We start from the raw sequence: 57671 nt of genomic DNA, 5'->3' as shown, positions 1-57671 counted from the left end.
CACCGAGATTCGCATGGATGGCGCGATTGTGGCCCAACTGGATGGCGTCAGCGAATTCAGCCTGAACGATATCGTGCTGGTGCCTGATACCACCACCGATCCGCAATTCGTGGCGGGCAATTACACGGATGATGTGCATGGCACGGCGGGCGATGACAGCCTGACCGGCGGCAGCGATCCGACCGCTTGGCATCTCGAGGATGGCGCGGATCATCTGACAGGCTCGACGGGTTCGGATTATGCCGATCTGGGGGCTGGCAACGATCACGCGACGATGGGCGACGGCAATGATTCGGTGTTGGGCCATGCCGGTGATGACAGCATCGACGGTGGCGCCGGGGCCGATACGATCCGCGGCGGCGATGGCTTGGACACGCTGCACGGCGGCGATGGTGCAGACCGGATGGCGGGCGATTCCGGCAATGATCTGATGTCGGGCGGGGCCGGTGCCGACAGTCTGCTGGGCGGCGGTGGCGATGATACGCTGTCGGGCTATTCCGACACCCATGCGTCTGAGTCCAGCCTGACCGCCAACGATGGGGCTGACACGCTTTCGGGTGGCGATGGCAATGATACGCTGATCCTTGGCCACGGCGACACCGCCACGGGCGGCGCGGGCGCGGATCGGTTCGAGATTGAACATCAATGGGCGGATGGCACCGCAGCCGCGACGATCACCGACTACACTTTCCAGACCGATCAGCTGGAACTGCATTATGCGCCGCATTTTGACGCCAATGGCGTGGAAATCCCGCCCGTGGTCAACGTGACCTATTCGGCCGGGGTGTCGGTGATCAGCATGGATGGCGTGGTGGTGGCAAACGTGCAGGGCACGCGGGCTGTGGGGTTGGGCGAGGTCGTGCTGGTGCGCGAGGGCTGATCAGGGTTTCTGAAGCTGGTCTTCGATAATGCCGATCCAGCGCGCGCGTTCTGGATCAAGCTGACCTTTGGACTGCAGATCCTTCAGGATCGCCAAGGCCTTGCGCTGAAACTGTTTGGGATCGTCCTGATAAATCGCCACCCGCACCAGACTGGCCACAAAGCCAAGCTGATTTTCCACATTGGCGGGGTCGCGCGCCACCAGACTGCTGGCGATGGCGTAGCTTTGCTGCGCGAGATCCTGTGCCCGCACCGGATCGCCCTGCATCAACGCGACATCGCCCAGACTGTCGAGATCGGCGGCCCAATCCTGCTGACGGCTGGCATTGGCCGGGTTGCCCGCCGCAAGTGCGCGCGAGATCGCCTCGGCGGCGGTAAAGCGCCGCGTGGCCTCGGCAAAGTCCTGTGCCTTGAAGGCAAGCCTGCCCAAACGCGACTGGGTCAGCGCAACGCTGCGCTGCCAATCGGTGTTGCCGGGGTCGATCTTGGCCAGCTTCTCGCGCAATTCCAATGCTTTGGCATAAAACGCCTGCGCCTCGGCAGGGGCACCCAGCGCGGCATGGGCATCACCTGACTTGAGATAGCCCATGCCCAGATCGTTCTGCCAACGGGTCTGACCGGGGTCTTTTGCCACCAGTTTCTCCAGCATCGCGACTTCGGCCTTGAAGCGCAGCAGTGCCGCTTTCGGATCGTTCAGCGACAAGAACACATCGCCAATCTTGTCCAGGCTGGTAGCCAGATCGTCGCGCAGTCCGTCTTGATCGGGCAGCCGTGCGATCAGGGCCTGCCGCAGCGCCATGGCCTCATTATAGACCACCAGCGCGCCGCGCGGATCGCCTGCCAGCTTGCGCAGATCGCCGACCCGGTCCAGCGCCAACCCCAGATCGCGCTGCACATCATCGCGGTCGGGAAATTCCGCCAGCAACTGCCGCAACACGGCCAAAGCGGCTTCCTGTTGCGTCAAAGCCGCTGGCACATCACCGCGCAACTGCGCCACATCGCCGAGTTTCGATTGCGCCACAAACACGTCATGCCGCCATTTCAACGGTGCATCGCGGCGGACGGCCAGCTTTTGCGCAACCTCTAGCGCCGCACGAAACGCCACCTCTGCCCCCGGAAGATCGCCCTGCAACAACAGCATGTCGCCGATATTCACCCGGGCCACCGCCCAGTTGCGCAGATAATCCATATCCCGCGGGGCTTCGGTCACGCGCGCGGCTGCCACAGTTTCCCATGCACGATAGCTGCGCAATGCCAGGCCGGTGTTGCCGGTGTTGCGCAGCAGATCGCCCTGATCCCACAGCAGATTGCTGTAAGCCTCACGGTCGGCACGCGCCAGTGCGGGCCCCTCGAGTTCGGCGTAAAGTGCCAGCGCCTTGGTCAGATCGGCCATCGCCAGATCATAGCGCAAATCCGCCGTCGCCGCCGAGGCCGCGAGCGCATGGGTCTGCGCCTCGGACAGGGTGCGGGCGCGGTAGTTGTCGCGCAGGGCATCGCGGGCCTCGGCATCCAGTTTCGCGGCCTTATCGAGTGCTGCGCGCGCCAGATCAAACGCGCCCAGATCCAGCGCCTGTTCGGCCTCGGCGCGAAACTGCGCGATTTTCGGATCATCGGCGGACAAAAGCTGCACCTGCGCGCGAAACCGCAGGAAGGATTCGGCCGATTGCACCAAAGCCTGCGCCCGCGCGGATTTGTCCTTTCCGGCGAGATCTGCGGACATCAGCGCACCGTAGAGGGGCGCAAGCGGCATGTCTTTCTCGCGCGCCAAAGCCTCGACCTCGGCGCGCAGGGCGGGCGGCAGGCCCGCCATGGCGACCAGAAGGCGATCCCGCTCACCCAATTCACCCACTTGGGCGGCAAAGAACAGTTTGGGCAGACCGCTTTCGATATAGGGCAGTTGCTTGCCCCGGCTGCGGTCATAAACGTCCTGCTGCACCAGCGTCAGCGCGGTGCGCACCTCGACCCCCGGCGTTGCAAAGTGGCGCAGCAACGCCTCGGTGAAGGGGCTGTCTTGGCCATCGCCATCCGCGGCGACCTCACCGGGGGCTGCCGAGAACGCGAACAGCACGCCATCGGCGCGGCCCACCCGGCCCAAACCGGGCTTTGGCTGATCGACGGCATCGTTCAGCGCCACAGCCGAGCGGCCCTGCCCCGTGCCACCACCGCCCCAAGGGTCTTCGCGGCAGGCATCCAGCAGCACGATGCCCACGGGGGCGACTGCGGCCATCGCCGCCTGCACCTCGGCCAAGGGCAAGGCGCTGGCCGCCACCGCATCCGCCGAGCCTGCCTGCGCATCAACCGGCAGCAGGTAGTTCACCCCGGCAATCTCGACCCCGTGGCCTGCGTAGAACAGCAAGGCCACATCCGCGCCCGCGCCATCCTCGCGAAAATCATCCAGCGCGCGGCGCATCCGTTTCAGGTCTCGGTTGGTTTCCACCGTGACTTCAAAGCCAAGCTCTGCCAGCAAGCCTTCCACCGCCACCGCATCATTGACCGGATTATCCAGCTTGCGCAGGTGTTTGTAATCTTGCGCCGCCAGCACAAGCGCCACCCGCCGTTCGGCCATGGCCTGCACGGGCAGCAGAAGGCAAAGGATCAAAAGCAATCGGGGCAGCATGAAATCAATCCTGAGAATGACTCCATCCTGCCCCGAAAACCGAGATCGGTAAAGCGTTACGCGGCCTCGGCTGCTTCTTCGTCCGCTGATTGCCGCGCCCACATCGCGGCGTATTTGCCGTCGCGCGCCAAAAGTTCCTCATGCGTGCCGCGTTCCGTGACCACGCCCGCCTCTAGCACCAGAATGCAATCGGCATCGGCAATCGTCGAAAGCCGGTGCGCGATGGTGATCACGGAACGGCCCTGCCCCATCTCACGCAAGCTTTCCTGAATGCTCTGCTCGGTCTGGGTGTCCAGCGCCGAGGTCGCCTCGTCCAGCACCAGAATCGGCGGGTTTTTCAGCAAGGTGCGCGCAATGCCGACGCGCTGCTTTTCACCGCCCGACAGTTTCAACCCGCGCTCGCCCACCGTAGTCTGATAGCCATCCGGCAAGGACATGATGAAATCATGGATCTTGGCAGCCTTAGCCGCGGCGATGATCTCGGCTTCGGTGGCACCTGCACGACCGTATGCGATGTTGTAATGCACGGTATCGTTGAACAAGACCGTATCCTGCGGCACCACGCCGATCAGGCCATGCAGGCTGGTTTGCGTCACATCCCGCACGTCCTGCCCATCAATGCGGATGCTGCCGCCGGTGACATCATAAAACCGGAACAGCAGCCGCCCGATGGTGGATTTGCCAGACCCCGACGGCCCAACCAGTGCATAGCGCTGGCCCGGTTTCAGCGTGAAGCTGATGCCCTGCAAGATCGGGCGCGCCGGATCATAGGCAAAGCGCACATCGTCAAACGTCACCTCGCCGCCGCGCACCTGCAAGGCCTGCGCACCGGGTTTGTCGGTGACTTCCTCGGGCTGGCCCAGCAGATGGAACATCGCCGCCATATCGACCAAGGCTTGCCGTATCTCGCGGTATACCGTGCCGAGAAAACCCAAGGGCATCGTGATCTGCACCATATAAGCGTTGACCATCACGAAATCGCCGACGGTAAACTGGCCTGCCTGCACGCCGTAAGCGCTCATCACCATCACCAGAATAAGGCCGGTGGTGATGATGAAGCTTTGGCCCATGTTCAGCACCGACAGGCTTTGCCCGGTGCGCACCGCAAAGCCTTCGTAGGCGGCCATGGCGCGGTCATAACGCTCGGCCTCGCGGCTTTCGGCGTTGAAGTATTTCACGGTTTCAAAGTTCAACAGGCTGTCGATGGCCTTCTGGTTGGCATCGGTGTCCTGATCGTTCATCTGGCGACGAATTTGCACCCGCCATTCGGTGACTTTGAAGGTGTAGACAACGTAAATCACGATCGTCACCACCACGACCACCGCATAGGTCCAGCCGAAATAGAGCGCGAAGATGATGGAGACCAACGAGAGTTCCAAAATCAGCGGGCCGATGGAAAGCAGCATGAAGCGCAACAGGAAATCGACGCCCTTCACCCCGCGTTCGATCACCCGGCTGAGGCCGCCGGTCTTGCGGGTGATGTGATAGCGCATCGACAGGCGGTGAATATGGGTGAAAGTTTCCAGCGCCAGCTTGCGCAAGGCCCGCTGCCCCACCCGCACAAACACCCAATCGCGGAATTCGCCGAAGGCAACCGAGCCAAAGCGCGCCAGACCATAAGCCACTGTCAGACCAACCGCGCCCAAGCCCAGCATCCCGGCTGCATCGGGGGCGGTGCCGACCAAAGCGTCAACCGCACGTTTGTACAAGTAGGGCATGGTGATCGACACCAGCTTGGCCAGCAGCAGGAACAGCAGCGATGCCACCACCCGCCGCTTGACCCAGCCTTCGCCCTTTGGCCACAGATACGGGGCCACCCGCTTCATCGTCGCCCAACCGCCCGCATGGCCGTCGGTGTCATCTGCCGGAATGGTGGCTCCCGCAGCGGTCGCTACCTTGGTTGCTTTGCGCATTATTTGGTCCCTCAACGCAGGGGCCAAAAGGCCGCACCCGCTTTACCGCACCCCACATATCCACTACACCAAGATAGTTCAATGATTCATGAGCAGTTGAAACGTGGAGAAATCCGAAGCCCTTGCTGCCCTATCCGCGCTTGCAAATGAAGCAAGGCTGGATCTGATGCGCGTGCTGATGCCTTTGGGCGATCAGGGATTGGCGGCGGGTGAGATCAGCCGCGCTTTGGGGCTTTCGTCGTCGCGGCTGTCGTTTCATCTGGCGGCGCTGGAACAAGCGGGGCTGATCCGGTCACGCAAGCTGGCGCGCAACGTGTTCTATTCGGTGGATGCCGCCGGGATGGGGGCGACGATCCGCTTTCTGTTGAACGATTGCTGCATGGAACACCCCGAGGTGATGGCCTGCTGCCGTCACAACCCGAGTGTGACGGCACCGGTGATATCCCCAGCTAAGGCAGCACCGGAATTGTGAACACCTGCCCCGGATAGATCAGGTTCGGGTCTTTGATCTTGGCCTTGTTGGCCTCGAACACCTGCACATACATCACACCCTCGCCGAAATTCTGCTGCGCGATGCCCCAAAGGGTATAGCCGGGCTGCACTGTCACCGAGACAGGGGCCGGTGGCGCGGCGCTGGCGCTTTGTATTGGTGCAGGCGCAGCTTCGGCTGGGGCGGTGGTGCTTTGTGTTGGTGCTGGATCGGTGGCTGTGGCGGGTTGTGGCGCGGGCGCGTCCGCCGGTGCTGTGGCTTCTGCGCCGCTTACATTTGACGGCGCTGGCGCGGGTGATGCGGCTACATCTGCTTCAGCGGCGGATGCGGCGGTGTCCGGCGCGGGATTTTCCGCGGCAAGCGGTGCAGGCGCTGCCGTGGCGGGTGCGGTGGTATCTGAGGCAGAGGCTGTCGCATCGGGCGCGCCAGATGTCGAGGTCGTTGCCGCCGCAAGTGCCTCGAGCGTTTCGCGCTTAAACGGGGTTTCAAAGCGCGAGGTGACGGTGCCGTCCTCGGCCAATTGATCGACCCGCAACGTGTAAATGCCCGCCGCCACGTCTTTCAGCGTTGTCGCCCAAGCCCCATCCGGCCCCGCCGCAATATCTGCAATCGCAGCGCCGTCCAGATAGATCCGCAAAGCCGCCCCGGCACTGGCGCGCCCGCCTAGCATCACCGCGCCATCGGGGGCGTAGCTGATGGTATCGACGACGACATTTTCGGAGAGTTCTACAGGTTCTTCCGCACCGGGCTGCAACACTTTCACGCCTTCAGGCGCGATCAACACCGCTGCCGGGGCCTGCAATGCGGGCTCTGCCGCATCTGCCGCTGTCGCAACTTCCACCGCAGGATCACCCGCGATGGGGGCAAGCGCGATTTTTTCGGCACCCGTGACCGCAACGCCATCCGCCCCCACGGCCTGCAAGGTCAGCACTTGGGCTGCTGCACTGGCGGGCAGGTCAAACAGCGCGGCAAATTTGCCCTGCTTGTCGGCCACAGCCGTTGCCACTGCGACACCATCCACCAGCAAAGACACCGTCGCCCCCGGAGCCGCAGCCCCCGCCACCGTCGCCGCCCCATCCGGGGCCACCCGTGCCACATCAAAGCGCGGCAGGATCGCCGCGGCCTGCGCCGGAGCAGAGGAGGCTGTTGCCGCCGAATCGTCACTGGCCGTCGCAGGCGCAGCCTCGGCCACAGGGGCGGTTGCCGCTGCGTCTGATCCGGCGACACTGGTAGGGGCGTCTGCTGCGGTTGCTAGTTGCGCTGACGGCGTTGCAACGGGTCCCTGCGCCGACACTGCCGACTGATCCAACACGGGTGCTGCCGGTTCTGGCCCGCGTGCAAAGCCGAAATATCCAAGCACCGCCAGAACTGCCGCGCCCCCTGCCAGCACCACGCCGCGTGCAGACGCGCTCATGCCATTCCATCCAGCCATCGCTTCCCCCCGATCAAGACCTGTTCCCGGCCCTTCTTTCTTTCGTCATGGAACCGCTATATCAGGCGTTAAAGCAACAATTTTCGGATAGATATGCCCATGGCCCGTGCTCTGTTGTCGATCTGTGTCTTCTGTGGCGCGCGCGCGGGCCACAACCCCGCCCACACCAGCGCTGCGCAGGCGATGGGGGCGGCGATTGCGGCGCAGGGCTGGCGGCTGGTTTATGGCGCGGGCGATGTCGGGCTGATGGGTGAAGTTGCCCGCAGCGCGCAATCTGCCGGTGCGCCGACCTTTGGCGTCATCCCGACGCATCTGATGTCGGCCGAGCGCGGCAAGCGCGATCTGTCGCAACTGGTGATCACCGAGGATATGCACGAGCGCAAGAAGGTGATGTTCATGAACTCGGATGCCATCGTGGTGCTGCCGGGTGGCGCGGGCAGTCTGGACGAGTTTTTCGAGGTGCTGACCTGGGCGCAGATCGGCCTGCACCGGAAACCGATCTTCCTGTTGAACTCGGAAGGCTACTGGAACCCGCTGATCGCCCTGCTCGATCACATCATCGCCGAAGGCTTCGCTGATGCCTCGGTGAAAAGCTATTTCACCGCCGCGCCGGATGTGGCCACGCTGACCGAAGCCCTGCGCAGCGCTTTGTCCTGACGCCAGGACGCCGCTGAATAGACGCCCAACGCCAGCCAGATCAACCCGAAGGCCAGCATGTGCCAGCGCGAGAACGGCTCGAGGAACACCAGCACGGCTGTCAGAAACTGCAGTGTCGGGTTCAGGAATTGCACCAGCCCCAGCGTCGCCATCGACACCCGGCGCGCGGCATAGCTGAACAGCATCAGCGGCAAGCCAGTGATCAACCCGGTCCACGGCAGCCATAGGCTGATGCCCAGATCGCGGCCAAACCAGCCCGCAGATGGCCCGGCCAAACCCGCCTCGGCATAGGTCAGATAGGCCAGCGCGAACGGCGCCATCAGCGCCACCTCTGCCGTCACCGACACAATGGGCGAGGCCTGCACCCCGCGTTTCAGCGCCGAATAGCTGGCAAAAGTTGCGGCCAGTGACAGCGCAATCAACGGTGCCACGCCCAATCCATGGGTCAGCAAAGCCACACCCAGCGCAGCCAGCCCCACCGCCAAAGCCTGCGGCAGCGCCAACCGTTCCCCAAAGGCCGCAAAACCGATCAGCACCGCCACCAGTGGGAAGATGTAATAGCCCAGGCTCGCCTCAACCGCGTGACCGCTTTGCACCGCCCAGATGAAGATGAACCAATTCACCGAAATCAGCAGCGTCGCCGCCAGCACCCGCCCGCGCTGCGGCCCGCGCAACAGCGCCACCACCGCGCCCAAGCGGCGCTGTGCCACCAGCACGCCGCCAAAGATCAGCAGCGTCCACAGCGTGCGATGCGCCAGCATCTCGGGGGCTGCCACCTGCGACAGATGCTTGTAATAGGCAGGTCCACCACCCCAGATCAGGCAGGCCAGCACCACCGCCAAAACGCCCTTGCGCGCCTCGGTCATGCCAGATCAACCACGGTGATCTCGGGCGGCACCCCGAAGCGGATCGGCAGACCCGAACAGCCAAGCCCGCCAGACACCACCAGATCGCGCGTGCCTTCGCGGAAGTGGCCGTAGTCAAAGCGCTGACCAAAGCGCGATGGCACCACCGGCGCCCAAGACCCAAAGCGAATTTGCCCGCCATGCGTATGCCCCGACAGCGTCAACGCCACCCGGTCAGGTACGCTCACAAACTGATCAGGTTCGTGTGCCAGCAAGATCGCAGGATCATCATCGCTCATCTGTGCCACCACGCCCAGCACGTCAGACATGCCCACAATGTCGCGGCGGTTTTCGCGCTGAAAACACGATTGGCTGTCGGTGCCGCCCAACCAGAACGCGGTATCCCCTGCCCCCAGCTTCACCGCCCGATTGGCCAGCACCGGGATGCCTGCGGCCTCAAGCACGGTCTGGCTGTGGCACGGCCCGGCGCGGCGCGCGATGGCGGCGGGATCGTCCCACCAGTCATGATTGCCCATCACGGCATAGACGCCGAGCGGCGCGCGCAAGTCCGCCAGAATGGGGGCTGTCACTTCTATCGGCACATGGCGAGTCTGAAACCGATGCGAGGCGCGGTAATCGCCCATCAGTGCAATCAGATCGCCGCCTTGGGCGTTGGCCATCTCGACGATATGCGCGATGCGCTGTTCGTTCATGCCAAAGCCGGTGGCGTGCAGATCGGCAACCATCACGATCCGCAGGCGCTGCCCCCGCCGCCAACCCGCGGGCTGCACCGCCCAGTTTTGCACCCGCAACCGCGCGGCGGCCTCTGACACGCCATAAGCGCCCAAGAAAAAGCCTGCTAAGGTTCCCCCCAGCAGGCCTTTCAGAAATCCCCTGCGGGAGATCATTTACAGCTTGGCTGCAACCGCTTCCCAGTTGACCAGCTTTTCGAGGAAGTTGCTCAGATATGCCGGGCGCTTGTTGCGGAAGTCGATGTAGTAGGAATGCTCCCACACATCGCAGCCCAGCAGTGCAGTTTGGCCAAAGCACAGCGGGTTGACGCCGTTTTCGGTCTTGGTGACTTTCAGGCTGCCGTCCTTGTCTTTCACCAGCCAGGCCCAGCCCGAGCCGAACTGACCAGCACCAGCCGCCGCGAAATCTTCCTTGAACTTGGCGACCGAGCCGAACGCCTCAACCAGCGCCTTTTCCAGATTGCCTGGCATGGCTTTGCCGGCAGGCCCCATCACTTCCCAGAACAGGTTGTGGTTCCAGTGCTGGCTGGCGTTGTTGAAGATGCCGTTCTGTGCCACGGCGCCAGCCTGATAGGTGCCCTTCACGATGTCTTCCAGCGATTTGGACTCCCACTCGGTGCCCGCAATCAGCTTGTTGCCGTTGTCGACATAGGCCTTGTGGTGCAGATCGTGGTGGAATTCCAACGTCTCTTTCGACATGCCAAGGCTTGCCAAAGCGTCATGAGCATAGGGAAGATCGGGAAGCGTGAAAGCCATCGGATATACTCCTGTTCAGATGTGCATTGCCCTCTATAAGTGGCTTTGCGGCGGCAAGGTCAAGGGCCAGCGCGGGATTTCCCGACTTCTTTACTTATTCCCGCGCAATGGCTGCCGACGCTCACTTGCTGCGGGTGCAGCGCCCTTCGCTCGAGAACTCGTTGTCATAGCCGACAGGCACGACGGTCAGGGACAAACGGCCATCAGCGAACACGCGGGCACGATATTTCCATGAGGTCGTGTTGGAGGGCCCCTTCAGCGATTTCAACTGCCAGTCGAAGACCACACGCACATCGCTTTCCGATTGCAGCTTGCCCGCAATCGGCTTGCCGACGGTATCCATGATGATCGGATCGTTGACCAGAACCTCACCTGTCGCGCGATCATACGAGATCACATATTCCGGCTGGATCACCGAATCCGAGCGCCCCGCCTCGGGTTTGCAATCATAGACCACCGGCTTTGCATCGGCAGCACTGGCGGCTACGGCCAAAGCAATCGCAACCAAACAACCTTCAACAAACGACTTCATATCCGCATTCCCTATCTAACGGCCGAAACACCTGACGCTTAACGTGCCAAAGACATACTACTTGGTTTTAGATTTTTTGGTCTTGCCGGTTTTCTCATCGATCACTTCACATTTACCCGAAGCCGTGAAGTTGATCGCCTCGCCCGGCACGCCCGCAGCCATCGCGGTCATTTTCGCCGTCATGGTTTTGGGATCGATAATATTGCGATAATACATCGTGGCGATGTTGTTATACATGTCCTTGACAGGTATTTTCCAACTGAACACCAGCTTATCGCCTCTTGTTTCAAGCTTGGCATCCAGCGGCTTGCCAGCCTTGTATTTGATGTAACCATCAATCACAGCCGCCGCCGGATCGCCTGCTTCGTAGGCGAATATGTAACGATCAGTGATAAAAGACTTTTCATTCGTCTTATACGTGCAATCCAAAACTGCGGCATTCAAAGACGACGCAACACACATCCCGGCGGCAACCGCCAAACCAATTTTAAGCATCATTTCCCATTCTGACCATGTCTGATTAAAAGCTAGCGGAGCAAATCTCCGCCAGCAAGAATGATCACGTCAAAATAAAAAAGAATCTGATGCGTGCGCCTTAGTCCAGCGCGCTGCCCGGCATTGCCGAATGGCTCAGCAACCCCATCACATAGGCTGCAACCGAGCGGAAGCAGACCAGACTGAAACCGTCGCCATCGCGCCAGAACGCCGCCGCGACCTGAGCCGCGCGCGTGCGGCGCAATTCTTTCGGCCCCAACGTGGCGAAATCGACCGGTGAAAGCTTGGACAAGACCTGATCTGCCTTGGCGCCTTCAATGCGGAACACCGCGCGGGCATCCGAAAGCGTCACGGCCAGATGGTGCTGACCCTTCAGCACGGAGGCAATCTTTGCCAGCGCCGCGTCTGTCTCACCGTAGGGCAGGATCAGCAGATATTCGTCCGGGCTCATCCAACCTGCCGCACGCTCGCCCGCGGTCTCAATCTGGCGCATGGCTGGAACTGACGTTCCGACGGCGGCCATGATCGCGTCGGCAAGCCCCGGCACATCCGGCTTGGCGCGCAGGGAAATCATCCCCAGCGGGCCGATTTCGCGCACCTTTGCAAAGCCGTCAAAAGAAGCATGACCCAAAGCGCTGACAGCATTAGACATTATTCTTCTCCCCGTCTTTGTCATAGAACACCGGATCAACAACCTTGGCCTTCACGGTGCCGCCGGTGATCGTGGTAAACTCCACCACATCGCCAATGCGATCCAAGCCGCCCTTGATCAACCCCATCGCAATGCCCTTCTTCAGGGTCGGCGAATGATAGGTCGAGGTGACGCGGCCCTGCGTATTGCCCTGCCCGTTGGCATTCTTGCCCGCAGCCGGAATATAAGCGCCGTCCTGAATGACCGAGCCGTCAAGCGTTTCAAACCCTGCCAACTTCCAGCGGTCTGGCGAGGCGAGGAAGGTGCGTTCCTGCCCGCGTTTGCCCAGATAATCGGCCTTTTTCTTCGAGATCGCCCAGCCAAGGTTCAAATCCTGCGGGATGATCGTGCCATCACTTTCGTCGCCGATCATGATAAAGCCCTTTTCGGCCCGCATGATGTGCAGGGCTTCGGTGCCATAAGGCATCGCGCCGAACTCGGCCCCTGCGGCGTGCAACGCTTCCCAGAACGCCATGCCCATGCTGGCCGGAACCGCGACTTCGTAGGAAAGCTCACCCGAGAAGCTGATCCTGTACACCCGTGCAGGAAAGCCACCCAAGGTGCCATCGGCCCATTGCATGAACGGCAGGGTTTCTTTGGAAACATCCATCCCGCCCAGTTTTTCCAACACTTTGCGCGCGTTAGGGCCAACGACTGCCACTTGCGCCAGTTGTTCGGTGACGTTGGCGGTGTAGACCTGCCAATCCCACCACTCGCATTGCAGCCAATCTTCCATCCAGGCGTGGATGCGATCCGCACCGCCCGAAGTGGTGTGGCAAAGCCAGGTATCCTCATCAATCCGCGCCACAACGCCGTCGTCGGACAGGAAGCCCTGCTCGTTGCACATCAGACCGTAGCGGCATTTGCCGACCGGCAAAGTGGACATCACACCAGTGTAGAGCATGTCGAGGAACTTGCCCGCATCCGGCCCTTTGACGATGATCTTGCCAAGGGTCGAGGCATCCAGCAGGCCCAGATTGGTCCGCGTATTTATCACCTCACGATGCACCGCTTGCTCGTGGTTCTCACCCGGGCGCGGGAAGGTGTAGGGGCGGCGCCACAGGCCGACAGGTTCGAAATACGCGTGGTTCTTTTCGTGCCAGACATGCATCGGCGTATTGCGCAAAGGTTGGAAGATCTCACCACGAGATTCGCCGGCCAAGGCACCCAGCGTTACCGGCGCATAAGGCGGGCGGAAGGTGGTGGTGCCGACTTGGGGGATTTCTTCATGCAAAGCATCAGCAAGCACGGCCAGTCCGTTGATATTGCTCAGCTTACCCTGATCCGTCGCCATGCCCAAAGTGGTGTAGCGCTTGGTATGTTCGACCGAGGTATAACCCTCACGCGCAGCAAGCTGCACGTCCGAGACTTTCACATCGTTCTGATAATCCAGCCACATCTTGGCCTTGAGCGCCGGGCCAGCACCCTGTGGCATGATCCAGACCGCTTCCATCGCAGCCTCGGGTGTTGCATCGGCTACAGCCGCCTTCGCCTCGGCCTTGAAGCCCGCCGCCTCTGCTGCAGCAGCACCGCCTTTGGCCGCGCAAACCAGCGCATCAGCCGCCGTCATCTTGCCATTGGCATTGCCGACCGGCACCACCATCGCCAGACCATCCGCGCCCGTCGGCGGACGCGCCGCATCGGGGCGGAAATGCGCGTGGGTGGTATCCCAGATCAGCTTGCCGCCGCAATGGCTCCACAGGTGAACCACCGGCGACCAGCCGCCCGACATCGCTACAGCGTCACAGGAAATTTCTTCCAGAACAGCGCCTTGGCCCGCTTGCGCGCAGATCGACACACCCGTCACCCGCTTGCCGCCCTTGACCTTGGCGATGGCCTTACCGGCCTCAACCCGGATGCCCATGGCGCGCGCGCGGGCGGGCAGATCGCCCGTCACCGAGGCCCGCGCATCCAGGATGCACGGCACCGACAGCCCCGCCTGAACCAGCGCGATCGCGGTGCGGTAGGCATCGTCGTTGTTGGTGACAACTACGGTGCGATCACCGGGAGAAACCGCATAATTCACCACGAAATCGCGCACCGACCCCGCCAGCATTACGCCGGGAATATCATTGCCTGCGAACGACAAAGGCCGCTCAATCGCCCCGGTTGCGGTGACGATCTGCTTGGCGCGAATACGCCACAGCCGCTTTTTCGGACGCCCGTCACCAGGTGTGGTATCAGCGACCTTTTCTTCCGCCAGCACATAGCCGTGGTCGTAAACCCCCGACCCCATCGTGCGCAGCCGCATCGAGACATTGTCAAGCGCGCCAAGGATTTGCACAGCTGAGTTAATCCAGACCTCAGCCGGTTTGCCTTCGATCACGTCACCATCGACAGGCGCACGACCGCCCCAATGCGCGGATTGCTCCAGCAGCATGACGCGCGCACCCGAAGCCCCCGCGACCAAAGCCGCTTGCAGGCCCGCAATGCCGCCGCCGAGGATCAACACATCGCAGAAGCTGTAGGTGTATTCGTAGCGATCCGCGTCACGCGCCGTCGGGGCTTTGCCCAAACCAGCCGAGCGGCGAATGATCGGCTCGAACAGATGTTTCCACGCCGCACGCGGCCACATAAAGGTTTTATAGTAGAACCCACCCGGCAGGAACCGCGCCAGCGTGTTGTTGATCACGCCCACGTCGAATTCCAGACTGGGCCAGTGGTTCTGACTGGCGGATTCCAGCCCGTCGAACAACTCGGTCGTGGTGACACGCTGGTTGGGTTCAAACCGGCCATCGCGGCCCAGACCAACAATCGCGTTCGGCTCTTCCGGTCCTGCCGCCACAATCCCGCGCGGACGGTGATATTTGAAGCTGCGGCCCAGCAGCATCTGATCATTGGCGAGCAACGCCGCCGCAAGAGTATCCCCTGCCAGCCCGCGCAACTTCTTGCCGTTGAACGAAAATTCCTGCGGGGCCGAGCGGTCGATCAACCGCCCACCTTTTGAAAGCCGGGTGCTCATTTGTAGCCCTTCCAGTCCGGCCGTTTGGCCTTGATCTTGTCTTGCAGGTCGGCGGGCGGTGCCGACGATTGTGCGGGATAGGTGCCGAACACCTCCAGCGTGTTGGTGTCACGCGCGGCCAAAAACCATTTGCCGCAGCCATAGGCGTGGCGCCAACGTTCGAAATGCACGCCCTTGGGGTTCTTGCGGGCAAACATGTAGGCCTCAAATTCCTCATCCGAAGAACCGGGGCCAAAGCGCTTGAGATGCGCCTCATAGCCCGGCGTCAATTCGGTTTCCTCGGCTTTGACGCCGCAATAGGGGCATTCCAGAATCAGCATAGCGTCATCCCTGTTGGCAAATTCGAAGCAAGCGCCACAGGCCCTTGCGGATACGGAAAAAGGGCGGACACCGCACGGTGTCCGCCCAATATTGTCAGATCAATGCCAGCCGTCAGGCCGCCAATGTTACGGGTTGGCAGGTGCTGCCGGAGGCGTGGCAGGAGCCGGGTCTGCGGGCGCAGGCACAACCGGGTCAGCCGGAGCGGGAGCAACCGGATCGGCAGGGGCCGGGGTGACAGGGTCAGCTGGGGCTGGCGCAACTGGGTCAGCCGGCGCTGGTTGGACAGGGTCAGCCGGAGCTGGTGCCGGCGTTGCCGGGGTTTCGACGGTGACGTTGTTTGTGTCGCCGGTGTTTTTCGCGCCCATATTGCTGTCTCCGAAAACAAACCACAAAAGCAGTGCCACAGCGACGACAAGGCCGCCGACGATGAAGCCCAAGTTGCTTGCAGGTTTTGGTTCGGTGACGCGGATGTCGCGTTCAGGCGGCGTGCGATATTCTTCAGCCATGGGGAAGTCTCCTTGCAGAGTGTATCTGGCAAGGCAACGCGCGAAAATGCGTTATGGTTCCCCAAGGCGGCGTGGGCCTGCATCAGTGCGCCACCCCGGCGGCCACGGATTCGTCGATAAACTGGCCTTCCTTGAAGCGCCACATGTTGAACGCCTCGGCCAAAGCCCCCGGCTCGCCCTTGGCCATCAGCTCGGCCATCGCCCAGCCTGATCCCGGAATGGCCTTGAAGCCGCCGGTGCCCCAGCCGCAGTTGATAAAGCAATTGCCCAGCGGGGTTTTCGAGATGATGGGCGAACGGTCGCCGGTCATGTCCACAATACCGCCCCACTGCCGCAGCATTTTCAGACGCGAGATCATCGGGAAGGTTTCGATCAACGCACGCAGGGTTTCCTCGATATGGTGGAAAGAGCCGCGCTGGGTGAAGTTGTTGAATCCGTCGGTGCCGCCGCCGATCACCATCTCGCCCTTGTCGGATTGCGACATGTAGCCGTGCACGGTGTTGGCCATCACCACCACATCCATGCAGGGCTTGATCGGCTCGGACACCATGGCCTGCAAAGCCACAGCCTCAACCGGCAGACGGAAGCCCGCCATTTCAGCCACTTGCCCCGAATGGCCCGCCACCACAACGCCCAGCTTCTTGCAGCCGATAAAGCCCTTGGTGGTCTCCACCCCGGTGACAACGCCGTTTTCCTGCGTGACGCCCTTCACCTCGCACTGCTGGATAATGTCCATGCCCATGTCCGAGCACGCCCGCGCATAGCCCCAAGCCACCGCATCATGCCGCGCGGTGCCGCCACGCGCCTGATACAAAGCCCCCAAAATCGGATAGCGCGGCCCGTCGATGTTGATGATCGGCACCAGTTCTTTGACCCGCTGCGGCGAAATCCACTCGGTCGCCACCCCTTGTAGGTTGTTGGCATGCACCGTGCGCAGATAGCCGCGCACCTCGTGATGCGTCTGCCCCAGCATCAGCAGGCCGCGCGGACTGAACATCACGTTATAGTTCAGATCTTGCGACATCGTCTCATAAAGGCTGCGCGCCTTCTCATAGATCGCAGCCGAGGGGTCTTGCAGATAGTTCGACCGGATGATTGTGGTGTTGCGCCCGGTGTTGCCACCGCCGAGCCAGCCCTTTTCGATCACCGCGACATTGGTGATGCCGAAATTCTTGCCCAGATAATAGGCCGTCGCCAACCCGTGCCCGCCAGCCCCTACGATGATCACATCATAGGCCTTTTTCGGGGCCGGAGCCGCCCAGGCGCGCTCCCATCCAAGGTGATGATTCATCGCTTGTTTGGCGATGGCGAATACCGAATAGCGTTTCATGGGCTGGCCCCCTTATCTTCTGCCGCTTATCGCGTGATCCCTGTTTTTATCCCGCACCACCAGCGGCACAATCGGGAAAATTGCGACACGCGCGGCGGTTTTGAACCAAGCGTGAAGCCTGCGGCAGAATCCCCCCTTTTGTCATGCGGGCAAACCGCCTACATCGGGGCCAGATATCAAGGGGCGGATGATGCAGGATTGGATCTTTTGGGCTGCGGTGGTGGCGCTGACGGCTGGGGTGACGGCGATCCTGTTGCAAGCCTATCGCCGCGGAGATGCGGCCAGCGACGGCGATGCAGCGCTGAAGGTCTACCGCGATCAGTTGGCGGAAGTGGACCGCGACGCGGCCCGTGCCGTGATCTCGCCTGCCGAGGCCGAGCGGGTGAAGATCGAGGTCTCGCGCCGCCTGCTGGATGCCGACCGCGCCCGCCCTGCGCCCACCGCCAGTGGCAAGGCAGCCCTGCTGCCGATGGCCGTGGGACTGGGGCTGGCAGCCTGCGCGGCACTTTATCTTTACGACCGTCTCGGCGCGCCCGGCTATGGCGATCTGCCACTGTCGGACCGTATCGCGATGGCTGAACAAGCCTATACTGACCGCCCCAACCAAGAGGCTGCCGAGGCCGCGGCCCCTGCCCCCGCCGCCGCGCCGCAGCCCGATGCCGAATTCACCGCGCTGATGGAAAAGCTGCGCGCCGCCGTCGCGGCCCGCCCGGATGATCAGCAAGGCCTTGCCCTGCTTGCAAAAAACGAAGCCCAACTTGGCAACTATGTCGCCGCCCGCAAAGCGCAACAGCATCTGCTTGATCTGATCGGCGACAAGGCATCCGCCAATGATCACGCCGGGCTTGCCCAGACCATGATCTTCGCCGCTGGCGGGGTGGTGACGCCCGAGGCCGAACAGCACCTGATCCGCGCCCTGCAAATTGATCCGACCAATCCGCTTGCCCGCTATTTCTCGGGCCTGATGTTTGCCGAAATCGGCCGCCCCGACCGTGCCTTTGCCCTGTGGGAGCCGCTGCTCCGCGAAGGCCCCGCCGACGCCCCATGGATTGCGCCGATCCGGGGCATGTTGCAAGACACCGCCGATGCGGCTGGCATCAAGTACCAACTGCCCGACGCGAAAGGCCCCTCGGCCGAAGATGTCGCCAACGCGGGCCAGATGTCGGCGCAAGATCGGCAAGACATGATCAAGGGTATGGTGGCCCAGCTTGAAACCCGGCTGACCAGCGAAGGCGGCCCGGTGGAAGAATGGGTCAAGCTGATCTCGTCGCTGGCTGTGCTGGGCGAAAAAGATCACGCCAAGGCGATCTATGAAAAGGCTGTGCAGACGTTCAAAAGCGATGACGCAGCCCTTGGCAAGATCGAAGCCGCCGCCTCTGATGCCGGGGTCACGCCGTGATCCTGACCGAAATCAGCGAATTTCTCGCCGCCCTGCCACCGGGACGCGCCATCTGCGGGCTTGATCTGGGCGACAAGACCATCGGCATCGCGGTGTCTGACCTGCGCCGCTCTGTCGCCACGCCGATCCACACCGTCCGCCGGGTAAAATTCACCACCGACGCCGCCGAATTGCTGGCAGTGCTGACTGAGCGCAATGTGGCAGGCATCATCCTTGGCCTGCCCCTGAACATGGACGGCAGCCCCGGCCCGCGCGTGCAGTCAACGCAAGCTTTCGCGCGCAATCTGGTCAAGCTGACCGATCTGCCGATCACCTTCTGGGATGAACGCCTGTCGACCGTCGCCGCCGAACGCGCGCTGCTTGAGGGTGACACCTCTCGCAAGCGCCGCCGCGAGGTCATTGACCAGATCGCCGCAAGCTATATCCTGCAAGGCGTGCTGGATCGGCTGGGCTATATGAGCAAAACCAATGGATGAAGTCTGGAAACGCGCCGAGATTGAATCTCCTTGCGTCAAGCTTTGCGTCGTCCACTCCGAGGCCCGCATCTGTGTCGGCTGCTACCGCAGCATCGACGAAATCGCAGGCTGGTCGCGCCTGACACCAGACCAGCGCCGCGCCATCATGGCCGAACTCCCGGCCCGCGCCAGCACTCTCACCAAACGCCGCGGTGGCCGGATGGCCAGAATGACCAACCCCGAACGCTGACACCGCCGCTCTGGTCATCCTCTCTGCCTAAATATCCCCCGCGGAGCGTTCCCCGCCCAGCCCCGCGCACAAACGTTGACACGACTCGCCCCAAGGCGCAGCCTGCTTTCATATTTCAAAGCCGTTTTCAGCGAGACGAGGTTGCCATGCCAATTCCCACCCTGGGGCAAATCCCTGTGGATTTTGCCACCCTGCGCGCCGGATATCCCACCTACAACCGCCTGCCCAAGCATATCAGCGACTACATGGATGCGCTGAACCAAGGCAATACCGGCCCGCGCAACACGCCTTGTTGCTTTCAGGTCTCCGAAGCGCTGAACCTTGCAGGCCCCGAACACAATATCCCCGCCCGCAGCTATCGGCGCGCCTGTGCGCGGCTGGGGCAGAACTATTATCTGGGCGCAGTTGATGAGTTGGAGACTTATCTCACCAACCGTTACGGTCGCGGCGATACGGTGTATTCCGGCCCGGCGCATGGCGATATCCACGCCATCAAGGCCCGCCTTGCAGGCCGCGCCGGTATCATCACCTTCCGCGACAATGGCTATGGCCTGCATACCGAATTGTGGAACGGCGAACATATCATCCAGAACGGCGCGCCGGGCTCGAACGGGGCTGGCATGTCCGAGCGCGGCATCTTTGGCGTGCCGCGCATTGTGTTCTGGGCCTGCACTGGCGATGATGCGCGCGATCCGATGCCCGCCTGGGCGGTCGGCTGGTGGCAGATCGAGACCGTAACCGAGCCGTATTACTACTATATTTCGGATCAATACGTGGTGTTCTACACCACCCGCCGCCCCGAAAACATCCTGACGCAACCCGTGCGCGGCGCGCTGATGCAGGGCATCGTCACCCTGAATGACACCCGCCCCGGCCTGTCGATCCAGTGGGAACCTTCGGCAGATGGCGAAACCACCGAGACCTATGTGCTGGATGCCGAACCGGGCCATATGACCGGCAGCATCAACAACACCCTGCCCGCGCTGGCCACCAAGATGACCCTCGCCATGCCAGCCCCGCCGCCGCGACGCAGGCGATAAACGGGTCACGCGATCAGAATATCGTCCAGCAATGCCTCTCTGGTGGTGTTCAGAACGACCAGCCCATCGCCTTCGCCAAAGCTGAAAATCACATTCGCGCCGGACTGCACCGCATAACTCAAAGCTTGCGCTGCGGTCGTCACCCCGGCGAAGCCCGCGATCACCAAGGTATCGACGTTGTCCTGAAAATCCATCACCCGATCGGCGCCCGAGGTTTTCGCGAAGATGAATTGATCCGCGCCCTCCCCCCCGGTCAGAAAATCCCGCCCGGTGCCGCCATCCAGCCTGTCATTGCCAGCACCACCGATCAAGCTGTCCTGACCGTCAAGCCCGTAAAGCCGGTCATTGCCGGCCCCGCCGGTCAGCCGATTGGCCAAGGCATTGCCAGTGCCAATGAAACTGCCGGTGCCGATGAAACTGAGATTTTCGATCTGCGTTTGCACCTCAAGACCAGCCCGTGTCAGCGAATAGACCTGTGCCGTGCTCAGCACCGTATCCACCCCTGCGTCCACCAGTTCGCGCACCATATCTGCGGCTTGATCGACGACATAGGTGTCATTGCCCATGCCGCCATCCAGCAGGTCACGGCCTGTGCCGCCGTCCAGCCGATCATTCCCGTCCGCACCCGTCAGGCTATCCTGCCCGTCCAAACCGTAAAGGCGATCACTGCCCGCACCGCCGGTCAGCCGATTGGCCAATTCATTTCCCGTGCCGGTGAAATTGCCGGTGCCGATGAAGGTCAGATGCTCAACCTGAGTCTGCGCCTCCAGCCCCGGCCGGGTCAGCGAATAGACCCGCGCCATGCTCAGCACCGTATCGACACCCTCGCCCACCAATTCGCGCACGGAATCTGCTGTTTGATCAACGATATAGGTGTCATTGCCCAGCCCGCCATAAAGCTGATCGCGTCCGATACCGCCATCCAGCCGGTCATTGCCGCGCCCGCCAAACAGCGCATCAATGCCGCCGCCGCCGATCAAATTGTCAACACCGTCCTGACCGAACAGAAAATCATCGCCCGCGAATCCCGAGAGCTGATCATTGCCGGTGCCGCCATAAAGAAAATCATTCGAGGTGGCACGGCCGTTAATGGTATCATTGCCCGCATAGCCAAAGCCAAACCCGGCATATTCCGAGACATCGCCACTCGCTTCGCCTGCGGTGATCTCATAGCCTTCGTTGCGCAGGTTTACTCTGACCATGTTGACGCCCACGACCGTGCCCGCGGCCTGTGCAGCCGTGCCCTGCTGGCCCAGCGAATAGGCGTTCATCGCATGGGCCAGCGAATGCTGATGCCGCGCGGTCAGCGAGCCATCGGCGTTGATCACCATCAGGCTGGACGCGCCGGTTTGCAGACCCGGAAACCAACCAAGGCCGATGCCATGTGCCGCGAACCATTCATAACTTGCGGTGGCAAGATCGACCTCGTCCAACGCGGTTCCCGGATCATCGACTTTGCCATCGGCATTGGTTTCAGTGACCAGCAAGGCATCGCCAGCGACAGCGCCGAACAGGCTATCGAGCAACCGCGTCAGTTCGGCAGTTGTGTTCGGCACCTCGGTGCCCATCCAACCGGGATAGAGATGCGACGACCACACCAGATTGTCGCCCACTCCCGTGCGCAGATAGTCCAACGCGGAAACGCCGCCAATCTGCGTGCCTGCCAGCGTCAGGAAATCTCCGTTATAGCCCCAGCCCCCGACAAGGATATGGCCCGGCACCCGCGCCTCGATCAGTTCCGTCAACGCGATCACATGATCCGCGTAAAGCTGCACGAAATCGGACTTACCCAGATCGCCTTGCGTGCCATTGGCGCGCACCGAATGTTTGTAGCCCGCGGATTCGTTCATCAACTCCCAGCCATAAACCGCATCCTCGACGGTCTGGTGCTGATCCATCCAATCAAGCATCCGGGTCCACGCACCTGCCACATCACCGTAATTGGCCTGCAGGGCATCATAGGCCTCGGCATTGCTCAGGGCGGGCCAGCCTTCGCTGCCGCGCCCGATGTTTTGCGCATCGCCCCCGGCATAGACCATGGTCAACTGATAGCCCGCAGCAACTGCCGCCGCCAGAAACCGTTCCATCTGCGGATGCAGGCTGCCATCTGGATTGAACGAGTATTCGTTGAACTGAATGCGCAGGTTGTTCACCAGCGGCAAGGCGGTGCGGATGCTCGCCACGAATTGTTCGGGGTTGCCGTACATGTCTTGCGGGATCAGTTGCACCGGATCTTGCCAGACCCCACCCGAGCCATCGGCGGCCTTCATCACGATGTTGATCATCGCAATATCGCTTGTCGATGTCGCAGCCAAAGATCCCATAGCCAGCAGCCTTTGCACATAAGCCCAACCGCGCCGCCAAGGCCCCCCAGCCCAGGCAGACACGTGCTAACCGCAGCCACAGTGCTGGCGATCAACCTCAGGCAAGGCTTGGCGGAACTTCATGGTCAAACTTGGGCAACTTTGCGCAGACGGCGGGGCCATTTGCGCGCAGATACGCGTCCCAACCGCACGGCTTCAGGCTATGAATCTTAACAATCCGTAAAATTCTATTCGTAAGGATATGATTTTAATAGGTTAAATTTGGTCCCGAGTTGGGACGGCACCTGTTCTACCAGCCCGCAACCTTGCGCAGCATATTCAGAGCCACCAAGGTGATGAACAGCGCAAACGCCCGTTTCAACGGTTTGGGGTCCATCGCATGTGCCAGTTTCACCCCCCAAGGCGTCGTCAGCATGGTCGATCCGATCACCACCAGAAACGCGGGCAGATTGACGGCCCCCACAGTATAGGGCGGCGCGTTCTCAATCGGCACGAACAGGAAGCCCAGCACCGAAGGCGTCGCAATCAACACCCCCAGCCCCGCAGCCGTTGCCACCGCCCGATGGATCGGCACGCCATAAAGGCTCATCAACGGCACGCCGAACGTCCCGCCGCCGATCCCCATCATTGCCGAGCAAAACGCCAGCACCGACGCCATGATCGCCCGCAACGGCTGCCCCGGCAGCGCCGCGCCCAGCCGCCATGTCGGCCGCCCGAACGCCATGTAAAGCCCCGCCAACCCAGCCAGCACGCCAAACACCACCTGCAACACCACGGATTTCACCATGGATGCCACCAAGGTTCCCGCCAAGGCTCCCGCGATGATGAACGGTGCCCAGTCGCGCAACATCTGCCAATCCACCGCACCCTTCTTGTGATGCGACGCCACCGAGCGCGGCGAAGTCACCACGATCGTCGCAAGCGAGGTCGCGACACAAATCTGCATCAGTTGCGGCCCGTCATAGCCCAGATGAGTGAAGGCATAGAAAAATGCAGGCACCAGAACGATGCCGCCGCCCACTCCAAGCAGCCCCGCCACAACCCCGGCCACGCCACCAATCACGAACAAGAGCGCCACCATCGGCAACAATTCATTCATATCAGGCATGGCGGCTGTTCCCTCGGCTACGGCAGTTCAGCGCAGGCTTAGCCCGACTTGGCCCGGCATACCAGCCGTTCATGGCTTCCCCTCGGCCACAATCCCGGCTAAACCCGCCCCCTTGTCCGACATTTGAGGTTATTATGCCAAAATCCGTATCCCTGATGCGCTACTCTCTGATCCTTGGCCTTGTTGCCGCCGTCGGGCCGTTCGCGATTGACATGTATCTGCCCGCGATGCCCGATATTCAGGCGCATCTGGGCACCTCGATGCAGGCGGTGCAGTGGACGATCGTGGCCTATTTCCTCGCCTTTGGTCTGGCGCAAATGATTTACGGGCCGTGGGCCGATCAGGCAGGCCGCAAGCCGCCGATGTATGCGGGCCTTGCCCTGTTCATGATCGGCACGGTGATCTGCGCGCTGGCCCCAACGGTCGAGGTGCTGATCTTTGGCCGCTTTATTCAAGGCATTGGCGGTGCTGCCAACATGGTGGTGCTGCGCGCCATGATCCGCGACCTTGCCACCGGGGCAGATGCCACGCGCATGATGTCCACGATCATGATCGTCATCGCGATTTCGCCGCTGCTGGCACCGCTGTCTGGCTCGGCACTGCTGGCGTTTGGCACTTGGCGGCTGGTGTTCTGGGCGCTGTTGCTGGCGGCAAGCCTGAGCTTTTTCCTGATCTACTTCATGGTGGACGAGACGCTGTCCGCCGAAAACCGGCAACGCTTTGATGTAGCGACCATGCGCAAGGGTCTGGGCGTGCTGTTCACCGACCGCGGCTTTCTGGCGCTGACCTTTCTGGCCGGGTTCGCCTTTGCCAGCTTTTTCGTCTTCATCGCCTCGGCGTCTTTTGTCTACACCGGGCAATTCGGCCTAAGCCCGACGCAGTTCTCGTTTGCTTTCGCAATCAATGCCTTTGGCTTCTTCACCGCATCGCAATTCGCCGCCACGATCAGTCGCAAGGTGGGGGCGAAGAAGATGATCGTCGTTGCCACCACCGGCTTTGCGCTGGCGACCTTCGCCCTGTTCGGGTTGGCCCTGTTGGGATTTGCCAACCTTTACGTGACCATCGCGGGGTTGTTTCTGGCAAACATGTTCCTTGGCGTTGTGTTGCCCACAGCACAAGTGCTGGCGCTGGAGGAACAGGGCGAACATGCGGGCCTTGCGGCATCTTTGGGCGGCACCATGCAGATGGTCGCCGCAGGTGTGCTGGTGGCGGCGACGGGGCCGTTCATGAATGGCACAGTGGTGCCCATGCTGGGCGCGATTGCGCTGTGTGGTTTGATTTCACTGGCTCTGTCGCGGCTGGTGCCGCGTCAGGCAGCGCTGGCAGCCAAGTGAAGCTCGGCCAGGGCTGCATCCAGCACTTCAAGCCCCGCGCCGGGTTTGTTGGCGCGCTCTGACAGCACCCGGCGCCAACCGCGCGCGCCGGGACGCCCGGTAAACGTGCCCAGCATGTGCCGGGTGATCTGGTGCAGCCGGCCACCTTCGGCGATGTGGATCTGAATATAGGGCCGCATCGCCTCGACCGCGCCAAAGGCATCAAGGCCCGCGGCATCGCCCCACAGAGCATCCGCACCGACCAGCACGCTGGAGGGATCGTGATAGGCCGCACGACCCAGCATGACGCCGTCAAGACCCTGATCAAGCAGAGCTTTCGCCTGCTCCAGCGAGGTGATGCCACCATTGATGCAGATCGTCAGATGCGGAAATGCCGCCTTCATCCGCAGCACAAGGTCATAGTTGAGCGGCGGAATCTCGCGGTTTTCTTTTGGTGACAAGCCTTTCAGCCAGGCCTTGCGGGCGTGGATGATGAAATGCGAAACCCCGGCCGCCGACACCTTTTCCAGAAAATCAGGCAGCACCAGTTCGGGGTCTTGCTCATCCACGCCGATGCGGCATTTCACCGTCACCGGCACATCCGCCTCGGCCCGCATCGCTGCAACGCATTCAGCGACCAGCGCCGGACGCTCCATCAACACCGCGCCAAAGCAACCCGACTGCACCCGGTCCGAAGGGCAGCCGACGTTCAGGTTGATCTCGTCATATCCCCAGTCGCGCGCGATCCGCGTGGCTTCCGCCAGTTCGCGCGGGTCAGAGCCACCGAGTTGCAGCGCCACCGGATGCTCGACGGCGCTGTAATCCAGCAGGCGGTGTTTCGGCCCATGCAGGACGGCGGCGGATGTCACCATCTCGGTGTAAAGCATGGCGCGGCGGGTCATCAAGCGATGAAAAACACGGCAATGCCGGTCTGTCCATTCCATCATCGGCGCGACCGACAAGCGGTGCGCCGTTGATTTCTCTGCATTTTCCACGCCAGTCGCCACAATATCATCCCGCCAAGATAGCCGGTAAACTAGCGCGCGTGACGCGGGAAGCCAACCCCGTTCGACGGAGCGGGTGGATCGCCCCATTCTGCCCCATCGCGCAGCGCCTCAGATCCAGCCGAGCAGCCGCCACCACAGATAGTCCAGCGGCAGCAGCAAAAGCAGCGTAACAGCCGCCAGCCGCAGCAAAACCCGGGCCAAAGAGCCGACCTTCTCACCGGAAAGCCCCATTGCAACCACGAGTGGCGCCACCTGATATGGCAGCAGCACTGTGGAAAAGCCCACGACCTGCGTCATCAGCACGGCGGGCAGGTCAAAGCCGCTTGCCTGCGACAGGCCTTCCGCCATAGGGGTCAGTACCGATGGCACGCTGGGAACGGTCGTCAGAACCCCCGTCAGCATCGACATCAGCGACAATGCCGCGAAATTCCCCGCCGTGGCCCCCGGATGCAGTGGCAACACCGCCTGCAACCCCTGCCCGATCAGCGCGCCAAGCCCCGAGGCATTGACCAACGCCCCCACGGCCAGCGCGCCCACCACGAACAGCAGCAAGCCAAAGTCCACCGCCGCCTTGAACGCCTGCGGCGAGACCACGCCAAACCCAGGGCTGAGCAACACGACTGCCGCCGCCAGCCCGACCCAAGCCGCATTCACGCCGTGCAACGCATCTGTCATCCACAAAAGCAGCGTCAGCAGCAACACGGCAGCCACCCGCAACTGTGCTGATCTGTCAGCGGGCGCTGTCACCTTGGTATCCGCCACCTTCTGCGCGGCCACCTCTGCCGGAAACATCCGCAACACTAGCGCCGCCGTTACTGCCGATTTCGCCAATCCGAGAACCGGATAATGCAGCAGCAGATAGCCCATATAACCAAAATGCGTGCCATAAATCGTCTCTGCCGCGCCCGACAACACCATGTTGGGGATATTCGCCGGCAGAATGGCAAAGCTTGGCATGTTGCAGGCGATGGCTAGCGTCACCGCAATGCCGATCCGCCCGTTTGAGCCGGGCGCAAACCCGGCCCGATCCGCCAAGGCCATGCCGATCGGCACCAGCACAACCGCCCTGCCCACCGAGGACGGCATGACAAAGCCCAGCACCATCGCGACCAACGTCAAGCCAAAGATCATCCTTGCATAGCTGCCGTCCAGCACCGGAGCCAAAGCCTGCGCCAACACCCTGCCCAACCCCGAAGCGCTGATCGCAGCCCCGATCACAAAGCCCGAGACGATCAGCCAGACAGCGGTAGAGCCAAAGCCCGCGAATACCAAATCCGCCGGGGCCAGCCCCAACACCAGCACCACCGCAAACAGCACCAGACTGGCGAAATAGCTGGGCACCACCCCGCTGGCCCAGAATCCCAGCGTCACCAGCACAACCGCTAGAATCCGCGCCTGCGCCAGCGTCAAGACGGCAGGCGACCACACCGCCAGCACAAGGGCGCCCGCGATTACAGCCGCCATCATCGCCTGCTTGCCTGAGAATCCAATCCGCTGCATCCGCCTGCTCCATTCGCTTTCGGGCAGACACTAGCCGCAAGACCGCGATTGCGTTAGACCTGCATCATGTCAAAACATATCGCTGAAACGCCAAATCAAGCCCCCAGCGCCATCGGTTATCAGCAAGACCCGGCGCGCCCGATCCTTGCGCATGGCCGCACCATGCCGCCGCAAGACGGCATCGCCCCGCATCGCCACCCACGCGCGCAACTGCTATGGGCAACGGCAGGCGTTTTGCGCGTGACGGCTGGGGCGGAAACCTGGATCGTGCCAACCAGCCACGCGGTCTGGGTGCCCGCTGATGTGCCGCATGCGGTGCAGACCGAAACCGAGGTGCAGATCCGCAATCTCTATATCGACGCGTCCCGCCCGTTGCGGCCCGGCAATCGCACCTGTGCTGTTCTCAGCCTCAGCGACCTTATGCGTGCGCTGATCCTGCGTCTGCATACCGAGAGCACGGCCACGGCCTACTCGCCGCGCTTGCTACGCCTGTGCGATGTGATCGCGGATGAGATTGAGGCTCTGCACGAAGCACCCCTGCACCTGCCGGGCGGGCAAGATCGCCGTCTTGTGCGGCTGACGCGCCATCTGATGAACCACCCTGACGATGCGACCACCCTGCCCGACCTTGCCCGCAGTGCGGCCACCAGCCCGCGCACGCTGGAACGGCTGTTCAGGCAGGAAACCGGCCTCAGCTATCGGCAATGGCGCGCGCGGCAACGCCTTTTGCTGGCGATTGAGCGTCTGACGCGCGGGGAAAGCAGCGCGACCATCGCCTATGCCTTGGGCTACGGCAGCCCAAGCGCCTTTACGGCCGCTTTCCGTGCAGCCTTTGGCACCCCGCCGCAAAGCTTCCTGAAAACCACCTCACCCGCCTGATGCGTGCAAGTTGGCGCGGGGGCCGTTAAGCCCCACGCGCCAAGATCTGCACCAATCGACGTTATTCGTCCGGCAACTGCCGCACAGCCCCGGTCGCAGCCGAGGTCGCGAACAACCCATAAGCCCGCAACGCCTGTGACACTTTGCGCGGCCGCGGCTTGGCAGGTTTCCAGCCCTTGGCATCCTGCGCCGCGCGACGTTTTGCCAGATCAGCTTCTGACACCGCCAGATGAATGGTGCGCGCCGGGATGTTGATCTCGATCCGGTCGCCTTCTTCCACCAGCCCGATCAGCCCGCCAGACGCTGCCTCGGGCGAGACGTGGCCAATCGACAGGCCCGAAGTGCCGCCCGAGAACCGCCCATCGGTCAGCAGCGCGCAGGCTTTACCAAGGCCCTTGGATTTCAGATACGAGGTCGGATACAGCATCTCTTGCATCCCCGGCCCGCCCTTCGGCCCCTCATAGCGGATCACCAGCACATCGCCTTCCTTGATCCAGTTCGACAAGATCGCCTCGACAGCGGCATTCTGGCTTTCAAACACCCGCGCAGGGCCCGCGAACACCAGAATGGATTCATCTACCCCGGCAGTTTTGACGATGCAGCCATCGGGCGCGATGTTGCCCTTGAGCACCGCAAGCCCGCCTTCGGTGGAAAACGCGTGCTTGACCGAGCGGATGACGCCCTTCTCACGATCCAGATCCAGATTGCGGAAACGGTTGTTGGTGGAAAATGCCACAGTCGTGCGCACGCCACCTGGCGCGGCCATATAGAAATCGCGCACCGCCTGATGATTGGTGCGGCTGATGTCCCAATGATCCAGCGCCGCCCCCATCGTCGGCGCGTGAATGGTCGGGCAATCGCGGTTCAACAGGCCTGCATTGTCCAACTGGCCCAGAATTGCCATGATGCCACCCGCGCGGTGGACATCCTCCATATGCACATCCTGCTTCGCCGGGGCCACTTTGCACAGGCAGGGCACGCGGCGGCTCAACTGGTCGATATCGTCCTGATTGAAGTCAATGCCGCCCTCACGCGCGGCCGCAAGGATATGCAGGATGGTGTTGGTCGAGCCACCCATCGCGATATCGAGCGCCATCGCATTCTCAAACGCGGCTTTCGAGGCGACGTTGCGCGGCAGCACCGAGGCATCGTTCTGTTCGTAATACCGCTTGGTGATATCGACAATCAGATGCCCGGCTTCGACAAACAGCCGCTTGCGGTCAGCATGGGTGGCAAGGGTCGAACCATTGCCCGGCAGCGACAGCCCCAGAGCCTCGGTCAGACAGTTCATCGAATTGGCGGTGAACATACCCGAGCACGACCCGCAAGTCGGGCAAGCTTCCTTCTCGATCGCATCCACCTCGGCATCGGTGTAGGCATCATCTGCCGCCACCACCATCGCATCAACCAGATCCAGCGCCAGTTCGCGGCCCTTCACAAACGCCTTGCCCGCTTCCATTGGCCCGCCCGAGACGAACACCACCGGAATGTTCAACCGCATCGCCGCCATCAACATGCCGGGGGTGATCTTGTCGCAGTTGGAAATGCACACCATCGCATCGGCGCAATGCGCGTTGACCATGTATTCCACGCTATCGGCGATCAACTCACGCGAGGGCAGGCTATAGAGCATCCCGTCATGCCCCATCGCAATGCCATCATCGACCGCGATGGTGTTGAATTCCTTGGCCACGCCGCCCGCAGCCTCGACCTCGCGCGCCACCATTTGACCCAAATCTTTCAAGTGCACATGGCCGGGAACGAACTGGGTGAACGAGTTCACAATCGCAATGATCGGCTTGCCGAAATCGCCATCCTTCATCCCCGTCGCCCGCCAAAGCCCGCGCGCCCCCGCCATATTGCGGCCGTGAGTGGTGGTTCTGGAACGATAAACAGGCATGGCTGATCCTCATAGCTTTAGCGTCCCGCATCGCGCGCAGGAGTTCGGACACCTTCATGCCCCCTGCACCGTCTGGCTTCAAGGGCGCAATCACACGCGAGGGCCACCCCGCCACAGATAATCCGCAACGCCGCCAGCAGCCTCAAGCCGCCCCGGACCCGATCCGGGGCCTCACCCTGTCCACCTAACCATATCAAGCAAACCTCCCATTCGTCAGGTCGGAACAACCGCGTGGCTTATTCCACCTGCACTTCGCAGACCCGCGCTTGCAGGTCATCCGAATTGTTCAGCAAGACAATCGAGGTTGTGCCCGGCGCTATGCCTTTTAAGATCGGCATCTGCGCCACCTTGTCAAATCCGCTTGAAGCCACAATTTTGGGGTCGCCCAATGCGTATTCGTCCACTTCAAAAGCGCGGCCTTCCCGCTTTTCGATTTGCAGCGTCACAACCTCACCAACGGCCAGTCGCGTCGGCTTGCCGTCGCTCGCCGTGCAGAGGTCTTTCTCATCAACCTGCGCTGATCCGTCAATTCCCGGCGCGGGGGCGACCCTGACAGGGCAAAGATTGGCAAGAAGCGTGCCATCGCTATTGCGCGGGAACCAACCGATCATGGAAACACCGGCCGCGAAGCCAATCGGCATGATCTTACGCTGCGACAGCGTGGACCCATCGATCACTTGATACGGTCCAAACACAAACTCCTCCGAGTCCTTCGGCGTTTCCCAAACCTGCGCGTGGCCAACCATCAACTGCGGTTGCCCTGCAACCAGCTTCAGATCGCAATCACCGACTTGCAGCGCCTCGATGTCTTCCAAATCAGGATCATAGGGCACGATGTTGACAATGCAGTGATAAACCACGCCTTCTGGGCCTCGCAGAAATTCAATCTGCGCCATAGGTGACTTGCTAGGCCACTTCGCATTGAACGCTCTGTCGATCAGCACGCCCAGCCCGTTTCTCGCCGTCGCCCACGCTTGCAAATCCGATCCCGACACTTTGACATCATCATAGGCAACAGGCGCATAAACCATGCCGGGCATCCCAAACATCCATTGCCCTCCCGGCCCGAGATTGGTCTTGCAGATCGGCAAAGTGTCAAGCGCAGCAGACTGGGTTTGCCCAAGCATCGGAACATTGCTCAAGATAAAAAGACCTGCTGCAACGATGATCAAGTTGGCAAGGTTGCGCCAACCCCATCTTGAGGATTCAACAGCCATAGCAGATCCAATTCCTTGATTCACCATGACATTTTCTCCGCTGGAAAGGCGCCCACTTTTCTGATCGCCTAAGTTATGTTTGTGGCGATATCCGGGCGAAGCGCATTTGATTTCCAATTTTGGGGCGGACTGGTATCAGGATGTACTTCTGGGATTCAGAAATTTGCCCTCCAAATCCACCCCTCCCGCTGTCGCCCGCAGACCTTCCCCCTGCCCGCCGATCCGCTATAACCACGGGCAGAGGAGTTCCCCCATGACCACCGCCCGCGCGCCGCTGTCCACCCGCAACCCGCAAGCCTATGGCTTTGTCGTCACCGTTCTGGGCGTGCTGTTCTTCTTCCCCGACGTGCTGGTGGTGCGGCTGATCCAGGCTGACACTATGACCATCGCGGTCTGGCGCGGGGTTGCGGCTTTTGTCGCCACCGCGCTTGCGCTCGGGCTGTTTGGCCGCGAGACATTGCCGAACTGGTGGGAACTGCTGCGCTGGCCCTCGCTGGCGATGATCTTTTTGCAGGGCGTGGGCTCGGTGTTCTTTCTTGCCTCGTTGGGGCAAACCTCGGCGGCCAATGCGCTGTTGATCCTTGCCACCGCCCCGTTCATCGCCGCGATGATGTCATGGGCGGTGCTGCGTGAGCGCATTGACGCCGCCACCTGGGGTGCCATTGTGGGCGTGTTTGGCGGCGTTGGCATCATCGCGGCGGGCAGTTTGGGCGGCGGGCATCTGTCGGGCGATCTGTTTGCGCTGGCCAATGCCGTGGTGATCGCCGCCTATTATGTGGTGATACGCATGGCCCCCTCGGGCAATCTGATGCCCTCGATCGCGCTTGGCTATCTGCTGACCTCGCTGATCGCGCTGCCCTTCGCCCCGATGGAGGTGCTGAGCCTGCCGCAATACGGCCTGATCGCCATCTCTGGTGGCGTGATACTGGCGGGCGGCTGTTTCCTGTTGCAGATCGGCCCGCGCTATCTGCCTGCCGCCGAAGTCTCGATGATCACCATGCTGGAGGTGATCGCGGGCCCGCTGCTGGTCTGGCTGTTCATCGGCGAGAATCCGGGGCTGAAAACCCTGATCGGCGGCAGCGTCATTCTGGCGGTGATCACCGGGCACACGCTGGTGAAACTGGCGCAAAGCCAACGCGGCCAGCCCGCCTGATGCGGCTGCTGTTCGTCTATGCCCATCCCGATGCGGCCAGCTACACCGCCGCCTGCCGCGATACGGCGCTGCAAGCTGCCCATGCGGCGGGCCATGCGGTTAAACTGATCGACCTTTACGCCGAGAGCTTCGCGCCTGCACTGAGTGCCGAGGAATGGCGCAGCTACCCCGACCCCGACGCCATCCCCGACGAACTGACGCCTCATATCGAAGCCCTGCAATGGGCCGAGGGCCTGATCCTGATCCATCCGACATGGTGGAGCGGCCCGCCCGCCATCCTGAAAGGCTGGTGTGATCGCGTCTTGCGCCCCGGTGTGGCCTTCCACGTGCACGGCAATGCGCTGCGACCCGGTCTGCCCAACATCCGGCTTTTGGGCGTGATCACCAGCCTTGGCGCGACCCGCCTGCAATACAATTTGCTGCTGGGTGCCCCCGGCAAACGCCAGCTTTTGCGAGGCTTGCGCGCCTGCACCAACCGCCGCTGCAAAACCCTGTGGCTGCCCGATTACGCGATAGACGCCAGCACCGAAGCCAGCCGCGCGGCTCAGCTTGCGAAAATAGCGGCACGCATAGCACAGATTGCGGTTTAACCGCGCCCGCACACCAGCAGTGCTTGAAGCGCAGCCCCCGAACCGCTATCAATGCGCCATAATAAAAAGGCAGACCGATGCGCATTCTGATCACCAACGACGACGGCATCAATGCCCCCGGCCTTGTCACCCTGACCCGCATCGCACAAGAACTTGCTGGCCCGAAGGGTGAGGTCTGGACAGTCGCGCCCGCGTTTGAGCAATCCGGCGTCGGCCATTGCATCAGCTACACCCATCCGATGATCAACGCCAAACTCGCCGACCGCCGCTATGCCGTCGAAGGCTCGCCCGCCGATTGCGTGCTGGCCGGGGTTTATGATGTGCTGGAAGGGGCCAAGCCCGATCTGGTGCTGTCGGGCGTCAACCGTGGCAACAACTCGGCCGAGAACGTGCTTTACTCCGGCACCATCGGCGCCGCGATGGAGGCCGCTCTGCACGGCATCCCCGCGATTGCGCTGTCGCAATACATGGGCCGCGACACTGAAGAGCTTGACGACCCGTTTGAGGCCGCCGCCACCCATGGCGCGAAGATCATCCGCGCGCTGCTCGACAAAGGCATCTGGACCACCGACGACTACCGCATCTTCTACAACGTCAACTTTCCGCCTTGCGCCGCCAAGGCCGTGAAGGGCCACAAGGTTGCCCCGCAAGGCTTCCGCCGTGATACCAATTTCGGCATCCAGCCCTACACCGCGCCTTCCGGCAAACGCTTTCTCTGGATCAAGGGCGGGCCGCAGCACACGCCCACCTTGCCCGGAACAGATGCTGCGGTAAATCTGGATGGCTACATCTCGATCACGCCGCTGCGCTGCGATCTGACCGCACATGACACGCTATCCGATCTGACGGAGCGGCTGGGATGATGGAACACGGCACGCCCGAAAATGAGTCGGCGGCCGAGCGCAAGATGCGATTTCTGTTTGCCCTGCGCTCCAAAGGCGTCACCGACGCCCGTGTGCTGTCCGCGATGGAGCGGGTGGATCGCGGCCAGTTCGTGCGCGGTCTGTTCGCCGAGCGTGCCTATGAGGATATGCCGCTGCCCATCGCCTGTGGTCAGACCATCAGCCAGCCCTCTGTGGTGGCGCTGATGACGCAGGCGCTGAACCTCAGCCCGCGCGATACCGTGCTCGAGGTCGGCACCGGATCTGGATATCAGGCCGCCATTCTCGCCCATCTCGCCCGCCGGGTTTACACCGTGGATCGCCACCGCCGCCTCGTGCGTGAGGCGCAGGAATTGTTCCGCGACATGGGCCTTGTCAACATCGTGGCGATGACAGCCGACGGCAGCTATGGCTTGCCCGATCAAGCGCCGTTTGATCGCATTATCGTGACAGCCGCCGCCGAAGACCCGCCCGGCCCGCTCTTGGCGCAGTTGAAAACCGGCGGTATCATGGTGGTGCCGGTCGGCCAATCTGATACAGTGCAGCACCTGATCAAAGTCACCCGGCTTGAGTCAGGCTATGATTACGAAGAACTTCGCCCGGTGCGCTTTGTGCCACTGGTCGAGGGGATTAGTGCCGATTAATACGCAACAAGACGCCCGGAACAACTGGGCAAACGACAGAGGCAAGCATGACCCTTTCGCGCCTTCCCATTCTTGGCCTTTCCGCAGTGCTGATGGTTTCGGCATGTAGCAACAGCCGCCCGTTCGACTGGGATCTGCGCGCGGGCAAAGGATCGCTCGATACCTCTGACGCTGCCCTGCGCGCCACCGATCCGCGCCCGCAGGCCGATGCGCGCGGCGTGCTGTCTTACCCGACCTATCAGGCCGCCGTGGCCCGTAGCGGTGATACCGTCGCTGCCGTCGCTGGCCGGGTTGGCATCCCCGCAGACGAGCTTGCCAAGTACAACGGCCTGAAGCCCACCGACAGCCTGCGCGAAGGCGAAACCCTCGCCCTGCCCAGCCGCGTCGCCGCAGCGCCCACCGCCACCGCCAGCACTGCAGCCCCCGGTTCGGTGGATGTTTCCTCGATCGCGACCACGGCGCTTGACCGCGTCGGCACCACCACACCCGCAGCCACCGCGACCAAGCCCAGCAAAGCGGCTGGCAGCGAACCCATCCGCCATCAGGTCAAACGCGGCGAAACCGCGTTCTCGATTGCGCGGATCTACAACATCTCGGCACGCTCGATTGCCGATTGGAATGGTCTCGGCCCCGATCTGGAAGTGCGCGAGGGCCAATATCTGATCATCCCGACCGCAAACTCGGCCCCGCCCGTGAAAGACCCGGTCGCTGTTACCACCCCGCCCGGTTCCGGCTCGCCCACACCCGAACCACCTTCGGCGAAAAAACCGCTGCCGGATGAGAAACCCGCCAAGGCCAGCGAGAAACCCGCACCCGCCGCCGACTTGGGCAAAGACCGCACCGCCGCTTCGGCGTCGAAATTCACCATGCCAGTCAGCGGCAAGATCATCCGCGCCTATGCCAAGAAGAAAAATGACGGCATCGACATCGCCGCCGCTGCGGGCAGTTCTGTGAAAGCCGCCGCTGATGGCACCGTCGCCGCGATCACGAAAGACACCCAAGGCACACCGATTGTGGTGATCCGCCACGCAGATGGCATCCTGACAGTTTACGCGGGCGTCGATGGCCTGAAGGTGGCCAAGGGTGACAAGGTAAGCAAAGGCCAAGGCATCGCCGTGGTCCGCGCAGGCGATCCGGCCTTCGTGCACTTTGAGATCCGCAAGGGCGTCGATTCCGTCGATCCGATGGCATATTTGCAGTAAGGCGAAAGGCGCCCCGTCAAGGGGCGCTGCGCATCGGTCTTAGTCGTAGTGCCAGACCTGACTGGGCGTCAAATCATTGCCCGTCTTGCGAGACTCATAGGCAAAGCCCGCGTCGCGCCGCCCACCCTGCAGAGTTCGGGAGCATCCCTCTGTTTCGCACGGTTGCATATCCCGCTCGTCCAGTAAGCGTCTGGTCGCTTTCCGCCCTTTGCCGTCATTCGACAAGTTCAGTAACCTGCTGTCTCTGCAAGCGTAATCTATAACCCGATGAGGAAGCCGATCATGGCAGAACTGGCCTACACGGTCGTCAAGCGGACGCCTACTGCAACCGAATATCTGCACCTTCGCGCGGCGGCGGGTTTGAGCCCATTCTCCGAGGAAGCCGCCTCAAGGGGCTTGGCGGGCACTCTTTTCGCCGTTGTGCTTGAGCAGGAGGATCGCGTTGTGGGCATGGGCAGGTTGATCGGAGATGGGGGCTGCTTCTTTCAGATCGTTGATATTGCCGTGATCCCGTCCGATCAGGGACAAGGGCTGGGTAAGACGATCATGCGCGAGTTGATGGAATTCGTAACAGGCCACCTACCTGCGTCAGCCTATGTCAGCCTCATCGCCGACGTTCCCGCAAATCGGCTTTATGAAAAGTTTGGCTTTGTTGAAACAGCGCCTCGGTCTCTCGGGATGGCGCGCCGGGTAGGATAATCGAACGGCGTCTTCGTCCGCACAGCTGGCGCCATTGCATACTAAGGCCCGAACATCACCACGATCCGCTCAATCTGTCCTGCCTACGCCCACTTTGATGCGGGCAATGGCATTCTTTGGCTAGGTCGTTGCTTCTGAAACATCGCTGCCAAAGACACCCCGCTATGCGCCAAACGCTAACACCCTATTAGCCTTAACAAAAACCGTCCCGAATAACCCAATAAAAACAATGGTCCCGAGTTGGGACCATTGAAAAATCAGACCTCGCTGACCAAAATCTTGTCAATCCGCAGCCCATCGAGGTCGATGACCTCAAACTTATGGCCCTCGGCCACAAAGATATCGCCCAGCACCGGCATCCGCCGCAACTGGTGCAGCACCAGCCCCGCCACGGTGTCATATTCCCCCGCCAAGGCACGCGACAATCCCAGCCGGTCGCAGAATTCATCCGCAGGCATCCAGCCCGACACCAGCAAGCTGCCATCCGCCCGCACCAGCAAAGCAGGCTCATCCGCATCGGCCGAGCTTTCCGCCCCGGTGATCGCCTCCAGCACGTCATCGGTGGTGATGATGCCCTCGAAATGGCCATATTCATCATAGACCAGCGCGATGTGATGCACCGATTTATGCAGCACCACCAAAGCATCCAAAGCATCCGCCTGATCCGACACCACCGGCACATCCACCACCAGCGCGCGCAGATCCAGCGCTTCCCGCCGCGACACCACGTTGAACACGTCGGCCAGCGTCACGATCCCCACCACCTCACCGCTCTCGCGGCTTTGCACCAGCATCCGCGGCCGTGCGATTTTGCGGATCATTGCCACCGCCTCGGCACTGGTCGCCTCAAGGTCCAGCATCTGCACCTCATGCCGGGGCGTCATCAGCGCGCGTGCGGTGCGGTCGCCAAGCCGCATGACGCCCGCCATCATCTCGCGCTCGCCATCCTCCAGCACGCCGCCTTCATGCGCCTCGGACAGCAGGCTGTGGACCTCTTCCTCTGTCACCTTGTTGCCCATATCGCCGCGCTGGCCCAGCAGCCACAGCACCGATTTGCCCGACCAATCGAGCAGCCACACCACCGGCGTCGTCACCGTGCTCAGCACCGCCATCGCCGGTGCCACCCGGATCGCCACCCCTTCGGCATTGCGCAGGGCAAGCTGTTTTGGCACCAACTCGCCAATGATCAGCGAGACATAGGTGATCGTCACCACCACCCCACCGACCCCAAAGGTCGATGCCCAATCGGCATCCACGCCGAGGCTGATCAACCAGTTGGTCAGCCGCAAGCCCAAGGTGGCCCCCGACAAGGCCCCCGACAGAACGCCGACCATGGTGATGCCGATCTGAACGGTTGACAAAAACCGCCCCGGATTCTCGGCCAGCCGCAAAGCCGCCGCAGCGCCTTTGCTTTTCGACTCCAGCGATTTCAGCCGTGCAGGCCGCGCCGAGACGATCGCCATTTCAGACATCGACAAGACGCCGTTCAAAACGATCAGCGCCAGCAGAACAAGGATTTCTATAATCATGATGCCGCTAAGATCAGGCCCACACGCAGAAATGGCAAGGGGTCACAAAGAAACCCCGTGACGTGCGGCCAGATCGCAGAAAAATTGCCACGCCACCCGGCCCGAGCGGCTGCCGCGCGTGGCCTGCCATTCAATCGCCTCGGCGCGCAGCGTGTCAGGTGCCACCGTCACACCGTAAGCATCGGCATAGCCCTGGATCATCGCCAGATATTCATCCTGAGAGCAGGGATGAAAGCCCAGCCACAACCCGAACCGATCCGACAGCGACACCTTTTCCTCGACCGCCTCGCCGGGGGTGATCGCGGTGGACCGTTCATTCTCGATCATATCGCGCGGCATCAGATGGCGACGGTTCGAGGTGGCGTAAAGCAGGACATTGTCGGGTCGCCCTTCGATACCGCCATCCAGCACGGCTTTCAGCGATTTGTAGTGCTGATCGTCATGGCTGAATGACAGATCGTCGCAGAACAGGATGAACTGATAGGGTGCGGCGCGCAGATGCGCCAGCAAGCGCTGCACTGAGGGCAGGTCTTCGCGCGAAAGCTCAACGATCTTCAGATCATGGCCCTCGGCCCGCACCGCCGCATGGATCGCCTTGACCAGAGAGGATTTCCCCATCCCGCGCGCGCCCCAAAGCAGCGCATTGTTGGCAGGCAGTCCGCGCGCAAAATGCCGGGTGTTTTCCAGCAGCGTATCGCGCGCGCGATCCACGCCGATCAGCAGTCCGATATCGACGCGCGACACGCGCTTGACCGGCTCCAGCCGATCCGGCCCGGTATGCCAGGCAAAGGCCTCGGCGCTGAAATCGGGCGCGGGCATTGCCGCAGGCGCCAGACGCTCCAGCGCCTCGGCGATCCGTATCAGCGCATCGGTCATTCTTCTTCGTCCACCCAAGTGCCATCGGCGCGGGCTTCGGCCTCACGCTTTTTCTCGAACCCAGCGATCAGCCAGATCGAAAGCTCGTAAAGCGGATAGACAGCGAAGAACATGATCAACTGGCTCATTACATCGGGCGGCGTTGCCACGGCGGCAATCGAGAGGATCGCCACAACGGCATATTTCCGCGTCGCGCGCAGACCACCAGATGAGATCATCCCCGCCTTACCCATCAGCGTCAGCAACACGGGCAATTGGAAGCACAGGCCAAAGGCCATGATGAACTGCATGGTCAGCGATAGAAAGCTTTCGACCGATCCCTGATAAAGCACGCCTGCCGCAGGGCTGGTGATAGAGGGGGCCACTGGCGGCGCGCCGGGATTCATCGCCTGTGAGAAATCACCCTGATACGACAGGAAGAAGTGGAATGCCCCCGGCAGGATCATGAAATAGGCAAAGGCTGCCCCGGCGATGAACATCGCAGGCGAGGCCACCAAGAATGGCAGGAACGCGCTTTTCTCATTGCGATAAAGACCCGGTGCCACGAAACGCCACAATTGAAAGGCGATCACCGGGAAAGACATCGCAAAGCCGGCCCAGACTGCGATCTTGACCGCAACGAAGAAGCCTTCCTGCAATTTGATCAACACGAATTGGCATTTCTGGCCGTAATCAGCCATGGCGTTGCACATCGGGATCGACAGCACGTGAAAGATCGGAATCCACAAAAGATAGCCGACCAGACAGGCCACGCCCAACACCGCCACCGAGATCAAGATGCGGTTGCGCAACTCTTTCAGATGTTCGATCAGCGGCGCTGCGCTGGCATCCACCTCATCCGTATGGCTCATGCTTCATCCGCCTTCTTGGTCTTGCGCGGGGCGCGCGGCTTTGGAGCAGGTTTTGATTCTGCAGCGACTTCCGCAGGAACAACTTCGGCTGCGGCAACGGACTTGCGCACGCGCGGCTTGACCGCCGGTTTCACCTCTGCCTTGCTGGCAGCGATGCCAGTGTTCACCGCAGCAGTATCCACCGCTTTCAACTTTTCGGCGGTTTCGGCAAGGATCGCCTTTTTCGCCGCCTGCTTATCCATCAAGGCCTGAGTTTCCGGCCCGATGATCTTGGGTTCTGGCTGACTGGCTTCGGCCACTTCGGCAACGACTGGCGCGTTTGGATCAGGGATCGCGGCAGGCGTGGTCACTACGGGGCGCGCGCCAACACTTGCGGCCGAGGTCGGCTTGGCGGCGTTCTTGATCGGATCCCATTTTTCGAACCGATCTGCGGCCTCTTTGACCTTGTTCAAGCCAAGGCTTTTGGCCGAGGTGACGGCTTTCAGATCATCCGCTACATCCTTTACGCCGCTGTCCTGTGCCGCCTGCTCCATCGCGCGTGAGAATTCGCGCGACATCTGCCGCAGCTTGGCGGTAAACCGACCCAACTGCCGAAACATATCCGGCAAATCCTCTGGCCCGATCACAATCAGCGCCACGATGCCGATCAGCACCAATTCGGCCCAGCCGATATCCCCAAACATCTAGAATGCCCCTTCGCGGCGTCCGGCCTTAGCGGCCCTGCATCAGACAGACATCAGATTGCGGCCGAAGCCGCAAGCCTCAGACCTTGTCTTTATCGGTGCCAACCGGCACGTCCACCGGGGTCACATCGCGTGCAGCCTTGGCCGCCGCTTCTTTTTCGATCTCGGTGGTGCCATCCGACACGCCCTTCTTGAACGCGGTGATGCCGCGACCGAATTCGCCCATCAGGTTCGAGACTTTGCCTTTGCCAAACAGCACAAGCACAACGATCGCCACCACCAGCAGGTGCAAGGGGCTCAGATGCATGATAATCCTCCATAAAGCCGCCACGCGGCAGGTCCGGCACTGACTTAGGCAGGGAACCGCGCGAAATGAAACCGGAAATGGGCCTTGGATAGCGGCTTTACGGCCAGATAGCTGACAGCTATATGTCAGTTGCTCTCCCTGCAAAACTGGTATTCAGGCACCGCATGCGCCGCACCGACCGGCTGTTCGATCTGATTCAAATCCTGCGTGACGGTCGCCTGCACCGCGCGTCGGAAATTTCCGAACGCCTGGGCGTGTCGATCCGCACGATTTGGCGCGACATGAACACGCTGATGGCCTCTGGCCTGCCGGTCGAGGGTGAGCGTGGCGTGGGCTACATCCTGCGCGCGCCGATCACCTTGCCGCCGATGATCCTGAACGCGGTGGAGTTAGAGGCGTTGCGGCTGGGCTTGCGGCTGGCGAGCGAAGGCGGCGACCCGGCACTGGCGAAGGCCGCACGCGCGCTGGCCAAGCGGATTGCAGCCGTGACGCCCGCGCCGACGCAAGACCCCGGTGATCTCTTCGCCTTCCCCGGCCCCTTGGACAATCGCGCGCCGAAACACCTGCCGATGCTGCGCCGCGCCATCAAGGCACACGAGCGGGTAACGATCACTTATATCGACCCACGCGGGACCGAGAGCCACCGTGACATCCGGCCGTTGGCGCTGGAGAAACATGCAAAAATCTCGACTCTCGCTGCGTTTTGTGAAGTGCGCGGCGATTTTCGCAGCTTTCGGGTGGATCGCATCGTCGCTGTTTCCGCTACCGGAGAGCGGTTTCCCGACGAGCCCGGTCGCGGCCTGCTCGATTATCACGCCCGGCTGCAAGCCGAGACTCTGCGCCAGCAGAGTTGAAGCAGGCTAGCAGGCCGGAAACACATAGCAACGGTCGCGCCGGATCATCAGCCACAACGGCGTGTCGGCTTTCGGCAGAAACACCCCCGGCACCGAGGCCGTCAGGACCGAGCCGTCAAAATCCATGCGGAACTCAACAAGGCTGGCATGGCCCAGATAGCGCGCGCGCAACACCGTGCCCCGCGCAGGGGTACCTTCAGACATGGTCGGATACGGCCCGCGTCCGGCGCGATCAAAGTCGATCTTCAGATGCTGGGGACGGATGACAATGTCCACTTCAGCGCCATCCAGATGGCCGGGCGTCAGAAAAGCGCCAAAGGGTGTTTCCGTCAGCGCCCCTTTAGAAATACCCCGTATCACATTGATATCACTGAAAAATGCCGCCGCCGCGCGATCTACGGGCGCGTTATACACATTATAGGGCGCGCCGCGCTGCACGATACGCCCGTCGCGCATCAGGGCGATTTCATCCGCCATCCGCATCGCCTCTTCCGGCTCATGCGTTACCAACAGCACCGCAGCGCCTTCGGCCTTCAACACCGCAAGCGTGGCGTCGCGAATCCCGTCGCGCAGGCGGTTGTCGAGGCCGGAAAACGGCTCGTCCATCAGCATCACGCGCGGGCGCGGGGCAAGCGCGCGCGCCAATGCCACGCGCTGCTGCTCACCGCCCGAAAGTTCGTGCGGATGCTTCACGCCAAAGCCGGAAAGGTTCACCTTTTCAAGCAGTTCATCAACGCGGCGCATCTTGGCAGCCTTGTCGCCTGCCAGACCAAATGCCACATTTCCTGCCACCGTCAGATGCGGGAACAGCGCGAAATCCTGGAACATCAAACCAACACCGCGCGCCTCTGGCGGCAGGTTCGCACTTGGCCCAAACACGTCGTGCCCGTCGATCTGGATGCGCCCATTATCAGGCGTCTCCACACCGGCAATCATCCGCAGCGTCGTGGATTTGCCGCAGCCCGAAGGGCCAAGCAAGCACGTCACCTGCCCCGCAGCAACCTGCAATGAGACATCAGACACCACCGCGCGCGCCGCAAAGGCACGGGTCAACCCCGTCACTTCAAGACGGTGCGGTGTGTCCAAAAGCGCAGATGCGGCTGTCTCAGATGCGGGGGGCATGATCATCCTGACGGTTTTTCTCGCCTTTCCTAACAGCGGCGCTTGCCCCCGACAAGTTCACATTGTCGCGTTCATCGCCCCGCCATCCAGCAAGATGTTCTGGCCAATCATATAGCCCGCGTATTGGCTGCACATGAACGCACAGGTCGCGCCGAACTCTGCCGCAGTGCCATACCGCCGCGCCGGGATGGTTGCCGAACGCTCGGCTTGTGCTTCTTCCATCGTGATGCCTCGCGCCTTGACCACGCCCGCATCCAGCGAAACCGCACGATCCGTCGCATGAATACCCGGCAGCAAGTTATTGATCACAACGCCAAAAGGGGCAACCTGCCGCGCGGTGCCGCCGACATATCCCGTCAGACCGGCCCGCGCCGCGTTCGACAAGCCAAGCTGCGGGATCGGCGATTTCACCGATTGCGAGGTGATGTTGACGACGCGCCCCCAGCCTTTGGCGATCATCCCCGGCAGCAGCGCCTTCATCAGCGCAATCGGGGTCAGCATATTGGCGTCCAGCGCCTTGATGAAATCGGCGCGCTCCCAATCTGACCAGATGCCGGGGGGCGGCCCACCGGCATTCGTCACCAGAATATCCACATCACCCGCCGCCGCCAGCACCGCAGCGCGGCCCTCGTCCGAGGTGATATCCGCCGCAACCGCCACCACGTTCACGCCAAAGCCGCGCAGTTCTGCGGCTGTAGCCTCCAAAGCCTCGGCCCCGCGCGCGTTGATCACCAGATCAACCCCGGCCTCGGCCAAAGCCACAGCACAACCACGCCCCAAACCTTTGGACGCCGCACAGACCAGCGCGCGCTTTCCCTTAATGCCCAGATCCATCGCTATATCTCCTTGTTTGCGCCAACCTAACAGCCGATCTGGCGCAGCGTAAGACTTAGCCTTCGGCAGATTTTTTGCCGACAGCCAAATTTTCACCCCATTTGCACGTTCTACTGGCTTGAGCCTGTGTCGCCGCCGCGCCATATGCTGTGTTCAGCCATAGACGGTAGCCTTATAAGCATGACAGTTCGACTAACCCCGTCCACCCCCGGCCACGCCTGTCAGGTTCTGCCAGCGGACGCGATCTATGTGATCAACGGGGTAAACATCAACGACGGCCTGCATGGCCCGGACGAGGTCTGCCCCGGCGATATCTACACGCTGGATGAAAGCCAGCAGCCGCTGCGGCTGGTGGTGACACGGGCCGAGGGGCAGCCGCGCGTCGGCGAAGGTTCTGCCGTTGGCGAAGTCGGCGATCCGCTGCGCTTTGATGCACGCTATACGATGATGAGCAGCGACGGCGATCAGGTTGACTTGGTGCTGATCGCCTTACCCGACGGCGCACGCTGCGTGCTGCCGCTGTCGCCGATGTCGGGCTTGAACGATTACACCCTGCTGAAGGTGGATGATGCGCCACAAGACAGCGGGTTGGCCGATCTGCTGTGCGTTTCGTTTGCGCGCGGCACGATGATCACCTTGGCCTCGGGGCAGCAGCGCGCGATTGAAACCCTGAAAATCGGCGACAAGGTGCTGACCCGTGACCACGGCGGGCAAGAAATCCGCTGGATCGGCTCGACCACCCTGCGCGCCGTCGGGGCCTTTGCGCCGGTGGTGATCACTGCAGGCACTTTGGGCAATTCGGGCGATCTGCTGGTCAGCCAGCATCACCGCATGTTTCTTTACCAGCGTCAGCGCACCCCAGGCATTGCCACGTCTGAATTGCTGGTGCAGGCGCGCTATTTGGTGGATGGCAAAGCGGTGTTCATTCAGGAAGGCGGCTTTGTCGATTTCTTCAGCATCGTGTTCGATCATCACGAGATAATCTATGCCGAGGGTGTGCCCGCCGAAAGCCTGATGGTCAATGATGCCACCGTGCATCGCCTGCCGGTGGAACTGGCCGAGGATGTGAAAGCGCGGTTTCCGGGCCTGTCGCAGAACCAGCATTTCGGCACCGAGGCCGGGCGGCAGTTTCTGGACAGCATCGGGCCAGAGGCCCTGTTCAAGACGCCTCGCACCACACCCGCGCGGCAACGCTAGACCTGAGCGCCGCTTTCAGCTACAGCGCGGCCATGCTTGACAATCGCCCGACCCTCCCGCCCGAAATCGCCCGCCGCCGGACCTTTGCGATTATTTCGCACCCCGACGCTGGCAAAACCACGCTGACCGAGAAATTCCTGCTGTTTGGTGGCGCGATCCAGATGGCGGGACAGGTGCGCGCGAAGGGCGAAGCGCGGCGAACGCGGTCTGACTTCATGAAGATGGAGCAAGAGCGCGGGATTTCGGTCTCGGCCTCTGCGATGTCGTTCGATTTCCGGCAGTATCGCTTCAACCTTGTGGATACCCCCGGCCACTCGGATTTCTCGGAAGATACTTACCGCACCCTGACGGCGGTGGATGCGGCGATCATGGTGATTGACGGCGCTAAGGGCGTCGAAAGCCAGACGCAAAAGCTGTTCGAGGTCTGCCGGATGCGCGACCTGCCGATCCTGACCTTCTGTAACAAGATGGACCGCGAAAGCCGCGACACTTTCGACATCATTGATGAGATTCAGGAGAATCTGGCGATTGATGTGACGCCAGCATCTTGGCCTATCGGCATGGGCCGCGATTTTGTCGGCGCTTATGATCTGCTGCACGACCGCCTTGAAATCATGGACCGCGCCGACCGCAACAAGGTTGCCGAGACCATCCAGATCTCGGGCCTGGATGATCCGAAACTCGCCGATCACATCGCGCCGGAGCAGTTGAAGACCCTGCGCGAAGAACTTGAAATGGCGCGCGAATTGCTGCCTGCATTTGATCGCAAAGCCTTCCTGAATGGCTCTTTGACCCCGATCTGGTTCGGCTCGGCGATCAATTCCTTTGGCGTCAAGGAACTGATGGACGGCATGGGCGAATACGGCCCGGAACCACAGCCGCAAAAGGCGCAGGAACGCGCGATTGCGCCCGAAGAACAGCCCGTGACTGGCTTTGTGTTCAAGGTGCAGGCCAATATGGACCCCAAGCACCGCGACCGCGTGGCGTTTGTGCGCATGGCCTCGGGGCATTTTGAACGCGGCATGAAACTGCTGCATGTGCGCTCGAAAAAGCAGATGGCCATCGCAAACCCGGTGATGTTCCTCGCCGCCGACCGTGAACTGGCCGAGGAGGCTTGGGCGGGCGACATCATCGGCATCCCGAACCATGGCCAGCTTCGCATCGGCGATGCGCTGACCGAAGGCGAGGCTTTGCGCTTTACCGGCATCCCGTCGTTTGCGCCGGAACTGCTGCAGGTGGTGCGCGCGGGCGATCCGATGAAGGCCAAGCATCTGGAAAAGGCACTGATGCAATTCGCCGAGGAAGGCGCTGCGAAAGTGTTCAAGCCGATGATCGGTTCGGGCTTTATCGTCGGCGTCGTCGGCCAGTTGCAGTTTGAAGTGCTGGCCAGCCGGATCGAGCAGGAATACTCCCTCCCCGTCCGCTTTGAGCCGTCACAATTCACCTCGGCCCGCTGGGTGTCTGGGGCAAAGGCCGAGGTCGATAAATTCGTCAACGTCAACAAAGGCCATATCGCCTTGGACAATGACGGCGACACGGTTTTCCTGACCCGGCTGAAATGGGACATCGACCGCATTGAGCGCGACTACCCCGAAGTCAAGCTGACCGCGACCAAGGAAATGATGGTTTAAGCATCGCCGTTCTTGAAGTGTTCCAGAAATCTGCCTAAACATCGGGCAGATTCTGGAGATTTTGTGATGGCCCTGCCCTTGCACGAACTTGCCGCCTTGGGCACTGCGACCTGTTGGGCCACCACCGGGCTTTTTGCCGCCGACGCTGTGCGCAGCCTTGGCGCGTTTCATTTCAACCTGATCCGACAGGTGTTTGTCACCCTGCTGTTGGCGCTGATCGTGCTGGCCACGGTGGGGTTTGGCGTGCCGGATCGCGGCGCCCTGATAACTTTGGCGATTTCTGGCGTGGTTGGCATCCTATTGGGGGACACACTCAACTTTGCCGCCGTGGGTCGCATTGGCCCGCGTCGTGCAGGGGCAGTGTTTGCCCTGAATGCCCCGATGGCCGCCGTGATGGGTTGGGCTCTGTTGGGTGAGGCGCTGCCTTGGCGCGCAGTGTTTGGCATCGGGCTGACCGCCAGCGGTGTGGCCTTGGCGATCCTCGGTCGCCCCAGCGCAAATGCGCACCGGCTTGAGACGCTTCAAGGCACCGCGATCATCGGCATTCTGTTCGGATTGGGGGCCGCTTTTGGTCAGGCAGCCGGATCGCTGATTGCCCGCCCAGTTATGGTGACAGGCATTGATCCCTACCTTGCATCGCTGTTTCGCGTTGGGGCCTCTGGCCTTGTCATGGGCGCACTTGCCGTCACACCATTGGCTCCGCCTGCGCCGAAACTGACCGTCAAGCCGCTGCTATGGACCGCCGCCATTGCCTTCGTCGGCCTGTTGGTCGGCATGACACTGTTCCTCTATGCGCTGCAAGGCTCGCAAACCGGGATCATCGCGACGCTTTCCGCCACCTCGCCAGTAATCATCCTGCCGCTGCTGTGGCTGCGCACTGGGCAGCGGCCAACGGCGCTCAGTTGGGCGGGGGCCGGGCTGGCAGTCTTGGGGCTGGGTCTGATTTTCTCGCGGTTCTCTTAAATTTTTCAACCTGGCAGCTTGCTCTATTTTGCCTGTCTGCTTGGGCGATCCGCCGGAATTTACCACACATAATGTAGCGCATATTTGGCGCTATGTCGCAAATTTCGTCAGATCATGCGCGAAAGGCTGGCGCGCCCGCACTTGCGCGCGCGTTCAAGCCCCGGCTTAGTGCCGAAAATCCCTATCAGACGAGGCCGAAATGTCGCTGAACACCGAAGTGCAAACCCTGCTGGCCCAGCTTGGCGTCACCGTCAAATCCGGCCCGATGCCCACCCGCACCCCGATCAGCGGCGAGAGCCTAGGCGCGATTGCCGAAAACACCCCCGCCGAGGCCGAAGCCGCCATTCAGGCTGCGCATCGCGCCTACCGAGATTGGCGCAATGTGCCCGCCCCGCAGCGCGGCGAATTGGTGCGGCTGCTGGGTGAGGAGTTGCGCGCCAACAAGGCTGCGCTGGGTCGTCTGGTCTCGATCGAGGTCGGCAAGGTGGTGTCGGAAGGCTTGGGCGAAGTGCAGGAAATGATCGACATCTGCGACTTCGCCGTTGGCCTGTCGCGGCAACTTTATGGCTACACGATTGCATCGGAGCGCCCCAGCCACCGCATGATGGAAACCTGGCATCCGCTGGGCGTCATCGGCGTCATTTCGGCATTCAACTTCCCCGTCGCCGTCTGGTCGTGGAACACGGCGCTGGCGCTGGTCTGCGGCAATGCAGTGGTGTGGAAGCCATCCGAGAAGGCCTCGCTTTCGGCGCTTGCCGCCCATGCCCTGCTGGATCGCGCGTTGCAACGCTTTGCCGAGGCTGGCCACGCCGCCCCCGCAGGTCTGTCGAGCGTGCTGATCGGTGGCCGCGCCTTGGGCGAAGCCTTGGTCGATAACCCCAAGGTCGCCCTCGTCTCGGCCACGGGTTCCACCCGGATGGGCCGTGAGGTTGGCCCCAAGGTCGCCGCCCGCTTTGGCCGCAGCCTGCTGGAACTGGGCGGCAACAATGCGGCCATCGTGACACCTTCGGCGGATCTGGACCTGACCCTGCGCGGCGTGGCCTTTGCCGCCATGGGCACCGCTGGCCAGCGCTGCACCACCCTGCGCCGTCTGTTCCTGCATGACAGCATCTACGACGCTTTCCTGCCCCGCCTGATCGCCGCGTATAAGTCGGTCAAGGTCGGCAACCCGCTGGAGCAAGGCGTGCTGATCGGCCCGCTGATTGACGATGGCGCCGCCGAGGGCATGGCGAAGGCGCTGGATCAGGCCCGCGCCGCAGGCGGCACCGTGCATGGTGGCGCGCCTGTCACGGGCTTGGGCGGCGCTTATGCGCATCCGGCTCTGGTCGAGATGCCAGCACAGGTCGGCCCAGTCGTGCATGAGACCTTCGCGCCAATCCTTTATGTCATGCGTTACAAAGACTTCGATGACGTTCTTGAGAAACACACTGAAGTGCCGCAAGGCCTGTCCTCGTCGATCTTCACCAATGATCTGCGCGAGGCCGAGGCGTTTCTTTCCGCACGCGGCAGCGATTGCGGCATCGCCAACGTCAATATCGGCCCCTCGGGTGCCGAAATCGGCGGTGCTTTCGGCGGCGAAAAGGAAACCGGCGGCGGGCGCGAAAGTGGCTCGGATGCGTGGAAGGCCTATATGCGCCGCGCCACCAACACCATCAACTACGGCACCACGCTGCCGCTGGCGCAGGGCGTCAGCTTTGATATCGGCTGAAACAGGCGCTTAAACCGCCGTTTTCGCCACAATCCTTGACCTTCCGCGCGTATTCCTGTATGCGCGCGGCAGGGCCATAACGCCCAGACGCCGGGGCGCCCGGAAAGCAGCGTCCCTTCATTTCATGCGGGCCGAACCCGCATCACTCAGGACGCAGATGACCAAATTCTCAGACCTCGCGCTGGATCCCCGCGTGCTCAAGGCCGTGGCAGAAGCCGGCTACGAAACCCCCACCCCGATTCAAGCCCAAGCCATCCCACATGCGCTGGCTGGCAAAGATGTGCTTGGCATCGCCCAGACCGGCACCGGCAAGACCGCCAGCTTTACGCTGCCGATGATCACCTTGCTTGGTCAGGGCCGCGCCAAAGCCCGGATGCCGCGTTCACTGGTGCTGGCCCCCACCCGTGAGTTGGCTGCCCAAGTGGCGGAAAACTTTGATGTTTACGCCAAATACACCAAGCTGACCAAGGCGCTGCTGATCGGCGGCGTTTCGTTTGGTGAACAAGACAAGCTGATCGACCGTGGCGTCGATGTGCTGATCGCCACCCCCGGCCGCCTGCTGGATCACCACGAACGCGGCAAACTGCTGCTGACCGGCGTGCAGATCATGGTGGTGGACGAAGCCGACCGCATGCTCGACATGGGCTTCATCCCGGATATCGAACGCATCTTCAGCCTGACGCCATTCACCCGCCAGACATTCTTCTATTCCGCCACCATGGCACCCGAGATCGAGCGGATCACCAACACCTTCCTGTCGGGTGCCGTGAAGGTCGAAGTGGCGCGGCAAGCCACGACCTCGACCACGATCGAGCAAAAGCTGATCCAGTTCACGCCCTCGCGCAAAGACAAAAGCTTTGCCGAAAAACGCGCCGTGCTGCGCGCGTTGATCAAGGCCGAGGGTGAGTCCTGCACCAACGCCATCATCTTCTGCAACCGCAAGATGGATGTTGATGTGGTCTCCAAATCGTTGAAAGCGCATGGTTTCAACGCCTCGCCGATCCATGGCGATCTGGATCAGTCGGTGCGCACCAAGACGCTGGATGGCTTCCGCGACGGCTCGGTGCATCTGTTGGTGGCATCCGACGTGGCCGCGCGGGGCCTCGATATTCCAGCCGTCAGCCATGTGTTCAACTTTGACGCGCCCAGCCATCCCGAAGATTACGTTCACCGTATCGGCCGCACCGGGCGCGCGGGCCGTTTGGGCAAGGCCTATACCATTGCCGTGCCGTCGGATGAGAAATATTTGACCGCGATTGAAGCGCTGGTGAAACAGCCGATCCCGCGCGGCGAAGTGCCCGCAGGCGCGCTGGAGGGTGCATCGGATCAGCCCGAGCGCGCCCGCGAAGAGCGTGGATCGTCGCGCAGCCGCAGCCGTGGCCCGCGTGAACGTGGCGCAAAGCCGGTCGAGGCCGTGGTTGCCGCCGCCGTTGTGGCCGCTCCGGTGGTTGCCGCCGTCGAAGCTGCGCCAGAACAACAACCGCGCGCCGAGCGTCCGCGCCGCGAAGATGAACGCCGCCACGAGTCGCGCGGCGAACACCGCTCGGAAGGGCGTTCGTCTGAAGGGCGCGGCGAACATCGCCACGATCATCGCGGCGAAGGCCGCTCCGACAGCAATCGCGAAAACACCCGCACGGAAGGCCGCAGCGATCAACGGGGCGAATACCGCCGGGATGACCGCCGCGATCATCGTGGTAGCCGCGACAATGGCGAGCGTGTGGTTGGCATGGGCGATCATGTGCCCGACTTCATCCTGCGCAGCTTTGCGATTTCCACCGTGACTGCGGACGAGCCGGAAGAACTTGCAGCCACCGGCAGCGAAGGCTAAGCGCCTGATCAGAATAGCAAAAGGCCCCGCAATCTCTGCGGGGCCTTTTGCATTTCTGGGCCTTGTCACGCGGCCCCGGATCAAATCCGGGGCGGCAAGGTTATTCCGCAGCCAGGCGGCTGACTACAACGACGACTTCGGGCTTTTTGCCGATTTCTTCCATCGACACTTGCCGGACGATCTTGCGCAAAGCCTCGTCCATCTTGTCGTCATTGGCGAGCAGCTTGCGACCTGCACCTTCCAGGAAATCGGTCAGCTCGGTCTCAAGCGTTTCGGCCAAAGACCGCCCGCCCTTGCCGGTTTCCGGCAGGCCCATCAGCTCGACCCAAGCCTCACCAAGCGGCTGATCCTGCTCGTCCAAGATCACCGTCACCATCGCCAGACCATTCAGCGCCATGCGGATACGGTTGCGCACCACGCCATCCAGCGCGCCGATCAGCACCGAGCCATCCAGATATGTCCGCCCCGACTCGATGTGTTCCGCCACCTTCGGCACATCGCCGGTGATGTCCATCATCATGCCATTGGTGACAATCGCCGAGGCGATGCCAGCCTCAAGCCCGATGCGGGCATGTTCGCGCAGATGGCGGTGTTCGCCGTGCATCGGGATCAGCATGTCGGGCAGGAACAACCGATGCACATGCTCCAGATCCGGGCGGTTGGCATGGCCCGAGACGTGATACATGCCGTTGTTATCATCGACGATATCAACGCCCTTTTCCGAAAGCGCGTTCACAATCGCATAAACGCCGCGCTCATTGCCGGGGATGATCTTGGACGAGAACAAGAAGGTATCGCCCTCTTTCATCTCGATCCCCAGATACTTGCCGCGCGAAAGCTGCGCCGAAGCCGCGCGGCGTTCGCCTTGGCTTCCTGTCACGATCAGCATCAGGTTCTTGCGCGGCACTTCCAGCGCCTGTTCTGGGGTGATCGTCGGCGGGAAATCCTTCAGCACGCCGGATTCCTCGGCCGCTGACACCATCCGTTTCATCGCCCGCCCCAGCAGGCAAACCGAGCGATCCGCCATCCGCCCGGCCTCGGCCAGCGTTTTCAGACGCGCCACGTTCGACGCGAACGTCGTCGCCACCACCATGCCGCCCGCGCCCTTGATCAATTCAGCAATCGGGCCCTTCAGCGTGCTTTCCGAGCGGCCTTCATGCAGCGAGAACACGTTGGTGGAATCGCACATCAGCGCCTTGACAGGGCGTTCGGCGGCAATCGCCTCCATCACCGCGTCGTCCCAGCCTTCGCCGACAATCGGCGTCGCATCGCGCTTGAAATCGCCGGAATGGAAAATCCGCCCCGCTGGTGTGTCGATCACCAGACCACCGGATTCCGGGATCGAATGCGCAACGGGCACGAATTGCACCTTGAACGGCCCAGCCTCGACCGTATGCGGACGTGCTTCCACCGTGTTGATCGCATCCTTAGGCAGCCCATATTCTTCAAACTTCAGCCGCCCGATGGTGGCGGTGAACCGCCGCGCATAGACTGGCTTGCGCAGACCCGGCCACAGATGCGCCAAAGCGCCGATGTGGTCTTCATGCGCATGGGTGATGAAAATCGCCTCAAGCCGATCCAACTTGTCGGCCAGCCACGAGATATCCGGCATGATCAGATCAACGCCGGGGGACGTGTCCATATCCGGGAAAGCCACGCCCAGATCGACAAGGATCAGACGTTCCTTACCGGGAAAGCCATAGCCATAGACATAGGCGTTCATGCCGATCTCGCCGGCCCCGCCCAATGGTAGATAAATCAGCCGCTCACCGCTCATGCCGTTTCCTTGTTGTATTGGTTGATGAGAACCAGACCATGCATGGTCAAATCGTCCTCAATCGCGTGAAATAGATCAGTTCCTTGGGCGAACAACGAAGCCAGTCCGCCAGTGGCAATTACTTTCATGGGCATGTCCCGCTCGCGCCGCACTTCGCGCACGATGCCTTCGACCAGCCCGACATAGCCCCAATACACTCCAGACTGCATACAAGCCACCGTATTCGTTCCGATGGCGCGGGCGGGTTTGGCGACATCAATATGCGGCAGGGCCGCGGCGGCCATATGAAGCGCCTCAAGGCTCAGGTTGACACCGGGGGCGATCACGCCGCCAACATAAGCGCCGTCATGATCGACCACATCAAAGGTGGTCGCGGTGCCGAAATCCACCACGATCAGATTGCCGCCGTGCCGATTAAACCCGGCCACTGTGTTGACCAGACGATCTGGCCCCACGGTCGTACCCTGGTCGACACGCGGCGGCACCGGCAGGTTACATTCAGGCTTGCCCACCACCAACGGGCGGCAATCAAAATAGCGGTTGCACAGCACACGCAGATTGAACACCACGCGCGGCACGGTGCTGGAGATGATCGCCTCTGTGATCGCAGCTTCGGTCTTGGTCAGCATCAACAGGCTGGACAGCCAGACGAAATACTCATCCGCCGTGCGCTTGTGATCTGTGGCGATGCGCCAGGTGGCGATGAATTTCGCACCGTTCCAGATCGAAAACACGGTGTTGGTGTTGCCGCAGTCGATGGCCAGAAGCATGGCGCGCCCCTTAGAAAAACACCTCTGCCGCAGGGATTGCGACAGGGCCGGAGGACATCCGCAGGATCAGATTGCCCGCCGGATCAATGGTCTCAAAGGTGCCTTCGCGGGTCTGTGTGCCAGTGCGGGCACGGATCACCTCGCCCAGACGGGCCGCGTGGGTCAGCCATTCTGCGCGCAGGGCAGCAAAACCGTGGTTCACAAACGCCGCTTCCCAAGCCACATAGGCGGGGGCCAGCGCATCAAGGAAAGCCTCGGGCGTCACGCGCAACCCGGTTTCGCCCAGCAGGCTGACGGGCAGCACCGCCCCAGGTTCCACCGCCGACACATCCGGCGCGCCGATCAGGTTGACACCAATGCCAATCGCCAGATCAAAGCCGCCCGCGCGGGCCGAACTTTCCAGCAGGATGCCCGCCACTTTGCCGCCATTCAGCAGCACATCATTCGGCCATTTCAGGCTGAATGCCCCGGGCAGCCCGGTCAGGCTGACAAAGGCATCCCGCAGGGCCAGACTGGCGGCAAAGCTGCGCAGCGCAATAACCTCGGGCGGCTCTGTGGGGTGCAACAAAAGCGTGCCATAGAAATTACCACGCGGGCTGGCCCAAGGCCGCGCCCGCCTGCCCCGGCCCGCCGATTGCTCCAACCCCAGAAACCACGCAGGCCCCGGTGTCTCCGGGGCCATACGCAAGGCATAGGCGTTGGTGCTATCGACCGTTTGCAGAACGTGGCGCGCCACGCCTGCAGGCCAGACCGCCTTATCCGACAAGAGCTGCCGCCGCCGTTGCGGCCACCGCTTCGATGCCGAACAGGTTGACCACGCCCAGCAGCATCACCGCTGCCACCGCCACCAGCATCAGCCATTGCACCGGCGCCATCCGGCTGGAAGCCCCCGCCGTTTCACGCCCGAAGTACATGAAGAACACGATGCGCAGGTAGTAGAACGCACCGATCACCGACGCGACTGCGCCAGCCAGCGCCAGCCAGGTCATCCCGGCATCCACGGCAGCTTTCAGCACATAGAACTTCCCGAAAAAGCCCAGCATCGGCGGCACACCAGCCAAGCTGAACATCAGGATCAGCACCGCCAGCGCCTTTAACGGCTCGCGTTTCGAGAAAAGGTTCAGGCTGTCGATATCGCTGATGGATTTGCCATCCTTCTCCAGCGACATGATGAAGGCAAAGGTGCCAAGGTTCATGGTGACATAGATCGCCATGTAGATCAGCATGGCCTGCACGCCTTCTGCCGTGCCAGCGGCCAGACCGACCAAGGCATAGCCCATATGCGCGATCGACGAATAGGCCATCAGCCGCTTGATGTCGCGCTGCCCGATGGCGGCAATCGCGCCAAGGAACATCGACACCACCGCCAGCGCCGCCAGAACCTGGCTCCACTGTGCGGGGATCGAGCCGAACGCATCAAACACCACCCGCGCAATCATCGCCATCGCCGCCGCTTTTGGCGCGGTCGCAAAGAACGCCGTCACCGGGGTCGGCGCGCCCTCATACACATCCGGCGTCCACATATGGAATGGTGCCGCCGAAACCTTGAACGCCATACCGGCGATCAGAAACACCAGACCGATGACCAGACCGATATGCGGCTCTGCCAAAGTGGACATGATGCCCGCGAAATCGGTGGTGCCCGCATAGCCGTAAACCAGCGACGCGCCGTAAAGCAGCAGGCCCGACGACAGCGAGCCGAGGACGAAATACTTCAGCCCGGCTTCCGTCGATTTCACATCATCCCGCTTCATCGCGGCCACCACGTAAAGCGCCAGAGATTGCAGCTCCAGACCCAGATACAACGTCATCAGATCGCCGGCCGAGACCATGAACATCATGCCCACCACCGCCAGCGCGATCAGGATCGGATATTCAAACCGCCCCATCTGATTGCGCGCCAGATAATCCTGCGACATCAGCAGCACACCCGCCGCCGACAGCAGGATCACCACCTTGGCAAAGCGCGCGAACGCGTCGTCGATGAACATGCCGCCAAAAGCCGCCACGCTGCCTTCGCCTGCAAAACCGATATAGGCGGCAAGGGCGATAAACACCCCCGCCGTCGCCCAAGTAACCACGCCCGTCAACGCGTCTTTGCCCGCGTAAACGCAAGCCAGCAGCGCCGCCATGGCGTAGATCGCCAGCAGCATCTCGGGCAGAACGTTGTGAAAATCCAAAGCGATCATCTGTTCTGTCCCTTAGTTCGCAGCAAAGGCCGTGACGGCCACTTGGTAATTATCGACAAGCGCCTTCACCGAAGGCCCGATGACATCCAGCACCAGCGCCGGATAGACACCCAGCAGCAGCGTCATCACCACCAGCGGCGCAAAGATCGCCCGCTCGCGGCGGCTCATGTCTTGGATGGTGGCCAAAGCCTCTTTCACCAGCGCACCGAAGGCGACGCGACGATAGAGGTAAAGCCCATAAGCCGCCGAGAAGATCACGCCCGAGGTGGCCACGGCAGCAACCCAAGTATCCACCTGGAAGATGCCAGCCAGCACCAGGAACTCACCGACAAAACCGCTCGTCCCCGGCAAACCGACGTTGGCCATGGTGAAGAACATGAACACCAACGCATAGGCCGGCATCCGGTTAACCAAGCCGCCATAGGCGTCAATCTCGCGTGTGTGCATCCGGTCATAGATCACGCCCACGCACAGGAACATCGCGCCCGAGATAAAGCCGTGGCTGATCATCTGAAACATCGCGCCGTCAATGCCTTGCTGATTGGCCGCGAAAATCCCGAGTGTCACGTAACCCATATGGGCGACCGAGGAATACGCGATCAGCTTTTTCATATCCGACTGCGCCAGCGCCACAAGCGAGGTGTAAACGATGGCAATCGCCGACATCCAGAACACCAGCCCCGACAACACCTCTGCCCCCACTGGAAACATCGGCAGGCTGAACCGCAGGAAGCCATAGCCCCCCATTTTCAGCAAGATCGCCGCCAGCACCACCGAACCCGCCGTCGGCGCCTGAACGTGCGCATCAGGAAGCCAGGTATGCACCGGCCACATCGGCATCTTCACCGCAAAGCTGGCGAAGAACGCAAGGAACAGCAGCGTTTGCATGCCACCCGTAATGCTCATCCCCAGCACCACCATCGGCGCGCTGTCAAACTTGAACGCCATCAGCGTCGGAATATCCGTGGTGCCCGCCGCCCAGTACATCGCGATCATCGCAACCAGCATCAGCACCGAGCCGAGGAAGGTATAGAGGAAGAACTTGAACGCGGCATAGATCCGGTTCTGACCGCCCCAGATGCCGATGATCAGGAACATCGGGATCAGGCCTGCCTCGAAGAACAGATAGAACAGCACCAGATCCAGCGCAAGGAACACGCCCAGCATCAGCGTTTCCAGCAAAAGGAACGCGATCATGTATTCCTTCACCCTCTCGGTCACGCCCCAGCACGACAGAATGGTGATCGGCATCAGGAAGGTGGTCAGCATCACGAACAGGATCGAGATGCCATCGACGCCAAGCTTGTATTTCAGCCCGACAATCCAGTTGGCCTCTTCAACAAATTGAAAGCCAGTGTTGCTGGCATCGAAGTCTTTCAGCACGAACAGCGAGACAATCAGGGTGGCGGTGGTCGCAATCAGCGCCAGCCACTTCGCATTGTTCGCCGCAGCTTCACCTTGGCCGCGCAGGAACAGCGCCATGATGGCCGCTGCCACCGCTGGCAGGAAGACGATGATGGAAAGAAGGTAATTCATGGTCTTAGTGTCCCACCGTAAGCGTCATCCAGGTCAGCAAAGCCGCAATACCCAGCACCATCGCGAAGGCATATGTAAACACATAGCCAGACTGCCAGCGCCCCGCGAGCTTGGTAAAGAATGGGATGATCCCCATCGCCACCCCATTCAGCGCGCCGTCGATCACCGCACCATCGCCCTTTTTCCACAGGAAATTGCCCAGCCACAACGCAGGCTTGACGAAGATGACGTCATACAGCTCGTCAAAGTACCATTTGTTCAGCAGGAACAGATACAG

General features: G+C 61.7%; 53 protein-coding genes (2 of these 53 cut by a window edge). 21 read left to right on the top strand and 32 right to left on the bottom strand.

Translation table 11 applies throughout. The features are described 5' to 3' along the window. Window positions 1-880: the 3' portion of a calcium-binding protein gene (locus ACFOGH_RS03365; RefSeq protein ID WP_380071643.1), read on the top strand. Its footprint begins 803 nt before the window's first position; the window shows 880 of its 1683 coding nt (coding positions 804-1683); the start codon falls outside the window, past its left edge; the stop codon is at window positions 878-880. Here the strand turns inward: ACFOGH_RS03365 and ACFOGH_RS03360 are convergent, their stop codons facing one another. Further along, window positions 881-3496, bottom strand: a complete 2616-nt coding sequence (locus tag ACFOGH_RS03360) for a caspase family protein (RefSeq protein ID WP_380071642.1) — start codon at window positions 3494-3496, stop codon at window positions 881-883. Between the two features lie 56 nt (window positions 3497-3552). Then, window positions 3553-5322 carry an ABCB family ABC transporter ATP-binding protein/permease gene (locus ACFOGH_RS03355; RefSeq protein ID WP_380073960.1) on the bottom strand — a complete coding sequence of 590 codons (1770 nt, stop codon included), beginning with the start codon at window positions 5320-5322 and terminating at the stop codon, window positions 3553-3555. A 190-nt stretch (window positions 5323-5512) separates the two neighbouring features. On the opposite strand from ACFOGH_RS03355, the gene ACFOGH_RS03350 reads away from it, so the two are divergent. Beyond that, window positions 5513-5881 (top strand): ArsR/SmtB family transcription factor, encoded by a 369-nt coding sequence (locus ACFOGH_RS03350; protein WP_380071641.1) that lies wholly within the window; start codon window positions 5513-5515, stop codon window positions 5879-5881. Here the strand turns inward: ACFOGH_RS03350 and ACFOGH_RS03345 are convergent. Then, window positions 5859-7313, bottom strand: coding sequence for a LysM peptidoglycan-binding domain-containing protein (locus tag ACFOGH_RS03345; protein ID WP_380071640.1), 1455 nt, complete (start codon window positions 7311-7313; stop codon window positions 5859-5861). The two genes, ACFOGH_RS03350 and ACFOGH_RS03345, sit on opposite strands and share 23 nt — an antisense overlap. 111 nt (window positions 7314-7424) lie before the next feature. On the opposite strand from ACFOGH_RS03345, the gene ACFOGH_RS03340 reads away from it, so the two are divergent. Continuing rightward, window positions 7425-7988: an LOG family protein gene (locus ACFOGH_RS03340; RefSeq protein WP_380071639.1), complete on the top strand. Its 564-nt coding sequence runs from the start codon at window positions 7425-7427 to the stop codon at window positions 7986-7988. On the opposite strand, the gene rarD is transcribed toward ACFOGH_RS03340, so the two are convergent. From rarD to ACFOGH_RS03290, 10 genes are all read right to left on the bottom strand, one after another. Further along, window positions 7925-8854, bottom strand: a complete 930-nt coding sequence (gene rarD, locus ACFOGH_RS03335; protein WP_380071638.1) for an EamA family transporter RarD — start codon at window positions 8852-8854, stop codon at window positions 7925-7927. The genes ACFOGH_RS03340 and rarD overlap by 64 nt on opposite strands. Then, entirely contained in the window at window positions 8851-9741 is an 891-nt protein-coding gene (locus ACFOGH_RS03330; RefSeq protein WP_380071637.1) for a metallophosphoesterase, read from the bottom strand. Before ACFOGH_RS03330 ends, rarD begins: the two co-directional genes overlap by 4 nt. Further along, the gene (locus ACFOGH_RS03325; RefSeq protein WP_380071636.1) at window positions 9742-10341 is read right to left on the bottom strand and encodes a superoxide dismutase; all 600 of its coding nucleotides are present in this window, start codon (window positions 10339-10341) and stop codon (window positions 9742-9744) included. It abuts the gene before it with no gap. A gap of 121 nt (window positions 10342-10462) precedes the next feature. Continuing rightward, on the bottom strand, window positions 10463-10873 hold the full coding sequence (locus ACFOGH_RS03320) for a hypothetical protein (protein WP_380071635.1): 411 nt from the start codon (window positions 10871-10873) through the stop codon (window positions 10463-10465). Window positions 10874-10930: 57 nt separating this feature from the next. Continuing rightward, the gene (locus ACFOGH_RS03315; protein ID WP_380071634.1) at window positions 10931-11371 is read right to left on the bottom strand and encodes a hypothetical protein; all 441 of its coding nucleotides are present in this window, start codon (window positions 11369-11371) and stop codon (window positions 10931-10933) included. Between the two features lie 97 nt (window positions 11372-11468). After that, window positions 11469-12020, bottom strand: a complete 552-nt coding sequence (locus tag ACFOGH_RS03310; RefSeq protein ID WP_380071633.1) for a sarcosine oxidase subunit gamma — start codon at window positions 12018-12020, stop codon at window positions 11469-11471. Further along, entirely contained in the window at window positions 12013-15021 is a 3009-nt protein-coding gene (locus ACFOGH_RS03305) for a sarcosine oxidase subunit alpha family protein (protein WP_380071632.1), read from the bottom strand. Before ACFOGH_RS03305 ends, ACFOGH_RS03310 begins: the two co-directional genes overlap by 8 nt. Next, window positions 15018-15341 (bottom strand): sarcosine oxidase subunit delta, encoded by a 324-nt coding sequence (locus ACFOGH_RS03300; protein ID WP_380071631.1) that lies wholly within the window; start codon window positions 15339-15341, stop codon window positions 15018-15020. The genes ACFOGH_RS03305 and ACFOGH_RS03300 overlap by 4 nt, the downstream gene beginning before the upstream one ends. Window positions 15342-15467: 126 nt before the next feature. Then, window positions 15468-15848: a hypothetical protein gene (locus tag ACFOGH_RS03295; protein ID WP_380071630.1), complete on the bottom strand. Its 381-nt coding sequence runs from the start codon at window positions 15846-15848 to the stop codon at window positions 15468-15470. A gap of 82 nt (window positions 15849-15930) precedes the next feature. Then, a complete protein-coding gene (locus tag ACFOGH_RS03290; protein WP_380071629.1) occupies window positions 15931-17178 on the bottom strand; it encodes a sarcosine oxidase subunit beta family protein in 1248 nt (415 codons plus the stop codon). Window positions 17179-17368: 190 nt separating this feature from the next. Between ACFOGH_RS03290 and ccmI the strand changes: the two genes are divergently transcribed. The 4 genes from ccmI to ACFOGH_RS03270 all read left to right on the top strand — a co-directional run bounded on the left by ccmI (window position 17369) and on the right by ACFOGH_RS03270 (window position 20322). Beyond that, on the top strand, window positions 17369-18577 hold the full coding sequence (ccmI, locus tag ACFOGH_RS03285; RefSeq protein ID WP_380071628.1) for a c-type cytochrome biogenesis protein CcmI: 1209 nt from the start codon (window positions 17369-17371) through the stop codon (window positions 18575-18577). Further along, entirely contained in the window at window positions 18574-19053 is a 480-nt protein-coding gene (ruvX, locus tag ACFOGH_RS03280; RefSeq protein ID WP_380071627.1) for a Holliday junction resolvase RuvX, read from the top strand. The genes ccmI and ruvX overlap by 4 nt, the downstream gene beginning before the upstream one ends. Then, entirely contained in the window at window positions 19046-19282 is a 237-nt protein-coding gene (locus ACFOGH_RS03275) for a DUF1289 domain-containing protein (protein ID WP_380071626.1), read from the top strand. Before ruvX ends, ACFOGH_RS03275 begins: the two co-directional genes overlap by 8 nt. Before the next feature lie 146 nt (window positions 19283-19428). Continuing rightward, window positions 19429-20322, top strand: a complete 894-nt coding sequence (locus tag ACFOGH_RS03270; protein ID WP_380071625.1) for a T6SS effector amidase Tae4 family protein — start codon at window positions 19429-19431, stop codon at window positions 20320-20322. Between the two features lie 5 nt (window positions 20323-20327). Here the strand turns inward: ACFOGH_RS03270 and ACFOGH_RS03265 are convergent, their stop codons facing one another. After that, complete coding sequence (locus tag ACFOGH_RS03265; protein ID WP_380071624.1) at window positions 20328-22646, bottom strand: calcium-binding protein; 2319 nt, start codon at window positions 22644-22646, stop codon at window positions 20328-20330. A gap of 289 nt (window positions 22647-22935) precedes the next feature. Continuing rightward, complete coding sequence (locus ACFOGH_RS03260) at window positions 22936-23754, bottom strand: sulfite exporter TauE/SafE family protein (RefSeq protein WP_380071623.1); 819 nt, start codon at window positions 23752-23754, stop codon at window positions 22936-22938. 155 nt (window positions 23755-23909) lie between these two features. On the opposite strand from ACFOGH_RS03260, the gene ACFOGH_RS03255 reads away from it, so the two are divergent. Further along, complete coding sequence (locus ACFOGH_RS03255) at window positions 23910-25088, top strand: multidrug effflux MFS transporter (RefSeq protein WP_380071622.1); 1179 nt, start codon at window positions 23910-23912, stop codon at window positions 25086-25088. On the opposite strand, the gene dusA is transcribed toward ACFOGH_RS03255, so the two are convergent. Continuing rightward, on the bottom strand, window positions 25064-26074 hold the full coding sequence (gene dusA, locus ACFOGH_RS03250) for a tRNA dihydrouridine(20/20a) synthase DusA (protein WP_380071621.1): 1011 nt from the start codon (window positions 26072-26074) through the stop codon (window positions 25064-25066). The two genes, ACFOGH_RS03255 and dusA, sit on opposite strands and share 25 nt — an antisense overlap. 108 nt (window positions 26075-26182) lie before the next feature. Then, window positions 26183-27574: an SLC13 family permease gene (locus ACFOGH_RS03245; RefSeq protein WP_380071620.1), complete on the bottom strand. Its 1392-nt coding sequence runs from the start codon at window positions 27572-27574 to the stop codon at window positions 26183-26185. 66 nt (window positions 27575-27640) lie between these two features. Here ACFOGH_RS03245 and ACFOGH_RS03240 point away from each other — a divergent pair, with 66 nt between their 5' ends. Then, window positions 27641-28453: an AraC family transcriptional regulator gene (locus tag ACFOGH_RS03240; RefSeq protein ID WP_380071619.1), complete on the top strand. Its 813-nt coding sequence runs from the start codon at window positions 27641-27643 to the stop codon at window positions 28451-28453. A 61-nt stretch (window positions 28454-28514) separates the two neighbouring features. Here ACFOGH_RS03240 and ilvD read toward each other — a convergent pair whose 3' ends face one another. Together ilvD and ACFOGH_RS03230 are read right to left on the bottom strand one after the other, a co-directional pair. Further along, a complete protein-coding gene (gene ilvD, locus ACFOGH_RS03235; RefSeq protein WP_380071618.1) occupies window positions 28515-30353 on the bottom strand; it encodes a dihydroxy-acid dehydratase in 1839 nt (612 codons plus the stop codon). Window positions 30354-30589: 236 nt separating this feature from the next. Continuing rightward, window positions 30590-31570: a hypothetical protein gene (locus ACFOGH_RS03230; RefSeq protein WP_380071617.1), complete on the bottom strand. Its 981-nt coding sequence runs from the start codon at window positions 31568-31570 to the stop codon at window positions 30590-30592. A gap of 253 nt (window positions 31571-31823) precedes the next feature. Between ACFOGH_RS03230 and ACFOGH_RS03225 the strand changes: the two genes are divergently transcribed. The 6 genes from ACFOGH_RS03225 to ACFOGH_RS03200 all read left to right on the top strand — a co-directional run bounded on the left by ACFOGH_RS03225 (window position 31824) and on the right by ACFOGH_RS03200 (window position 36739). After that, window positions 31824-32723 (top strand): DMT family transporter, encoded by a 900-nt coding sequence (locus tag ACFOGH_RS03225; RefSeq protein WP_380071616.1) that lies wholly within the window; start codon window positions 31824-31826, stop codon window positions 32721-32723. Then, on the top strand, window positions 32723-33313 hold the full coding sequence (locus ACFOGH_RS03220) for an NAD(P)H-dependent oxidoreductase (RefSeq protein ID WP_380071615.1): 591 nt from the start codon (window positions 32723-32725) through the stop codon (window positions 33311-33313). Before ACFOGH_RS03225 ends, ACFOGH_RS03220 begins: the two co-directional genes overlap by 1 nt. Before the next feature lie 77 nt (window positions 33314-33390). Beyond that, window positions 33391-34176 carry a 5'/3'-nucleotidase SurE gene (gene surE, locus ACFOGH_RS03215; protein WP_380071614.1) on the top strand — a complete coding sequence of 262 codons (786 nt, stop codon included), beginning with the start codon at window positions 33391-33393 and terminating at the stop codon, window positions 34174-34176. Next, entirely contained in the window at window positions 34173-34838 is a 666-nt protein-coding gene (locus tag ACFOGH_RS03210; protein WP_380071613.1) for a protein-L-isoaspartate(D-aspartate) O-methyltransferase, read from the top strand. The genes surE and ACFOGH_RS03210 overlap by 4 nt, the downstream gene beginning before the upstream one ends. Window positions 34839-34885: 47 nt before the next feature. Further along, window positions 34886-36040, top strand: a complete 1155-nt coding sequence (locus ACFOGH_RS03205) for a peptidoglycan DD-metalloendopeptidase family protein (protein ID WP_380071612.1) — start codon at window positions 34886-34888, stop codon at window positions 36038-36040. Between the two features lie 282 nt (window positions 36041-36322). Continuing rightward, the gene (locus ACFOGH_RS03200; protein ID WP_380071611.1) at window positions 36323-36739 is read left to right on the top strand and encodes a GNAT family N-acetyltransferase; all 417 of its coding nucleotides are present in this window, start codon (window positions 36323-36325) and stop codon (window positions 36737-36739) included. A gap of 257 nt (window positions 36740-36996) precedes the next feature. On the opposite strand, the gene ACFOGH_RS03195 is transcribed toward ACFOGH_RS03200, so the two are convergent. The 5 genes from ACFOGH_RS03195 to tatA form a co-directional block, all read right to left on the bottom strand. Continuing rightward, window positions 36997-38268, bottom strand: a complete 1272-nt coding sequence (locus ACFOGH_RS03195; protein ID WP_380071610.1) for a hemolysin family protein — start codon at window positions 38266-38268, stop codon at window positions 36997-36999. 42 nt (window positions 38269-38310) lie between these two features. Further along, window positions 38311-39144, bottom strand: a complete 834-nt coding sequence (locus ACFOGH_RS03190) for an ATP-binding protein (RefSeq protein WP_380071609.1) — start codon at window positions 39142-39144, stop codon at window positions 38311-38313. Beyond that, window positions 39141-39995: a twin-arginine translocase subunit TatC gene (gene tatC, locus ACFOGH_RS03185; protein WP_380071608.1), complete on the bottom strand. Its 855-nt coding sequence runs from the start codon at window positions 39993-39995 to the stop codon at window positions 39141-39143. The genes ACFOGH_RS03190 and tatC overlap by 4 nt, the downstream gene beginning before the upstream one ends. Then, window positions 39992-40678 carry a Sec-independent protein translocase protein TatB gene (gene tatB, locus ACFOGH_RS03180; RefSeq protein WP_380071607.1) on the bottom strand — a complete coding sequence of 229 codons (687 nt, stop codon included), beginning with the start codon at window positions 40676-40678 and terminating at the stop codon, window positions 39992-39994. Before tatB ends, tatC begins: the two co-directional genes overlap by 4 nt. Window positions 40679-40757: 79 nt before the next feature. Next, complete coding sequence (gene tatA, locus ACFOGH_RS03175) at window positions 40758-40985, bottom strand: twin-arginine translocase TatA/TatE family subunit (protein ID WP_380071606.1); 228 nt, start codon at window positions 40983-40985, stop codon at window positions 40758-40760. Between the two features lie 164 nt (window positions 40986-41149). On the opposite strand from tatA, the gene ACFOGH_RS03170 reads away from it, so the two are divergent. Beyond that, the gene (locus ACFOGH_RS03170) at window positions 41150-41839 is read left to right on the top strand and encodes a helix-turn-helix transcriptional regulator (protein ID WP_380071605.1); all 690 of its coding nucleotides are present in this window, start codon (window positions 41150-41152) and stop codon (window positions 41837-41839) included. A 6-nt stretch (window positions 41840-41845) separates the two neighbouring features. On the opposite strand, the gene ACFOGH_RS03165 is transcribed toward ACFOGH_RS03170, so the two are convergent. Together ACFOGH_RS03165 and ACFOGH_RS03160 are read right to left on the bottom strand one after the other, a co-directional pair. Further along, window positions 41846-42961, bottom strand: a complete 1116-nt coding sequence (locus ACFOGH_RS03165; RefSeq protein ID WP_380071604.1) for an ABC transporter ATP-binding protein — start codon at window positions 42959-42961, stop codon at window positions 41846-41848. A gap of 57 nt (window positions 42962-43018) precedes the next feature. Then, complete coding sequence (locus ACFOGH_RS03160) at window positions 43019-43795, bottom strand: SDR family oxidoreductase (protein WP_380071603.1); 777 nt, start codon at window positions 43793-43795, stop codon at window positions 43019-43021. A 180-nt stretch (window positions 43796-43975) separates the two neighbouring features. Between ACFOGH_RS03160 and ACFOGH_RS03155 the strand changes: the two genes are divergently transcribed. From ACFOGH_RS03155 to ACFOGH_RS03135, 5 genes are all read left to right on the top strand, one after another. Then, complete coding sequence (locus tag ACFOGH_RS03155; RefSeq protein ID WP_380071602.1) at window positions 43976-44992, top strand: Hint domain-containing protein; 1017 nt, start codon at window positions 43976-43978, stop codon at window positions 44990-44992. A 32-nt stretch (window positions 44993-45024) separates the two neighbouring features. Next, window positions 45025-46623 (top strand): peptide chain release factor 3, encoded by a 1599-nt coding sequence (locus ACFOGH_RS03150; RefSeq protein WP_380071601.1) that lies wholly within the window; start codon window positions 45025-45027, stop codon window positions 46621-46623. A gap of 66 nt (window positions 46624-46689) precedes the next feature. Continuing rightward, the gene (locus tag ACFOGH_RS03145) at window positions 46690-47586 is read left to right on the top strand and encodes a DMT family transporter (protein WP_380071599.1); all 897 of its coding nucleotides are present in this window, start codon (window positions 46690-46692) and stop codon (window positions 47584-47586) included. Between the two features lie 199 nt (window positions 47587-47785). Then, a complete protein-coding gene (gene amaB / locus ACFOGH_RS03140) occupies window positions 47786-49294 on the top strand; it encodes an L-piperidine-6-carboxylate dehydrogenase (RefSeq protein ID WP_380071597.1) in 1509 nt (502 codons plus the stop codon). A 157-nt stretch (window positions 49295-49451) separates the two neighbouring features. Beyond that, window positions 49452-51122, top strand: a complete 1671-nt coding sequence (locus ACFOGH_RS03135; RefSeq protein WP_380071596.1) for a DEAD/DEAH box helicase — start codon at window positions 49452-49454, stop codon at window positions 51120-51122. A gap of 100 nt (window positions 51123-51222) precedes the next feature. Here ACFOGH_RS03135 and ACFOGH_RS03130 read toward each other — a convergent pair whose 3' ends face one another. The 6 genes in view from ACFOGH_RS03130 to nuoL are tightly spaced (at most 12 nt apart) and all read right to left on the bottom strand, a layout consistent with a single transcriptional unit that may run on beyond the window. Continuing rightward, window positions 51223-52899 carry a ribonuclease J gene (locus ACFOGH_RS03130; protein ID WP_380071594.1) on the bottom strand — a complete coding sequence of 559 codons (1677 nt, stop codon included), beginning with the start codon at window positions 52897-52899 and terminating at the stop codon, window positions 51223-51225. Then, window positions 52896-53669 carry a type III pantothenate kinase gene (locus ACFOGH_RS03125; protein WP_380071593.1) on the bottom strand — a complete coding sequence of 258 codons (774 nt, stop codon included), beginning with the start codon at window positions 53667-53669 and terminating at the stop codon, window positions 52896-52898. Before ACFOGH_RS03125 ends, ACFOGH_RS03130 begins: the two co-directional genes overlap by 4 nt. A gap of 10 nt (window positions 53670-53679) precedes the next feature. Next, window positions 53680-54435 carry a biotin--[acetyl-CoA-carboxylase] ligase gene (locus tag ACFOGH_RS03120; protein WP_380071592.1) on the bottom strand — a complete coding sequence of 252 codons (756 nt, stop codon included), beginning with the start codon at window positions 54433-54435 and terminating at the stop codon, window positions 53680-53682. Then, window positions 54425-55858, bottom strand: a complete 1434-nt coding sequence (gene nuoN, locus ACFOGH_RS03115; protein ID WP_380071591.1) for an NADH-quinone oxidoreductase subunit NuoN — start codon at window positions 55856-55858, stop codon at window positions 54425-54427. Before nuoN ends, ACFOGH_RS03120 begins: the two co-directional genes overlap by 11 nt. A gap of 12 nt (window positions 55859-55870) precedes the next feature. Further along, complete coding sequence (locus ACFOGH_RS03110; RefSeq protein ID WP_380071590.1) at window positions 55871-57394, bottom strand: NADH-quinone oxidoreductase subunit M; 1524 nt, start codon at window positions 57392-57394, stop codon at window positions 55871-55873. 4 nt (window positions 57395-57398) lie between these two features. Then, window positions 57399-57671 carry the 3' end of an NADH-quinone oxidoreductase subunit L gene (gene nuoL / locus ACFOGH_RS03105; RefSeq protein ID WP_380071589.1) on the bottom strand. The gene runs 1956 nt beyond the window's last position, so only the last 273 of its 2229 coding nucleotides appear in the window; its start codon lies beyond the right edge, outside the window; its stop codon occupies window positions 57399-57401.

It is taken from the genome of Cypionkella sinensis, assembly GCF_042646385.1.
Taxonomy (GTDB): domain Bacteria; phylum Pseudomonadota; class Alphaproteobacteria; order Rhodobacterales; family Rhodobacteraceae; genus Cypionkella; species Cypionkella sinensis.
Note: the sequence above shows the minus strand (reverse complement) of the source record. Positions and strands in the feature narration are given on the sequence as shown.

Coding starts and splice junctions, on each gene's coding strand:
- ACFOGH_RS03360 (WP_380071642.1), bottom strand. CDS start 3,496: ATGCTGCCCCGATTGCTTTTGATCCTTTGCCTTCTGCTGCCCGTGCAG.
- ACFOGH_RS03355 (WP_380073960.1), bottom strand. CDS start 5,322: ATGAAGCGGGTGGCCCCGTATCTGTGGCCAAAGGGCGAAGGCTGGGTC.
- ACFOGH_RS03345 (WP_380071640.1), bottom strand. CDS start 7,313: ATGAGCGCGTCTGCACGCGGCGTGGTGCTGGCAGGGGGCGCGGCAGTT.
- ACFOGH_RS03340 (WP_380071639.1), top strand. CDS start 7,425: ATGCCCATGGCCCGTGCTCTGTTGTCGATCTGTGTCTTCTGTGGCGCG.
- rarD (WP_380071638.1), bottom strand. CDS start 8,854: ATGACCGAGGCGCGCAAGGGCGTTTTGGCGGTGGTGCTGGCCTGCCTG.
- ACFOGH_RS03330 (WP_380071637.1), bottom strand. CDS start 9,741: ATGATCTCCCGCAGGGGATTTCTGAAAGGCCTGCTGGGGGGAACCTTA.
- ACFOGH_RS03325 (WP_380071636.1), bottom strand. CDS start 10,341: ATGGCTTTCACGCTTCCCGATCTTCCCTATGCTCATGACGCTTTGGCA.
- ACFOGH_RS03320 (WP_380071635.1), bottom strand. CDS start 10,873: ATGAAGTCGTTTGTTGAAGGTTGTTTGGTTGCGATTGCTTTGGCCGTA.
- ACFOGH_RS03315 (WP_380071634.1), bottom strand. CDS start 11,371: ATGATGCTTAAAATTGGTTTGGCGGTTGCCGCCGGGATGTGTGTTGCG.
- ACFOGH_RS03310 (WP_380071633.1), bottom strand. CDS start 12,020: ATGTCTAATGCTGTCAGCGCTTTGGGTCATGCTTCTTTTGACGGCTTT.
- ACFOGH_RS03305 (WP_380071632.1), bottom strand. CDS start 15,021: ATGAGCACCCGGCTTTCAAAAGGTGGGCGGTTGATCGACCGCTCGGCC.
- ACFOGH_RS03300 (WP_380071631.1), bottom strand. CDS start 15,341: ATGCTGATTCTGGAATGCCCCTATTGCGGCGTCAAAGCCGAGGAAACC.
- ACFOGH_RS03295 (WP_380071630.1), bottom strand. CDS start 15,848: ATGGCTGAAGAATATCGCACGCCGCCTGAACGCGACATCCGCGTCACC.
- ACFOGH_RS03290 (WP_380071629.1), bottom strand. CDS start 17,178: ATGAAACGCTATTCGGTATTCGCCATCGCCAAACAAGCGATGAATCAT.
- ccmI (WP_380071628.1), top strand. CDS start 17,369: ATGCAGGATTGGATCTTTTGGGCTGCGGTGGTGGCGCTGACGGCTGGG.
- ACFOGH_RS03275 (WP_380071626.1), top strand. CDS start 19,046: ATGGATGAAGTCTGGAAACGCGCCGAGATTGAATCTCCTTGCGTCAAG.
- ACFOGH_RS03270 (WP_380071625.1), top strand. CDS start 19,429: ATGCCAATTCCCACCCTGGGGCAAATCCCTGTGGATTTTGCCACCCTG.
- ACFOGH_RS03265 (WP_380071624.1), bottom strand. CDS start 22,646: ATGGGATCTTTGGCTGCGACATCGACAAGCGATATTGCGATGATCAAC.
- ACFOGH_RS03260 (WP_380071623.1), bottom strand. CDS start 23,754: ATGCCTGATATGAATGAATTGTTGCCGATGGTGGCGCTCTTGTTCGTG.
- ACFOGH_RS03255 (WP_380071622.1), top strand. CDS start 23,910: ATGCGCTACTCTCTGATCCTTGGCCTTGTTGCCGCCGTCGGGCCGTTC.
- ACFOGH_RS03245 (WP_380071620.1), bottom strand. CDS start 27,574: ATGCAGCGGATTGGATTCTCAGGCAAGCAGGCGATGATGGCGGCTGTA.
- ACFOGH_RS03240 (WP_380071619.1), top strand. CDS start 27,641: ATGTCAAAACATATCGCTGAAACGCCAAATCAAGCCCCCAGCGCCATC.
- ilvD (WP_380071618.1), bottom strand. CDS start 30,353: ATGCCTGTTTATCGTTCCAGAACCACCACTCACGGCCGCAATATGGCG.
- ACFOGH_RS03230 (WP_380071617.1), bottom strand. CDS start 31,570: ATGGCTGTTGAATCCTCAAGATGGGGTTGGCGCAACCTTGCCAACTTG.
- ACFOGH_RS03225 (WP_380071616.1), top strand. CDS start 31,824: ATGACCACCGCCCGCGCGCCGCTGTCCACCCGCAACCCGCAAGCCTAT.
- ACFOGH_RS03220 (WP_380071615.1), top strand. CDS start 32,723: ATGCGGCTGCTGTTCGTCTATGCCCATCCCGATGCGGCCAGCTACACC.
- surE (WP_380071614.1), top strand. CDS start 33,391: ATGCGCATTCTGATCACCAACGACGACGGCATCAATGCCCCCGGCCTT.
- ACFOGH_RS03210 (WP_380071613.1), top strand. CDS start 34,173: ATGATGGAACACGGCACGCCCGAAAATGAGTCGGCGGCCGAGCGCAAG.
- ACFOGH_RS03205 (WP_380071612.1), top strand. CDS start 34,886: ATGACCCTTTCGCGCCTTCCCATTCTTGGCCTTTCCGCAGTGCTGATG.
- ACFOGH_RS03200 (WP_380071611.1), top strand. CDS start 36,323: ATGGCAGAACTGGCCTACACGGTCGTCAAGCGGACGCCTACTGCAACC.
- ACFOGH_RS03195 (WP_380071610.1), bottom strand. CDS start 38,268: ATGATTATAGAAATCCTTGTTCTGCTGGCGCTGATCGTTTTGAACGGC.
- ACFOGH_RS03190 (WP_380071609.1), bottom strand. CDS start 39,144: ATGACCGATGCGCTGATACGGATCGCCGAGGCGCTGGAGCGTCTGGCG.
- tatC (WP_380071608.1), bottom strand. CDS start 39,995: ATGAGCCATACGGATGAGGTGGATGCCAGCGCAGCGCCGCTGATCGAA.
- tatB (WP_380071607.1), bottom strand. CDS start 40,678: ATGTTTGGGGATATCGGCTGGGCCGAATTGGTGCTGATCGGCATCGTG.
- tatA (WP_380071606.1), bottom strand. CDS start 40,985: ATGCATCTGAGCCCCTTGCACCTGCTGGTGGTGGCGATCGTTGTGCTT.
- ACFOGH_RS03170 (WP_380071605.1), top strand. CDS start 41,150: ATGCGCCGCACCGACCGGCTGTTCGATCTGATTCAAATCCTGCGTGAC.
- ACFOGH_RS03165 (WP_380071604.1), bottom strand. CDS start 42,961: ATGCCCCCCGCATCTGAGACAGCCGCATCTGCGCTTTTGGACACACCG.
- ACFOGH_RS03160 (WP_380071603.1), bottom strand. CDS start 43,795: ATGGATCTGGGCATTAAGGGAAAGCGCGCGCTGGTCTGTGCGGCGTCC.
- ACFOGH_RS03155 (WP_380071602.1), top strand. CDS start 43,976: ATGACAGTTCGACTAACCCCGTCCACCCCCGGCCACGCCTGTCAGGTT.
- ACFOGH_RS03150 (WP_380071601.1), top strand. CDS start 45,025: ATGCTTGACAATCGCCCGACCCTCCCGCCCGAAATCGCCCGCCGCCGG.
- ACFOGH_RS03145 (WP_380071599.1), top strand. CDS start 46,690: ATGGCCCTGCCCTTGCACGAACTTGCCGCCTTGGGCACTGCGACCTGT.
- amaB (WP_380071597.1), top strand. CDS start 47,786: ATGTCGCTGAACACCGAAGTGCAAACCCTGCTGGCCCAGCTTGGCGTC.
- ACFOGH_RS03135 (WP_380071596.1), top strand. CDS start 49,452: ATGACCAAATTCTCAGACCTCGCGCTGGATCCCCGCGTGCTCAAGGCC.
- ACFOGH_RS03130 (WP_380071594.1), bottom strand. CDS start 52,899: ATGAGCGGTGAGCGGCTGATTTATCTACCATTGGGCGGGGCCGGCGAG.
- ACFOGH_RS03125 (WP_380071593.1), bottom strand. CDS start 53,669: ATGCTTCTGGCCATCGACTGCGGCAACACCAACACCGTGTTTTCGATC.
- nuoN (WP_380071591.1), bottom strand. CDS start 55,858: ATGATCGCTTTGGATTTTCACAACGTTCTGCCCGAGATGCTGCTGGCG.
- ACFOGH_RS03110 (WP_380071590.1), bottom strand. CDS start 57,394: ATGAATTACCTTCTTTCCATCATCGTCTTCCTGCCAGCGGTGGCAGCG.